We start from the raw sequence: 57,671 nt of genomic DNA, 5'->3' as shown, positions 1-57,671 counted from the left end.
TGTCGATCATCCGGTCGAGCGCGTCGCGCGCCGCGCCGAGGGACGCCATGGCCTCGGTGATCCGGTTGCGCTCCGACTCGAGCAGGGCGAACGCCTCGGGCGACGACGCCCCGCTGTCGACGCACGGCAGCAGCTGCAGCACCGTCCGGCTCGACAGCCCCGCGGCGAAGAACTGCTGGATCAGCTGCACCCGCTCGACGGCGGACTCCGCGTAGACGCGCTGGCCGCTCGCCGTGCGGATCGACGCGAGCAGCCCCTGCTCCTCGTAGTAGCGGAGCGCCCTCGGGCTGACCCCTGCTCGCCGTGCGACCTCGCCGATGCGCATCGGACGCCCCTTCCTCGGACACCGCTGGTGGGCGGGTGGCGGTCGCCACTTGCCCTTGACGTCGACGTCAACTCCTAGCGTAGCTCCGGCGGTGCCGATCGAGCCCGCCACCAGATGGAGGAACCAGCATGGACATCACCGGACAGACCGCCCTCGTGACCGGAGCGAACCGTGGCATCGGCCGCCAGTTCGTCCTCGAACTGCTCGACCGCGGGGCGACGAAGGTCTACGCCACCGCGCGACGGATCGAGACGCTCGAGTTCGACGACGCCCGAGTCGTGCCGTTGCACCTCGACATCACCGACCACGACTCGGTCGTCGCCGCCGCAGCCGCCGCGCAGGACGTGACCCTGCTCGTCGACAACGCGGGCATCTCGACCGGCGCGAGCCTCGTGACCGGGGACCTCGCCGAGATCCGCCGCGAGATGGACACGCACTTCTGGGGCACCCTCGACGTCGTCCGCGCGTTCGCCCCGGTCCTGGCAGCGAACGGGGGCGGCGCGATCGTCAACGTCCTGTCCGCGCTGTCCTGGTTCGCGTTCGGCCCCGCCTCGGGTGCCTACGGCGCCGCGAAGGCCGCCGAGTGGAACATGACGAACGGCATCCGCCTCGAACTGGCGGAGCAGGGCACGCTGGTGCAGGGCGTCCACCTCGGCGCGGCGGACACCGACATCATGGCGGGCTACGACGGCCCCATGATCGACCCGCGGGACGTCCCCCGGGCCTCCCTCGACGGGCTCGTCGCGGGCTCGATCGAGGTCGTCGTCGACGACTGGAGCGCGATGGTCAAGGCGTCGCTCGCGGGCGACCCGGCGGTCTTCTACGCCCAGCTCGCGGCGATGGCGGGCTGACACGGGTGGCGCGGCCCCCACGGCCGGTGTCCGCGTCCGCCGTCATCCCGCCGACGACGGGAACACCGTGACCTCGTCGGCCGGGAGGCCCACGGCCACCTCCGCCCCGACCCGCACGGAGGACGCGGTGACGGCCGCGACGGTGGCGTCCACGACGAACTCCCCCGCGACCACGCGGACGAGCCCGTCGCGCGGCTCGATCCGGTCGACACGGCGGAGGATCGCTGACGGCGCACCCCCGGGCCTCCCGAGCCGCGCCACCGTGGGGTGGTAGACGGCGAGCGCCACCGCTCCGGGCTCGGCGTCGACCGTGTCGGCCGGCAGGACCTCGCCGCTCGCGAGCCGGACACCGCCGGCCACGGCGTGCCCGGAGACCGATGTCAGGCCGGAGAACGCGGCGCCGAACGCGGAGGTCGGGCGTCGGAGCACCCGGTCGACGGGCCCGTCCTCGACGACGCGGCCCCGCTCGAGGACGACGACGCGGTCGGCGAGCGCCATCGCCTCGAGCGGGTCGTGCGTCACGAGCAGCACGGCGGCCGACCCGGCAGCGTCTCGGCCACGGACGGCGGCGGCGAGCGCCTGGCGGACCTCACGCTGCGCCTCCACGTCGAGCGCGGAGGTGGGTTCGTCGAGCAGGAGCACGCGGGGCGCGGTGGCGAGGGCACGTGCCACCGCGACGCGCTGGGCCTGGCCGCCGGAGAGCGACGACGGCCAGCGGCTGGCGAGGTGCTCGGCACCGACCGTCGTCAGCGCGGCGAGCGCGCGCCCGTGTGCGGCGCGTCGGCCGAGGCGGGTGGCTCGGGGCCCGTACGCGACGTTCTCGAGCACGGAGCGGTGCGGGAACAGCACGGGGTCCTGCCCGACGAGCCCGACGCCGCGGCGGTAGACGGGGACCAGGGAGCGACGTCCGCGGACGACGGGCTGCCCGGCGATCAGGACCTCACCGGCGTCAGGGCGGACGAGTCCCGCGGCGACCCCGACGACCGTCGACTTGCCGGCGCCGTTCGGGCCGACGAGCGCGACGACCTCGCCTGGCGCGATGGTCAGGTCGACCACGACGTCCCGTGCCGTCACGCCGAACCGGAGGACGGTGGCGGTCACGCGATCGCCCGACGACCGAGCAGGGACGACGCTCCGATGACGACGATCGCCACGGCGACGAGCACGAGCGCCAGGGCGACCGCCGTGTCGGGGTCGATCTCGCGCTGCAGGTAGATCTCGAGCGGCAGCGTGCGCGTGACGCCCTGCAGGCTGCCCGCGAACGTCAGGGTCGCGCCGAACTCGCCGAGCGCGCGTGCGAAGCACAGGACGAGGCCGGACAGGATGCCGGGGACCGCGCGCGGCGCGGTGATCGTGAGGAGCACGCGCGTGGGGCCGGCCCCGAGCGTCGCGGCGACCGCCTCGGCCCGTCCGTCACCCGCTCGGAGCGCTCCCTCGATCGCGGTGACGAGGAACGGCATCGCGACGAACGTCTGCGCGATGACGACCGCGACCGTGGTGAACGCGATCCGGACGCCGTGTGCGGCGAGGAACCCGCCGACGGGGCCGATCCGGCCGTACGCCGCGAGGAGCGCGAGCCCACCGACGACGGGTGGGAGCACGAGCGGCAGCAGCACGACCGCGCGGAGGACCCCGACCCATCGCGCGTCGGACCGGGCGAACAGCACGGCGAGCGGGAACCCGAACAGGAACGCGGCGCCGGTCGCGGCGAGCGCGGTACCGAGGCTCAGCCCGAGCGCGGTCAGCGACGCGGGCGTCGTGACGAGGTGGCCGAACGTCGACCAGTCGACCGATCCCGTCATCGCGACGACGGGGACGATCACGAACAGGCCGCCCACCACGGCGGGGACCGGGAGCCACCAGGGGACGGCGGCGCGAGGGGTCCCGGCACGCCGCGGCAGCCCGTCGGTCACGGCTTGCCGAACCCCGCGTCCCGCAGCACCCGCTCGCCCGCGGTCGAGCGGACGTAGCTGACGAACGACGCGGCGAGGGCCTTGTGCGCGGTGCCCTGGACGACGCCGATCGGGTAGGTGTTCACGGCCTTCGCGCTCGCGCTGAACGGGACGCCGTGCACCTTCGACCCCGCCGCCCGGACGTCGGTCGTGTAGACGACGCCGGCGTCGGCCTGCCCGGCCTCCACCTTGCCGAGCACGTCGGTCACGGACTGCTCCTCGCTGACGGGGTGCAGGGTGACGCCGGTCGCGGACTCGACCTTCGCCGTCGCTGCGCCGCACGGCACGGGCGTCGCACAGACGACGACCTGGAGGGACGAGCTCGCCAGGTCGGAGAACGAGGACACCTGCTTCGGGTTGCCCGGGGCGGTCGCGATCTCGAGCACGTTCGTCGCGAAGTCGTGGCTCGCCCCGGCGATCATGCCGCCGCTCTTCAAGGTCCCCATGGCCGTCTCGTCGGCGGATGCGAACACGTCCGCGGGCGCGCCCGCCTGGATCTGGCTGACGAGGTCGCTCGACCCACCGAACGAGAACGTGACGTGGGCGCCGGGGTGGGCGGCCTCGTACCGCTTGCCGAGCGTCGTGAAGGTCTGCTGCAGCGACGCGGCCGCGTACACGGTGAGCGTGCCGGTGGGGCCGGCGCTGGACGAGGCGCTGGCGGCGGGGGTGGCCGATCCGGATCCTCCGCCGGAGGAACAGGCGGCGAGGGCGAGCGTGCCGACGAGGGCGAGCGCGGCGGCCGCCACGGGACGGAGGCGGGACGACGGACGGGTCATGCGGGTTCCTCCCGGGCGGGCCCGTCCGCGTCGGACACCGGCGCGATCGGGGCTTCGACGACGACCATGGTCGCCTTGACGGACGCGACGGCGACGGACCCGACCTCGAGGCCGAGGTCGCGCACCGCCTCGGCGCTCATGAGCGAGACGACGCGGTGCGGGCCGCACTGGAGCTCGACCTGCGCCATCACGCGGTCGGCGACGACGTCGGTGACGATCCCGACGAACCGGTTGCGGGCGGAGCTCTGCACCCCCGACGCGGGGTCGGCGAGGGCCGTGCTGCGCTCCTTGGCGTACCGGGCGAGTTCGCGGCCGTCGACGACAGCACGGCCCGCGTCGTCCGTGGCGCGGGTGAACGTCCCGCCGTCGACGAGTCGTCGGACGGTGTCGTCGCTCACGCCGAGGTACGTGGCAGCGTCGCGGATCCGCAGTTGCGTCATGATGCTGCGATCCTAGGCGCAGGTACCGCCCCGATGCTCAACGCGTGTCGCCGGTAGGGAACTCGAGGCTGACCACGAGCCCGCCTCCGGGCCGCCCCTCGAACCGCAGCGTCGCGTGGTGCAGGTCGGCGACCCACCGGACGATGGAGAGCCCGGTACCGGTGCCGACGCCAGGTCCGCTGGCGACACCGGAGTCGGCGCCGTCGGCACGACCGGCGAGGCGTTCCGGAACGCCCTGCCCGAGTCGGCGACCGCGAAGCACTGGTCGCGCACCGTCACGCGGACCGGGCCGTCCGTGTGCCGGACGGCGTTCTCGACGAGGTTCCGGACCGCGTGTTCCACGAGGTCCGCGTTCCCCCGCACCACCGTCGGCACGGCGTCCACGGACACGAGGTCACCACGGCCGAGTTCGTCGATCGTGACCTCGACGAGCTGGTCGAGTCGGAGCGGCCGCTGGTCGATCTCGCCACCGGACTCCGACCGCGCTCGAGCGAGCAGGCTCGTCACCACGCCGGTCATCCGCTCCAGCCGACCCTGGAGGTCCCGGAGCGCCTGGTCCGCGGTGTCAGGATGCCGGACGCCGGACTCCGCGATGAGGCCGAGCGTCGCGAGCGGCGTCCGCAGTTCGTGCGCGGCCTCGCGGAGGAACTGCTCCTGCCGTTCCACCTGCTGCACGGCGGGACGCATCGCGCGACCCGAGAGCACGTGCCCGGTGACGGTCGCCAGGAGGACCAGCACGGCGACCGCGAGGACCAGCCCGAGCACGAGCGACCGACGGCTGAACGGCGCCGCGGCCGGCGCGCCCACCATCGTCATGGCGACGTCCGACGGGTCGAGCGGCCGCGCCACCCATCGCATCGCGACGCCGTTGCGCCCGGACACCGTCCGGAAGACCGACGCGTGAGCGTGCCGCATGCCCGCGTACATCGCGCTGATCACCGCCGAGGACGGCAGGGACGACTGCCGCGGTGAGGCGTACTCGATGCCCTGCGCGTCGATGAATCCCGCCGGCATCGTCCCGATCGCAGCGAACCCGGCACCCGACGCGGGCGTCGTCCCCGTCGCGAAGCTGAAGGACCGGCCGTCGTGCGTGACGCCCTCGGACACCAGGCGGGCCTGGGTGCGGAGGCCGTCGTCGACCTGGTGTCGCGCCGCCGCGTCCGTCGCGGCGAAGACCACCGCGAGGGCCACCATGCAGGCCGCGGTCGTCAGCGCGAAGAACAGGGTCATGCTCCAGCGGATGCGCTCGAGTCGCCGTCGGGCCGCCGGACTCGGGCGGGCCGCGATCGCGACCTCGCGCGTCCTCATGCTCGGATCCGGTAGCCGACGCCGCGCACGGTCTCGATCAGGTCGGGTTCGCCGAGCCGCCGCCGGAGTTGCGCGATCACGACGTCCACGACGTTCGACATCGGATCGCTGCGCTCGTCCCAGCACCCCTCGAAGAGCGCGCTCCGGGACACCACGGCGCCGTCCGCGGTGAGGAGCATCTCGAGGACCCCGAACTCCTTGGGCGTCAGGCTCAGGAGCACGCCGTCGTGGGTGACCTCGTGCCGGGGCACGTCCATGACGACCGGACCGGCGCGGAGGACGGGGACGCGGAGCACCGCCCCGCGCCGTGTCAGGGCCCGCAGTCGGACCTCGAGCTCGGCGAAGGCGAACGGCTTGACGAGGTAGTCGTCCGCGCCCTCGTGGAACCCGTCGACGCGGTCCTCGATCGTGTCGCGGGCCGTCAGCACGAGCACGGGGACGGTGTCGCCCGCCCGCCGCAGCGCGCGGAGGAACGTGAGCGAGTCACCGTCCGGGACCGTGCGGTCGAGCACGAGGCCGTCGTACGCGGTCACCGCGACGGCCTCGTCGGCGGCGGCGAGGTCGGTCACGTGATCGGTCGCGAACCCGGCCCGCCGGAGTCCGTCGAGGATCCGGGCGGCCAGGTCGAGATCGTCCTCCAACAGCAGCAACCGCACGTCCAGGTCCCTCCGACTCCGAGCGACACCCTCGCAGGACCGAGATGAGGAAGTCGTGAGACCGGCCGGTGACCATCTCATCACCACCTCACGCTCGGCCGGGCAGAGTCGGACGCATGGAACACCTGCGAACACGGCACCGCGTCCTCATCGCCGCCGCGACGGCCACGCTCGTCGCGGTCCCCCTGGCGGGATGCGCCGCCGGCACGACCTCCGGGCCCCACCACCACACCGCCGCCACGGTGACCTCCACCGTCACGCCGACCGTCACGACGACACCGGCCGCCAGCGGCGCGACCGCGACGCCGTCCGCTCCCGCACCGGCGACGACGGCGGCCAGGTCCGGGCCGGGCACCCGAGCCTCGACGTGCACGTCGAGCCAGCTGTCGGCAAAGACGGGCGAGCGCGACGGTCAACAGCCCGGGACGGGCTCGGGCATGAGCCAGCAGCGGGTGGCGATCATCCTGACGAACACGGGTGCCACGAGCTGCACGCTGCAGGGCTGGCCCGGCGTCTCGTACGTGGGCGACGGGAACGGCACGCAGATCGGCGCCCCCGCCAAGCTCGACCGCGGCGTCCCGCACCCCACGGTCACGCTGCAGCACGGCGCCGCGGCGCAGGCCTACATCGACATCGCGGACGCCGCCGTGTTCGACCCGGCGGAGTGCAAGCCCGTGCACCCGGACGGCCTCCGGGTCTACCCGCCGGGCAGCAGGACGTCGATCTTCCTCCGCGGTGGCGGCTCGGCCGGCGACGGGACCGCCTGCTCCTCGACGAAGGACGTGCAGATGAGCGTGGGCGCGTTCATCCCCTACCCCTGAGCGCCACCCCGATCGGGGCGCTCGGCGGTGGTCCGCGCCTCGGCCAGCCACGCGGTCATGCCGCCGTCGAGCACGGTCACGGTCCGACCGTTGCCGTTCGCCGTGGCCCACGCGTCCGCGCGCGGGCCACGGGCGCAGTAGACGACGACCTCGGCGTCCGCGGGGACGTCGTCCGGTCGCACCGCCCCGGGGACCACGCCCGTCGCGTCGAGCTCGGCGTCCGTGCGGACGTCCACGAGCACGAAGTCGTCGCGACCCTGCGCGCGCAGGGCGAGCCGGGCCTCCAGGGCGGCGGGCGCGATCCGCGGCGCGGACGCACGCTGCGCGGCCGGGAGGCTCGACGGACGTCGCGACGCCGGACCACGACGCAGCGGGCTCTCGACGGCGCGCCACGTGCGGGCGTCGACGGTGACGACCCGGCCGAGCAGGGGGTCCCCGACGCCGGTGACGAGCGCGGACACCTGTCCGGCCATGACCGACCCGACCACGCCGCAGAGCGCCGGGACGACGCCGTCGAGCGCGCACGAGCCGTCGTCGTCGAACGGGTCGGGGTGCAGGTCGTGGAAGTCGACCGCGGCACCGTCGGGAGCGGCGTCCCAGAACACGGACACCTGCCCGTCGGAGCCGAGAGCGCTGCCCCACACGAGCGGGACGCCGGCCGCAGCGCAGGCCTCGGAGGCGGCGCGGGTGACGACGACGCTGTCGGCGGCGTCCACCACGACGTCGTGCCCCGCGACGATGTCGGGGGTGAACTCGGCGACGACGGCGACCGTCTCGGTCTCGGGGTCGACGGCGTGCGCCCGGTCCGCCGCGACGCGTGCCTTCGGGCGGCCGACGTCGGCGGCCGTGTAGAGCGTCTGCCGGGCGAGGTTCGACGGGTCGACGACGTCCGGGTCGACGACCGTCAGCCGCGCGAGACCGGCCCCCGCGAGCAGCGCGACGACGGGCGACCCGAGGCCGCCTGCACCGATGACGAGCACGCGTGCGGCCGCGAGGCGGCGGATGCCCTCGTCCCCGACCCCGGGCAGCGGCGCGGTCCGGGAGCCGAGGCGCCGACGGGCAGCGGAGACGGTCGGAGCCGGTTCGACGATCGGACGCACCCCGTCATTATCTGCGTCCACCCCGGGGACACGAGTGTGAACTCTCAGCGGCGAAGGCGCGAACACCCCGGCGCGCTGCCAGTGCGGCTGCGTATCGTCCGGGCCGTGAGTGCTCCGCAGACCGGTGCCATCAGCATCCAGCGGCCGACCCGGGTCCCGTCCCTCCGGCGGTCCGTCCGGGGGCTGTCCGGCACGCTGTCGATCGCCTCGGCCCGCTCGCCGGAGCTCACGATCGCGGCGCTCGGCGTGCTGCTCGCCGCGGCCTTCGCCTGGGTGCCGTCCCTCTGGTACGACGAGGGCGCCACCGTCACGAGCGCGACCCGGACCTGGGGGCAGCTCTGGAGCGAACTGCACCACGTCGACGCCGTGCACGGGCTCTACTACGCCTGCATGCACGTCTGGTTCCGCCTCGTCGGCTCCACCCCGTTCACGCTGCGGTTCCCGAGCGCGCTCGCCGTCGGGCTCGCCGCCGGGCTCGTCGTCGCGCTCGGCCGTCGGATCGCCGGTCGCCGGGTCGGCGTCGTCGCGGGCGTCGTGTTCCTGCTCCTCCCCCGCGTCGCCTGGGCGGGCGTCGAGGGCCGCCCCTACGCGACCATCACCGCGCTGTCGGTGGGCCTGACACTCGTCGGCCTCACCGCGGTGCGACGCACGCGGCACGGCACCGGGCGGCGGTGGTGGGTCGCGTACGGGGTCCTCGCCGCGGTCGCGGTGGTGTTCAACGTCTACCTGTCGCTCGTCGTCGTCTCCCACGCCGTGGCGCTCGCGTGGACGCGCCTCGCCGACCTCCGAGCCGCCCGCGCCGCACCCATGACGCATCGCGGTTCCGCCCCCGTGCCGATCGTGCCGCGGCACGTCCTCGGCGCGTGGGCGATCTCCGCGGGCTGCGCAGCCGTCACCGTCGTGCCGTTCGTGGCCGTCGCCACGGGCCAGTCGGAGCAGGTGAGCTGGATCGCCGGGATCGGGCCGGGCACCGTGCGCCAGGTGTCGACGACGGCGTGGTTCCCCGGGTCGGTCCCGTTCGCGACGGCCGCCTGGGTCGCGATGGCGGCCGGCGTCGTCCTCGGCCTGCGTGGCGCGCGACGTCGCGCCACCGCCCGGACCGCCCGGGAGGCCCTGCGCGCCCAGGCGGTCCGGGTCACCCTGCCCGTCGTCGTCGTCCCGACGGCACTCCTCGTCGGCGCGACGGCCCTCGGGGAGCACCTGTACTCGCCGAAGTACGCCACGCTGAGCCTGCCGTTCGTCGCGGTGCTCATCGCCCTCGGCCTGACGTCGATCCGCCCGCGGGTCCCCGCCCTCGTCGCGGTCGGTCTGCTCGTCGCGCTGGCCGTGCCCGCCGCGGTGGCCGTGAAGACCCCGTACGCCAAGCAGGACTCGCACTGGGCGCAGGCCGCCGCGATCGTGAGCCGGCAGCGCTCGTTCGCTCCCGATGCGGACGAGGGTGTCGTCTACGGCAGCGTGTGGCACCACCCGACGACGACGACGCAGATCATCCGCGACGCCTACCCGCGGGCCTTCGCCGGGATGACCGACCTGGCCGCGGTCACGAGCGGCCCCGCCACCGGTCGGCTCTGGGACACGAACGGGGACGTCGCCACGACGGTGCCCCGCCGTCTCGGCGACATCGACACGGTGTGGTTCCTCGGGGCGCCGTCCCGCGACGTCCGCCCGGCGCTCACCGCGACACTCGAACGTCGTGGGTTCCACGTCGCCGGCACGTGGCGCACCGGCACCGTCATCGTGTCCGAGTACAAGCGCACCGGGCACTGATCCGGCGGCAAACCGCCTGGTCGGTATCGTTCGGGGTACAACCGCGTCCCCCGCATTGGGGGCCTCAGAGTTCTCGAGATCCGCTCAGACTGAGGGGGCCGCACGGTGTCGTCGTCCGGGCGTCGTTCCGCAGCCCGATCCTGCGTCCGACGATCCATCCTGACGGGGTACACCGCGCGCGACCCGATCCGACCCGAGGAGCCCGCTGTTGTCCCACGTCCTGCCCACCAGCCCGAAACGCGTCCGGTTCACGTGGTTCGCGATCGGCACCGGGGTGCTCGCCGCCGTGCTGCTCGCGTTCTCGATGTCCGGGACCCTGTCGGGGTTCGTCGCGTCGATCACGAACAGCGGTGACACGGCCGTCACCGGCACCCTCGTGATGCAGGAGTCCACGACCGGCGCGAACGCGGCGACGTGCACCTCGACCGACGGCGGCTCCGTCTCGACGAACACCGCGACCTGCACGTCGATCGACCAGTTCGGCGGGGCCGCCATGGTGCCCGGCGACACCGTCACCACGGCGACGACGATCAAGAACACCGGATCGGCCGCCGCCCGGACGTTCACCCTCACCCCCGGCTCCTGCGGGCAGCTCGCGAACGGCTCCGTCAACGGCACGGCGAACGACCTGTGCTCGCAGATGACGGTGGTCGTCAAGAACACGACCGCGAACACCACGGTGTTCTCGGGCACCCTCGCCGCCCTCGGCACCACGACCACGCCGTTCTCGCTCCCCGCCGTCCCCGGCGGTTCGTCCACGGCCTTCAGCTTCGCCGTCTCGCTGCCGAGCACCCTCGGGAACAGCTACCAGGGCCTCCAGGCCACGGTCCCGCTGACCTGGTCGTACGCCAGCTAGCCCCCACCCCGTCCGACGCGGCGGGTCCCGCTGCCGGACCCGCCCCTCCCGATCCGTGGAGGCGACCGCCATGACCGCGACGCACGTCCGCGCCGTCCGGGCGGTCGACGGCGTCCGGGCGGTGCGCGGCAGCAGGGCCGTCCACGGCCTCCGGGCCGTCACTCGCCGTCGTCGTCGGACCGGACGGCGAGCGCTCACCGGCGTCCTGCTCGCGATCATCGCTGTCGTGGTCGTCGCCGCGACGGCGTTCCACGCCACCGGCGGTCGGTGGTTCGTCGTCGAGACGCCGTCCATGGGCACGGCCGCGCCCGTCGGCACGCTCGTCCTCACCGTCCCCGCCGCCGCGACCGACCTGCGCGTCGGCGACGTCGTCACGTTCCACCCGCCGACCGCCGCGGGCGAGACCTACACGCACCGCATCGTCGCGATCGACCACGGACGCATCACGACGCGTGGTGACGCGAACGGCGCCGTCGACCCCTGGCGTCTCCGCGCCGCCGACGTGGTCGGGGCGGTCCGGACGATCCTGCCCGGGGTCGGATGGCTCGTCCGTGCACTGCCCCTGCTGATCAGCGGTCTCGTGGCGCTCTGGCTCGTGACGAGCCGCGTCCGTCGGCCGACGCACCGCTCCGCTGCCCGCGTCCTCGGGGTGTCCGTCCTGCTCTCCGGCGTCGCGTTCGTCCTCCGTCCCTTCGTCGGGACCACGGTGCTCCAGACCGCGACCGTGTCGGGCGGCACGGAGGCGACCGTCGTGTCCACCGGGATGCTGCCCGTCCGGGTCGCCGCCCCGACCGGCGCGCACGTCGACCTCGTCGCCGGCGAGGTCGGGCGCCTCACCGTGCCGGCGCACGGCATCGCGACACCGCACGCGGTCCACCACCTGACGACCGCGCTGCACCTGCCGCCCTGGGGATGGGTGCTCGCGGTGGGCCTGTGTGCGGTACCGCTGCTCTGGACACTCGTGGTGGGCCTCCCGGGCGACGAAGCGGGCCCGCGCCGCCACCGCCGGACCCGAGGACTCCACACATGACCCCCCGGCACCGCGAGCGACCCCGACGGCGGTGGCCCCTCGTCGCGGCGGCGCTCGCCGCCGCGGCCGCCGTCGGTGTCGCGGCGCCCGGGACGACCTCGGGGTGGACCGCGGCGATCACGGACCCCGCGGACACCGCGAGGACGGCGCCGTACTTCCACTGTCCGGATGCGCTCACCGTCGACGCCGGCTCGGCGCTGTTCCAGTACCCGCTGACCGAGGACGCCGGCTCGACCACCGCCCGGGACGTGTCCGGACACGGGAACGACGGCACCTACCAGGGCAGCATGACCACGAGCACCGAGACGCCCATCGCCTGCCCGAGGGACGGTGGCAGCGCGTACGTGCTCGACGGGTCCACGAGCTACGTGTCGATGCCGACGAAGACGGCGCCACCGGCCACCTACAGCGAGGAGGTGTGGTTCCGCACGGCCACGGCAGCCGGCCGGTTGATCGGGTTCGGCACCGCCCGGACCGGCACGTCCGGACTGGAGGACCGGGCCGTCTACGTGAACACCGACGGCGGGGTCACCTTCGCCACCTACAGCAGCAGGAACCAGATCGTGACCAGTGCAGCGGGGGTGGACTACGCGGACGGGGCCTGGCACCAGGTGGTCGCGACGCAGAGTCCGAGCACCGGCATGGCGCTCTACCTCGACGGGACGCTCGTCGCCAGCAACAGTGCGTACACCGGAGCCGAGGACGACGGAGGCGGGTACTGGCGGATCGGCTACGACAGCCTGTCCGGGAGCTGGGTGGGTTCCGGCTCCGCCTGGTACGTGAACGGTGCCATGCGGTACGCGGCGGTGTACACCACGGTGCTCACCGCGCAGCAGGTCGCGACCCACTACGCCGCGGGCAAGTTGGTGACCGGGAACTGAGGCGCGGCGGGCTCGGGCTCGGGCTCGGGCTCGGGCTCGGGCTACCGCGGTACGACGCGCGCGCCGTGCACCGGGCCCGTGGCCCGCACCACGGTCAGCCCGGCGGCACTCAACTCGACCTGCAGGTCGAGCGCGGCGTCGGAGTCCGCGGCCAGGAACGCGACGGTCGGGCCGCTCCCGGACACGATGCCCGCGAGAGCGCCGGCGCGCTCACCGAGTTCGAGCGTGCGCGCGAGCGTGGGTTGCAGCCGCATCGCCGGAGCCTGCAGGTCGTTGTGGAGGCAGTCGGCCAGCAGCTCGGCGTCGCCCGCCCGGAGCGCCTGCAGCACGTTCGCCTCGACGACGGGGGCGTCCCGGACGGGCGTGATGTCGGCGCGGTAGCGGTCGCGATGCTCGTCGAGGGCGGTGTACACCGCGGGCGTCGAGAGTCCCTCGTCCGAGAGCACGAGCACCCAGTGGAACTGCCCCGACGCCAGGGCCGGGCTGAGCTCGTCGCCCCGCCCCGTGCCGATCGCGGTGCCGCCGGAGAACGCGAACGGCACGTCCGCGCCGAGCCCGGCCGCGAGCCGCAGGAGTTCGTCGCGACCGAGCGACGTGCCCCACAGGGTGTCGACCGCCAGGAGCGTCGCCGCCGCGTCCGCGGAACCGCCGCCCATGCCGCCGGCGACGGGCACCTGCTTCTCGATCGTCAGGTGCACCCCGCCGCGGTAGCCCGCACGCTCCGCCACGAGCCGGGCGGCCCGCAGTGCCAGGTTCGTCTCGTCCACCGGGACCGCCGATGTGTCGATGGGGCCGGTGAACCGCACGGTGAAGTCGTCGGCCGCCTCGGCGACGACGTCCTCGTACAACGACACGGCCTGGTACGCCGTCGCGACGTCGTGGTACCCGTCCGGCAGCAGCGTGCCGACAGCCAGGTAGACGTTGATCTTGCCCGGCGCGCGCGTCCGCACCCGGGTCGGTGCGGCGAGCGACGTCATGGACCCAACCTATATCGGTCGCGATGGCCACCGCGCGACCCCGAGGGGCACCGCGGTGGCACAGCGCGGCCGTGCCCCTCAGCCCGCGGTGGTGCCGGCCACGAGCGGGATGACCTGCTGGCCGAACCGCTCCATCTCCTCGAGCTGTGGCGAGAACTGCAGCAGGAGCGTGTCGACGCCGGCGTCCTGGAACGCCCGGATCCGCTCCGCGACCTGCTCGGGGGTCCCGACGAACTCCGGCCGCAGGCCGCGGTTCGACACGGAGTAGTCCTCCAGGCTCGGCACACGCTCGAGCTGCGACTTCGAGATGAAGTCCTGGTACGACTCGTACGCGGCCCCGTGCTGCACGTCGGTGATGCGGGCGAGCTCGGCCTGCGCCTCCGCCTCGGTGTCACGGACGATCGCGTAGGCGGCCATGCCGAACGCCTCGAACGGCGGCAGTCCGGCGTCGACGCGACGCTGCTTCATCTCGTCGATCTTCGTGCGCAGCTCGTCGACCGTGCCGCCGTGCGTGACGTACGCGTCGGCGTAGCGTGTGATGCTCGCCTTGCCGGCCTCGGACTCACCGCCGGCGTAGATGCGCGGCTGCACGCGGGGCTTCGGCTCGAGGTGCGCGTTCTCGATGTCGTAGTACTCCCCGTGGAACGAGTACGGCGTCTCGGTCCACATGCCCTTCATGATCTCGACGAACTCGGCGGTGCGGCGGTACCGGTCGTCGTGCTCGGAGAAGATCCCGCCGTACTGCTTGGCCTCCTCGGCCCACCAGGCGCTCACGACGTTGAACGTGAACCGACCGTTCGAGATGTCGTCGATCGTCGCGGCCTGCTTCGCCGTGACGGCGGGCAGGTGGTAGCCGGGGCGCATGGCCGCCATGATCTCGAGGCGGTCGGTCGTCGCCGCGATCGCCGCCGCGACCGCCCACGCCTCGAGGCTCGGCGCGGCCGTGCCCTTGATGTCGTTGAGGTTGAGCTCGGGGACGAGCGTCAGGTCGAAGCCGATCTGCTCAGCCCGCTGGGCGAGGCGCTTGACGTAGTCGAACGTGACGGGCATCTGCTCGTCCTCGACGTTGCGGAGCCAGCCGCCGAACAGCGGGGTCCAGTATCCGAATCGCACGTGGTTCTTCCGGTTCGTTGGGGTGGGACGGTCGGGAGGCGCGGTGCCGGTCGGGCCGGCGCCGTGCCTCCCGGGGTGGTCGCGGTGGTCGCGGGTCGCGGTGGTCGCGGGTCGCGGTGGTCGCGGGTCGGAGCGGCCGAACCGGTGCCTTCCGTTCGAACACCGCGATGCGGCGGTGCGAACGGAAGGAGCCGGTGCGATGCTCAGACGGCGAGCAGGGCCTGCTCGCTCGCGAGGAGCGCGCCGAGGTAGCGCGCGATGCTGCGGGGCCCCGACACGGGGCTCGTCTCCTCGACCGCGGGGTTGTAGTTCGTGTTCGTGTTGATGTCGTAGACGACGGTCCGACCGTCGACGGTCTCCATGAACTCGATGCCGGCGACGCCGATGCGCTGGTCGGCCAGGAACGCCTCGAGCCGCTGGACGATCTCGGACCCGGCCGTGATCTCGGAGCGGATCGAGAACGCGCTCGGCTGGCCGGCCGTCGGCACGTCGCACGCCGCTCCCGCGAACGTCTGCTCGGTGCCGGTCTGCTCGGTGCCGGTCTGCGCCGTGTCCGTCTGCGCCGTGCCCGTCTGGGCGGGGCCGCTCTGCGGCTGCGCCGCCTGGCCGGGCAGCGGGACCTCGCACGCATCGGCCGGGCAGAGCTCGAACGACCCGGCGCTCGTGTCGACGCGGACGGCGTAGACGAACCGACCGCCGACGAACTCGACGCGGGTGATGAACGGCGCACGCGCGACCAGGTACTCCTGGATGAGGGTGATGCCGTCGACCGGCTCCTCGAACTCCGGACTCTCGACGTACGACGCGAACTCCGCCACCGTGTCGAACCGCCGGACGCCCAGGCCCTTGCCGCCCTGGTTGTGCTTCGTGATGAACGGCGCACCGGGAGTCGACGCCTCGGCGACGAAGCGCTCGGCGGCGGCGACGAGGTCGCGGTGACCGAACACCGCCGTCGTGCGCGGCACGTCGAACCCGGCGTTCCGGAGCAGGCCGTGCTGCGCGACCTTGCTGACCTCGAGCTCGAGCACGTGGCTGCCGTTGACGACCGAGCGGCCAGCACGCTCGAGCCAGCCGAGGACGGCGCGCGTGTACTCCTTGCTGTGCTCGTGCCCGCGGGTGTGGCTCGACGCGGACATGCGCGACCAGTAGACGCCCGGCGCAGGATCGGCGGCGAGGTCGATGGAGCCGTCCGTCAGCAGGAGCTCCTCGACCGGGACACCCTCGGCCTCGAACGCAGCGGCGAGCGGTGGGAACCACTCGGGGTTCTCGTGGATGACGTACACACGGGGAGTGCTCACCGCAACAGCCTAGGCACGGTCCCCTGCGCGCGCCACGCCGGTCGTCACAGAAGGCAACCGCGGAGGGGCTGACTGCCCCGTTGCCGTCCGGGCGGGGGTCTCGGTTCCCTCGGACGGGGTCGGGCCGAACCGCTGCTCGCCGAGCACGCCGAGCAGCGCCAGCCGGTCTGCCGCCTCGGTACCGGGCTCCGAGGTGAACACCAGGAGCGCCTGCGCCCGGTTCTCGGTGAGCAGCACCTGACAGTCGACCTCGAGTCGCCCGAGTTCCGGGTGCAGGAAGGTCTTGTGGTCCGTGAACCGCTCGGCGACCTCGTGTCGCTCCCACACCGCCACGAACTCCGGGCTCCGGGCGGTCAGCCCCGCGACGAGTTCTCGCGCACGGCGGTCACCCGGGCCGGCCGCACCCACCGCGGCCCGGAGCGAGGCGACCTGGATGCGTGCCTGCCGCTCGTGCTCCTCCGGGGCGTAGCGCTCGCGCTCCCGACCGAGGAACCACCGCCACACCTGGTACCGCTCGGGCCCCGGCAGCCCCACCGTCGCCCCGAGCAGCGCGACGGCCCGGCGGTTCTCGGCGAGCGTCTCCCCGAGGTCGCTCACGACGATCGCCGGATCCGCGTCGAGGCGGTCGAGCACCCGGAGCAACGGCGGCGCCACGTGATCGGCACGCCGCACGCGCACCGGGGCGTTGTGCCCGGCGAGGTGGAACAGGTGGTCCCGCTCCGCCACCGTCAGCCGCAAGGCCCGGGCGAGCGCCTGGAGCATCTGCTCGGACGGCTGCGGACCGCGCTGCTGCTCGAGCCGGGTGTAGTAGTCCGTCGACATCCCGGCGAGCGCGGCCACGTCGTCACGCCGGAGGCCCGGCGTCCGGCGGCGCGGACCGGCACCGAGGCCGACGTCCTCGGGCTGGATGCGCTCCCGCCGGCGCCGGAGGAAGTCCGCGAGCCCGTCCCTGTCCACGCCGTCCCGTTCCACCCCGTGATCCTCGCACCCGCACGCGCCCGCGACCAGGGATCGCCGATCCCCCGATCGACGCGCTCTGCCCCGCCGGCCCGGACTCCGCGATCGTCAGGGCATGGACATCACCACCAGCACCGTCTTCATCCCCGGCGCGACCTCGGGCATCGGCCTCGGGCTCGCACGACGCCTCGCCGACGCGGGCAGCACCGTGGTCGTCGGCGGTCGTCGCCGGGCCCTCCTCGAGGAGATCGCGGCGGACGATCCGCGCCTGGACACCGTCGTGCTCGACGTCGACGACCCCGACTCCATCACCGCGGCCGCGCGGACCGTCGTCGAGCGGCACCCCTCGCTCGACGCCGTCGTCACGATGTCGGGGATCATGCGCCCCGAGGACCTCCGTGATCCTGCGCACATCGCCGCCGCCGAGGCGACGATCACCACCAACCTGCTCGGCACGATCCGCCTGGTCGACGCCGTCCTGCCGCACCTGCTCACGCGGCCGGCCGCGACGCTCATGACCGTGTCGTCCGGGCTCGCGTTCACCCCGCTCGCCGCGACACCGACCTACAGCGCGACCAAGGCGGCCGTGCACTCGTACACGCTGTCGCTCCGGGCACAGCTCGCCGACTCCGGCGTCGAGGTGCTCGAGCTCGTGCCGCCGGCCGTCGCCACGGACCTGCTCGGCGGCGCCGACTTCGGCGGCATGCCCCTCGACGCGTTCCTCGACGAGGTCGTCGCCCTCCTCGCGGCCGGGGCCGGGGCGGAGGTCCTGGTCGAGAACGTCCTGCCCTTGCGCTGGGCGGAGCGGAACGGGAACCAGGCGGACCTCATCCGAGCCCTGGTCGCGGGCCACTGACCCCTGCCGGCGCCTCTGCCCAGCGGAACCGCCCCGTTTCGACGATCCCGCTGTCGTTCCCCGACGGGTTCGTCGCCACATGCACCACATCAGATGCGGGTGCATGCGGCGACGATCCCGATGTCGTTCGACACGCGCTCCGTCGTCACATGCGCGCATCGACAGCGGTCGGGTCAGCGGCGCTTCTTCGCCGCCTTCGCCTTCTTGGCCGGCGTGACCTTGGTGTTCGGCGGGTACACCGCACCGCTCGACGAGCTCCAGTCGGTGAGGTTGTAGACGACCACCAGCGCGATGCCGCTGAGGAACCAGAAGCGACGCGCTCGACGGTCCTTGAGCACGCCGGTGATCAGCGGCAGCAGGACGTAGAGCAGCCCACTGTTCTTCTCGATCGCACCGTGCACCGCGAACGGGACGGCGGGGATCGCGGCGGACGGCTGATCGGTCACCGCGTTGAGGCCGCCCTGCACCAACCCGAACAACCGGAACAGTCGACGTGCCCCCGGACGGAGGCCCAGCGCGCCCGGCAGGAACAGGTTCGCGGCCGTGAACCCGTAGTCGATGCGGCCGTGGAGTTCAGGGCTGATGGGCTTGGCGGACACCTGCTGCTTCGTCTTCGGCATGGTTCCAGAGAACTCCTCGGCGGCTGGTGGTGCACCACATCGCCGTCGAGATCGGACCCGGTTCGTGGGTGGTGCCACGGAGGGATCGGCTGAGCCCTACGCGGCGGCGAGCACCGTGCGCCCGAGGCGCGTGAAGTCGTCGACCGTGAGCTGCTCGCCGCGCAGCGTCGGCTCGATGTCCGCAGCGGTGAGGGCGTCGGATGCTCCGGCACTCCCACCGAGGAGTGCGGACAAGCTCTGTCGGAGCATCTTCCGCCGCTGCTGGAACGCTGCGTCGACGAGGGCGAAGACCTGGGCCCGGAGCGTCTCGTCGCCCGGTTCCTCATGCCGCTCGAAGCCGACGAGCACACTGTCGACGTTCGGTACCGGCCAGAACACCTGCCGACTGACCTGCCCGGCGATGCGCCACGAGCCGTACCAGGCCGCCTTGACGCTCGGCGATCCGTAGACCTTCGACCCCGGGTCCGCGGCGAGCCGGTACCCGACCTCGGCCTGCACCATGACGAGCGCCCGACCGATGGTCGGGAACGTCGGCAGCAGGTGCAGGAGCACGGGAACGGAGACGTTGTACGGGAGGTTCGCCACGAGGTGCGTGGGCCGCGCGCCGTCCGGCAGGTCCCCGGCCCGGAGCGTCAGGGCGTCCTGGTGCACCACGCGGAGCCGGGCCTCGGGTTGGAGCATCCGGACCGTGTCGGGCAGCTGCGTCGCCAGGCGCCGATCGATCTCGACCGCGAGGACGTCGGCTCCGGTCTCGGTGAGGCCGAGCGTCAGCGACCCGAGCCCGGGACCGACCTCGAGGACGATCGCGTCGGCGTGCACACCACCGGCGGCCACGATCCGGCGGACGGTGTTGGCGTCGTGGACGAAGTTCTGGCCCAGCTTCTTGGTCGGTGTGACGTCGAGGCGGCCTGCGAGGTCGCGGATCTCGGCGGGGCCGAGCAACGCACCGGGACGGGACGGGCCGGGAGCCTCGCTCACTCGTTCACCGTGACGGGCTCGTGGTCCCACCGCCCGTACACGATCTCGGTGTTGGACGAGATCTGCGCCGCGAGCATCGAGGGGTCGGTCCCGATGGTCTCGGCCATCGAGCGGAGCGTCAGCGGCACGAGGTACGGCGCGTTCGGGCGACCGCGGTAGGGCACCGGGGTCAGGAACGGCGCGTCGGTCTCGATCAGGATCCGGTCGCGCGGGGCGACGCGGAGCGCCTCGCGCAGGGCCTCGGCGTTCTTGAACGTCACGGTGCCCGCGAAGGACATGTACCAACCCCGCTCGGCACAGAGCCGCGCGAGGTCCGTGCCACCGGAGAAGCAGTGGAAGACGGTGCGCTCGGGCGCACCGACGCGGTCGAGCGTGGCGACGACGTCGTCGTGAGCGTCACGGTCGTGGATCTGGAGGGCCAGCCCGTGCCGCTTGGCGATCGCGATGTGTTCCTCGAACGAGCGCACCTGGGCGTCGCGCCCCTCGGGACCCGTGCGGAAGAAGTCGAGCCCGGTCTCGCCGACGGCACGGACGCGGGGCAGGGCAGCGAGCGCGTCGATGCCCGCGAGGTGTTCGTCGAGGAGGCCCCGCTGCTCGAGTTCGGGCGCTTCGTTCGGGTGGAGCGCCACCGCCGCGAGGACGCGCGGTTCTCGGGCGGCGATCTCGGCGGACCAGCGGGAGGTCTCGAGGTCCGTGCCGACCTGCACGACCCCCCGGATCCCGACGCTCGAGGCGCGGTCGAGGTGCTCGCGGTACTCGATCGGCCCGTCCCCGCCGTCACCGACCCCGTCCGCGATCTCCATGTGCGTGTGGTTGTCGTACACGGGCACGACGAGCGCCGGGGGCAGCGGCGGGTAACTCAGGTCACGCTTCTGCCCGGCACCGTCGCTCCCCCGCGCGCGGACGTGGGCGTCGGACGAGCTCACGCTGCGCCCTGCTCCGAGGTCTCGATGCGCGGGAACAGCCCGGCCTCGAGCGGGACGACGCGCTCGGCGCCCGCCCACTCCCACGCGCGGTCGATGCGCTGATCGCTGATCGAACCGCCCGCTCCGATCGCAGCCCAGAGTCGATCGGCCGCCTTCGGAACCACGGGCGCGAGGAGGACTCCGACCGTCCCGAGGCCGCGCAGTGCCGTCGTGAGGACCGTGCCCAGACGCTCACGCTGGTCGGGCTGCTTCGCCAACGCCCAGGGCTCCTGCTCGGTGATGTAGCCGTTCAGCGCGTCGACGAGCTCCCAGACGGTGGCGATCGCCTCGTGCGGGGCGAACCCGGCGATCGCGGCGTCGGCTCGCTCGGTCACCGAGACCGCGAGCTCGTCGATCGCACGGTCGGCGTCGGTGAGCGCTGCCCGCTCGGGCACGACGCCGTCGTGGTACCGGCCCAGCATCGCGACGATGCGCGACGCCAGGTTCCCGAAGCCGTTCGCGAGCTCGGCCTGGTAGCGCGCCGCGATGTCCTCCCAGCTGAAGTTGCCGTCCTGCCCGAAGGTGATCGCGCGCAGGAAGTAGTACCGGAAGGCGTCCGACCCGAACGTGTCCGTGATCTCGGACGGGGCGATGCCGGTCAACTTGCTCTTCGACATCTTCTCGCCGCCGACGAGCAGCCACCCGTGGCCGAACACGCGCTTCGGGACCTCGAGCCCGGCGGCCATGAGCATCGCGGGCCAGATCACGGCGTGGAACCGGGCGATGTCCTTGCCCACCAGGTGCACGCTCGGCCACAGGCGACGGAAGGCCTCGTCGTCGTCGCTGCCGTAGCCGAGCGCGGTGATGTAGTTGAGCAGGGCGTCGAACCAGACGTAGAGCACGTGGTCCGAGTCCCATGGGATCGTGATGCCCCAGTCGAAGCTCGACCGCGAGATCGAGAGGTCACGAAGGCCCTGCTTGACGAACTGCACGATCTCGTTGCGGACGCTCTCGGGCTGGATGAACTCGGGGTTCGACGCGTAGAGGTCGAGCAGCGGCTGCTCGAAGTCCGACATGCGGAAGAAGTAGTTCCGCTCCGCGAGCACCTCGACCGGGATCGAGTGGATCGCGCAGACCTGCTGGCCCTCGTAGGCTCCGGTGCCGGGGACGAGGTCGCTCGGCTGCTTGTACTCCTCGCACCCCACGCAGTAGAAGCCCTCGAACTCGCCGGCGTAGATGTAGCCGTCGTCGTACAACTTCTGCAGGAACGTGGTGACCCCGCGCACGTGCCGGTCGTCCGTGGTGCGGATGAAGTCGTCGTTCCGGATGTCGACGGTGTCGAGCAGGGGCTTCCAGGCCTCGGCCACGAGACGGTCCGCCCACGCCTGCGGGGTGACGTCGTGCGAGGACGCCGTCCGCAGGATCTTCTGTCCGTGCTCGTCCGTGCCGGTCAGCAGCCAGGTGTCGTCGCCACGCTGCCGGTGCCACCGCGCCAGCACGTCCGCCGCGACCTCGGTGTACGCGTGCCCGATGTGCGGCACGTCGTTGACGTAGAAGATGGGCGTCGTGATGGAGAACGCGGTGCCGTCGGACATGCGGACCATCCTACGGGCGCGTCCCATCAGGTGACGGTGGCCCGGGACCCCTGTGGAGACCGGCGTGACCGGGCGCGGACGTGGAGGACGGGCCTCCCGTCAGCGGGCCGCGAGCGCGCCCTCGTAGAGGTCGCGGCGCGACAGTCCGGTGGCCTGCGCGACCGCCACCGATGCCTCTTTCATGCGGACGCCGGCGGCGACGCGCTCGAGGACCAACCGCACCCCCGCCTCCAGGTCGACCGGACCCTCCGCGGACGGAGCGCCGGCCACGACGACGCAGATCTCGCCACGGACACCGTCCGCCGCCCAGGCGGCGAGCTCGCCGAGCGGCCCGCGCCGGACCTCCTCGTGCAGCTTGGTGAGTTCGCGGCAGACGGCAGCGGGGCGGTCGGCACCGAACGCGTCGGCCATGTCGGCGAGGGTGTCCGCGACGCGGTGGGGTGACTCGAAGAAGACGAGCGTGCGCGGTTCCCCGGCGAGCGCGGCGAACACGCGACGCCGTTCACCCTGCTTGCGGGTCGGGAAGCCCTCGAAGGCGAACCGGTCGGTGGGTAGCCCGGACACGGCGAGCGCGGTGAGCACGGCGCTCGGCCCGGGGATCGCGGTGACGGTCACGCCGGCGGCCGCCGCCGCGGCGACGAGGGGAAACCCGGGATCGCTGATCGCCGGCATGCCGGCGTCGGTCAGGACGACCACGTCGTCGTCGCGGGCGAGGTCCACGACCTCCGCGGCACGGTCCCGCTCGTTGTGCTCGTGCAGGGCGATGAGGCGCGGCCGGTTCTCGACACCGAGGGCGCGCATCAGGTGGACGGCGGTCCTCGTGTCCTCGGCTGCCACGACCGAGGCGTTGGCGAGGGCCTCGACCAAGCGCCGGGAGGCGTCGCCGAGGTTGCCGATGGGAGTCGCCGCGAGCACGATCACCGGTCCATCATCCCGCGCGGGCGACCGACCGCTCACCATCCGCCTCGTCCTCCACAGGCCGCTCCTGTCCACCGTCACAGGATCCGGACCCGGGAGGCCCGATGCCGCTTCCCTAGGATGCTGGGGTGACGACGGACCTGGCCGAACGCGGCTCCCCGCGCGACCTCGATCGTCCCCGCGGATCACGACTCGACGACTGGTGGGCACGCGTGCTCACCACGTCGACGCGGGTCGCGATCTGGCGATGGACGGGTCCGCTCGCTGTCACGCTGCTCGCCGCGGTCCTGCGCCTCTGGGACATCGGCCGACCGGACAGCCTGGTCTTCGACGAGACCTACTACGTCAAGGACGCCTGGTCCATCGTCCACCTCGGGTACGAGGGCTCGTGGCCGGCGGACGTGGGCAACGACGGCCCCACGACGGACCAGCGGTTCGCGGGCGGCGCCACCGGCATCTACACCGACGTCGCGGAGTTCATCGCACACCCGCCGCTCGGCAAGTACCTCATCGGGCTCGGCGAGCTCCTGTTCGGCGGTGCGAACGCGGTCGGATGGCGCATCACGGTCGCGGCCGTGGGGATCGCGACGGTGTTCCTCGTCGCCGTCATCGCCCGGTCCCTGTTCCGGTCGACCCTCGTCGGCACCCTCGCCGGGTTCCTCATGGCGATCGACGGCCAGGCGATCGTGATGTCCCGCGTCTCCCTGCTCGACGGCATCGTCGGCTTCTTCGCCCTGCTCGGGTTCGGGGCGCTCCTGCTCGACCGCCGGTGGACGGAACAGCGGCTCGATCGATGGCTGACGCGCCGCGAGGACGCGGGGCGGAGCACCCTCTGGGGGCCGTCACTGTGGTTCCGGCCCTGGTTGTTCGCCATGGGACTCGCCTGTGGCCTGGCGACCGCGACGAAGTGGTCGGGCATGTACTTCCTGGCGTTCTTCGCCGTGTACAGCGTGCTGACCGACATGATGATGCGGCGGCGTGCGGGAATCGAGTTCTGGAGCAGCAGCGCGGTCCTCCGGCAGGGACCGGTCACGTTCCTGCTGACCGTGCCGGTCGCGGCCGTCGTCTACCTGGCGTCGTGGAGCGGTTGGTTCCTCACGAGGGGCGGGTACGACCGGACCTGGATCCAGAACGGCGGGCACCGCTGGACCGGTCTGCTCGCGTGGGTCCCCACCAGCGTGCAGAACTGGTGGCACTACCAGACCGAGATCTACGGCTTCAACATCACCCTGCACACGCCGCACGCCTACGCGGCGAACCCGTTCACGTGGCTGCTCATGGTGCGCCCGACGAGCATGTACTACCAGGGCACGGACCTCGGGCAGGACGGCTGCGCGTCGGAGCGGTGCGGAGCCGCGATCACCGACATCGCGAACCCGTTCATCTGGTACGCGGCGGTCATCGCGGCCGTGGTGCTGCTCGTGCTGTTCGTGCGTCGGCGGGACTGGCGGGCCGGGTACGTGCTGCTCGGGGTGGCTGCCGGGTACCTGCCGTGGCTCCTGTACGCCGGGCGCACGGTGTTCCAGTTCTACACGATCGCCTTCGAGCCCTACCTCGTCATCGGACTGGCCGCCGTGCTGGCGATGCTCCTCGGGTCACGGGACGATCCCCGGCCGAGGCGGACCCGGGCGATCGTCTGGGTGATCGTGTACCTCGCCGTGGCGAGCGCGGCCACCGCGTACTGGTACCCGATGTGGACGGCGATGCAGACCTCGTGGGACTTCGTCCGGTCGCACTACTGGTTCTCGTCCTGGCTCTGAGCGGTCCGGGGGTCCTGAGCGGTCGGGGGCCCTGAGCGGTCGGGGGACCCTGACCGGTCAGGGGGCCCCGAGCGGTCAGGTGGCACTGAGCGGTCAGGCCGGAGCCGCGTTCAGCGCGAGCTCGAGCTCCTGACGCTCGAGGGGGCGCCCGCGCAGCGGCGACTCGACGGCGGGCGGACAGACCCCGTCGATGAGCATCTGCCCGTACCGGCGCCAGAGGTCCGGGTCGCAGGCGCGGGTCCGGTCGGCCACGGCACCCACCATGACGACGAGCATCGGCACGTCACGCGCCTGGAAGCCCTCTCGCAGCGCGCCCTCGCGGTGGGCGCGATCCACGAGCGCGGTCATCTCCGCGTCGATCCGGTCCCGGTCCCGTCGCAGCGCGGGCGACGCGGGGTGGGCCCGGACGATCACGTCGGCCAGTGCCCGGTCGCTCGCGCGTAACTCGAGCGCGCCGAGCAGGTACGCGCGCATGGCCTCGCGTCCGGTGGGGCAGGCGGCGGCGCGCTCCACCAGCGCGGACAGGGTCTCGAACTTCGCCGACAGCAGGGCGTCCACGAGGGCGTGCTTGTCGGGGAACCGTCGGTAGACCGTGCCGACGCCCACGCCCGCCTCGTGCGCGACGTCGTTGAGCGTCACGCTGAGCCCTCGTTCGGCGAAGAGCCGTCGCGCGGTGGCCAGGATGCGCTCTCGGTTCCGCAGGGCATCCGCGCGGAGTGGTCGCGCCTCCCGGTCCGGATGGGACGTGGTGGGCATGTCGGGAACGTTAATCCCGATTTCTGGGAATAAGCGGATGCGGCGCATCCGTTTCGCTCTACACTGAGCGAGGCGTCCGACGGTGCGCGCCTCCACATCCACTGCATCCGAGTGACGGAGGACGCCATCATGACGTCAGAACAGACGGCGACGACGCCGACCGGGGCGGTGCCCACGAGCACCGCGGGTGCGGCGCGCCGCACCGAGGGCGGGGTCCGCAACCCCTCGCCCATCGACAAGAAGGACCACCGCTGGATCGTCCTGACGGTGATCGGCATCGCGCAGATCATGGTCGTGCTCGACGCGACCATCGTGAACATCGCCCTGCCGTCCGCGCAGCAGGACCTCGGCTTCGGCACCGACCAGCGCCAGTGGGTCGTCACGGCCTACTCGCTCGCGTTCGGCTCCCTGCTCCTGCTCGGCGGGCGACTCGCGGACCTCTTCGGCCGGAAGAACACGTTCATCATCGGGCTCATCGGGTTCGCCCTCGCCTCGATGCTCGGCGGCCTCGCGGGCACGTTCGGGCTGCTCGTGGCCGCCCGCGCGCTCCAGGGCGTCTTCGGCGCACTGCTCGCACCCGCGGCCCTGTCGCTGCTCACCACGACGTTCACCGACATGAAGGAACGTGCGCGCGCCTTCGGCATCTTCGGCGCGATCGCCGGATCGGGTGCCGCGATCGGTCTGCTCCTGGGCGGCGTCCTCACCGAGTACGCCTCGTGGCGCTGGTGCCTCTACGTCAACCTCGTGATCGCGGCGTTCGCGTTCGTCGGCGCGTTGCTGTTCATCCCGCGTCCGGTCGCCGCACCGCGGCCCCGCATCGACTACCTCGGGGTCGTCACGATCACGGCCGGCCTGGTCGGCATCGTCTACGGGTTCTCGAACGCCGAGACCAACGGCTGGAACGACGGCCTGACCTACGTCTGCCTCGCCGCCGGCGTGGTCCTCATCGCGCTCTTCGTCCTCATCGAGACCCGTGTCGCACACCCGCTCATGCCGCTCCGCGTCGTGCTCGACCGTGATCGCGGCGGTTCGCTGCTCGCCATGGGCCTCGTCGCCATCGGCATGTTCGGCATCTTCCTGTTCCTGACGTACTACCTCGAGCAGACGCTCGGGTTCTCGTCGCTCAAGACCGGCCTGGCGTTCCTGCCGATGCCGCTGTCGATCATGTTCAGCTCGACGATCCTCGGGACCCGCCTGCTCCCGCGCGTCGGGCCGAAGGTGCTCATCTTCATCGGTGGTCTGGTCGCGGCGGTCGGTCTGCTGCTCCTCACCCGGACGCAGCTCGACAGCGCGTACGCGCCCGTCGTGCTCCCGGGCCTCATCGTCATCGGTCTCGGCATGGGCCTGATCTTCTCGTCGGCGTTCTCCACCGCCACCTCGGGAGTCGCCCGACAGGACGCCGGCGTCGCCTCGGCGATGGTGAACACGATGCAGCAGATCGGCGGGTCGATCGGAACCGCGCTGCTGTCGACGATCTTCGCCGACGTCGTGCGCGACCAGCTCACCGGGACGAAGGGCAGCCAGCTCGACCAGGCCCGCGCGGCCCTCGACGGCTACCACACGGCGTTCTTCATCTCGTCGGGCGTGCTCGTCCTCGTGGCACTGGCGGGCGGTCTGATCATCAACCGGCAGCGGGTGCGCCTGGCCAAGCTGCAGGCGGCGTCGTCGGACATCACGGGTTCGATCCCGACCGCCGCGCACTGATCACACTCCCGGCGCTCGTCGCCGCTGACGACGCGGGGTCGTCCGAGCGTCCACGACGCCGGATGACCCCGCGTTTCGGCGTGTTGCCGGAGCTTGTGGAGCGTCAGTGGGTGCGGGTTATGTTGTCGGCATGTCCCCGCTCCTGACGTCGCCCCTGGTGTCGACCCAGTGGCTCGCCGACCACCTGGGGTCGGACGACCTCGTGGTGATCGACGCGACCGTGCGCACGTCGGGCATCGGCCGCGGCACCCGCTGGGAGTCCGCGCACGACGCGTACGTCGAGGACGGCCACGTGCCGGGTGCGGTGTTCGCCGATCTCGTCGACGACCTCAGCGCTCCCGGAGCGGCCGTCCCGTTCACCCGTCCGGACGTTGCGCGGTTCGAGCGCGCCGTCTCGGCGCTCGGCGTCTCGAACGGATCGACCGTCGTGGTCTACGACGCCGCCCAGGGCGAGTGGGCCTCGCGGCTCTGGTGGCTGTTCCGCTCGTTCGGCTTCGACACCGTGGCCGTGCTCGACGGCGGGTTCGGCAAGTGGTCGCGTGAGGGGCGCCCGATCCGCCTCGGGGCGCTCGCTCCGCGGTCGTCGACGTTCCTCGCGACCGAGGAGCGACCGATGTGGGCGGACCGCGACCGCGTCGAGCGCGCGGTGGACGGGTCGGAGCCAGCCGCCCTGGTGTGCGCCGCCGACGAGCGCGCGTTGGGTCCCGCCGTACCCGAGCTCATCCCCGGGACGACCGCGATCCCCATCGACCGGGTCATCGACGAGGACACGAACGCCTTCCTCCGCCCGCGGACCCTGTCGACGGTCTTCGCCCGCGTGCTCGACGCCCCCGAGGTCGTGACCTACTGCGGTGTCGGTACCGCCGCCTGCGTCGACGCGTTGGCCCTGACGGTCCTCGGTCACGACCACGTGCAGGTCTACGACGGCTCCCTGGCGGACTGGTCGCGGGCGCCCGAGCCGGTCGCCTCCTGATCCTGCCCGTGGCTCGCTCCCCCTCCCGACGGCCGGGAGGCCCGGTCCGGTCCACAGGGACCGGGCAGCGGTCCGACCGTGGGGACGGCACGGGATACCGTGACGCCATGCACAGCACGACGACCACGACCTGGTCTGTTCGCCCGGTCGAGCCCCAGGACGAGGCACCGTGGCGGGCGCTCTACCGCGGGTACCGCACGTTCTACCGCCTCGACCACGACGACGCGGTGGTGGACCGGACCTGGCAGTGGATCGTCCGGGGCGACCACGGACTCTTCGGCCTCGTGGCGTCCAGGCCGGACGGGACCCTCGGCGCGTTGGCCGACCTGCGCTGGTTCGCGCGGCCCTCCAGCGCGACACTCGGGCTCTATCTGGACGACCTCTTCACCGCCGCGGAGCACCGCGGACTCGGGCTCGGCCGCATGCTCCTCGACCGGGCTCGGTCGGTCGCGGCCGACGGGGGTGCGTCCGTGGTCCGATGGATCACCGCTGCCGACAACGCGACGGCGCGGTCCTTGTACGACGCCCACGCCACGGCCACACCGTGGATCACCTACGACATGGCACCGGGAGCGGCACGATGAGCGCGCGCCGCGCAGTGGTGCTCGGCGGCACCGGGGGCATCGGGTCGGCGATCGTCCTGCAGCTGCTCGACGCGACCGACGACTGGCAGGTCGACGTGGTGGCGCGACGGGGTGGTGCGGCTGCCGACGCGCTCGTCGCCCGTGGTGCACGCTTCGTCCCGGGTGACCGCCGAGACGGGGCGCTGCTCCGTGACGTCCTCCGTGCCGGGGCGGATCTGCTCGTGGACGGCGTCGCGGCGACTGCCACGGACGCCAGGCAACTCACCCCGTACCTCCCGGACGTCGCCTCGACCGTGCTGCTCTCGACGAAGGCCGTGTACGTCGACGAGCGTGGTCGCCACGCGAACTCACTCGAACGTCCGGTGTTCCCGGTGCCGATCACCGAGGCCCACCCGACCGTCCCCGCGGGCGAGGGCGACCCGACCTCCCGAGACGGGTACGCGGCGAACAAGGTGGCCGCGGAACAGGTCCTGCTCGACCACGGCGCCCCGGTGACGGTCCTGCGTCCGTCGAAGGTGTACGGGGTCGGGATCGGCCGGCCGCGCGAATGGTGGGTGGTCCGGCGGGTGCTCGACGATCGGCCCCACATCGCCCTCGCCGACGGCGGGATGAGCATCGACCACACCACCGCCGCGGCCGGTGTCGCCAGCCTGGTGCACCTCGTCGCCGACGCGCCGGATCGCCGGATCCTCAACGTCGCGGACGAGCCGGCTCCGACAGTCCTCGACATCGTCCGGACGATCGCCGGACACCTCGGACACCGGTGGGAGGAGGTCCTGCTCGACCAGGAAGCCTCCGCGTTCACGGGCCGCAGTCCGTGGTGGACGCCCTCGCCGGTCGTGCTCGACACCTCGGCCGCCCGCACCCTCGGCTGGCAACCGCCCCGGTTCGAGGACGCCGTCCTGCCCGAGGTCGACTGGCTCGTCGAGGTGGCGCAGTCGACACCCGCCGACGGGGACGTCCCGTGGGCCGCCGATCCCTTCTTCGAGCGCCTGTTCGACTACGGCCCCGAGGACGCCGCGCTCACGCTGTTGTCGTTACGCGAGTGATGCCGCGCTCCACGCCCGTCGCTCGTCGCCGTCCGGGTCGTCGACCTCGGTGATCGTCTCCGCGAGCAGGGCGGTGGTCCTCCGATCGAGGTCGTAGGGACGCCACGGCGCGCGCCCGGTACGCACGAACGTCACCCAGGCGTCGTGCACGGTGCGCGCGGCCCGCTGTGACGGATGCGGTCCGATCCGAGGGGCGAGTTCCGGAAGCGTCACCGTCTCGAACACGAAGGGCGTGTCCGCGGCGTGGCACGAGCCGAGGCCGTCGTTGTCGCGGGCGTCCACGGCGTCGAACCGGTACATCCAGGTCCCGGACGACCCCTGCGCTGCTGTCGTGGCGCTCTGCTCCACGCCACGCGACGCGAGCGCCTCCGCGAGGGCGACCGTCGGCATCCGGAACCGCTGGTCGCCGCCGACCGCCACGAGCAGCTCGCCCGACGTCGCACCGGGTCGCGTCCGCCGGTACACGTCGAGGCCCTCCGCTGGCAGCCCCCACCGCTCGGCAGCGGCACGGAGCCCCGCGTCGTCGGTCGCGCCGACGAGTCCCGCGGGCCGCGCGAACAGTTCGTACTCGTCCCGCGTCGTCCCGAGCAGGACGGGAACGTCCGCGGCGATGCCGGCATCGACCGCGTCGACGGGTCGCAGTGGCACCAGGTCACCGTCGATGAGGGGCGCGAACGGGACACCACCACGTGGGATCGATCCCCATCCGCCGGCACTGGCGCGGGCGACGACGCCGCTCACGGCCTCCACCAGCGTGTCGGACGGGACTGCGGCGAGCGCCGCGGTGGTCGGTGGGATCCCGAGGTCCGCCGCGAGCGCGTCGGTCAGTGCCCGTCCCTCCTCGACCGGGAGCAGCTGGCTGCCGGCACCGCTCTGGATCACGGCCGCGGCGAAGAGGCCGCGTGCGGACGGCATCGTGAGCAGGGTGGCGACGGATGCTGCACCGGCGGACTCCCCGGCGATCGTGACCCGGTCGGGATCACCGCCGAACCGCGCGATCTCGTCCCGAACCCATCGGAGCGCGGCGACCTGGTCCTGCATGCCGAGGTTCGGCGAGCCGTCCGCCGTGACGAGGGATCCCTCGGCACCGAGCCGGTAGTTGATGGTGACGCAGACGATGCCGTCGCGGGCGAATGCGGTGCCGTCGTACTCCGGCAGCGAGCCGGAGCCCTGGAGGAACGACCCGCCGTGAATCCACACGAACACGGGGAGGCGGTCCGCGCCGACTGGCGTCCAGACGTTGCAGTTGAGCCACTCGTCGCCGGGGATCGTCACCTCGGGCAGGATCGGCACGACGGGCGCCGGGTAGCTCCCCTTCGGCGCCGTCGGGCCGTACACGGTGGCGTCGCGGACGCCCTGCCACGGGACGACCGGCTGCGGCGGTCGGAGTCGGTTCCGGCCGACCGGAGCGGCGGCGTACGGCACGCCGAGGAACCGTCGGATGCCGTGTTCGGCGGTCCCCCGGATGCTGCCGCCCGACACGTGGACGACGTGTTCCGCCTGCTCGTTCTGTTCCATCGCTGCTCCTCCACGGTACTGTGAGTGGTCACTTACAACCTACGTGTGAGCGACCACTCACACAAGTGACAGCACGGACTCCAGGAGGACGCCATGGCCGGTCGCGGAACCGCCGACGAACGACGCGATCAGATCCGCCGAGCAGCGACCGTGGCGTTCGCCCGTTCGGGACTGCACGGGGTGTCGATCGACACCATCGCGCGCGAGGTCGGCATCAGCGAGGCGTACGTCTTCCGGCTCTTCGGCAACAAGCGCGCCCTGTTCATCGATGTCGTCGTCGCCGCCTGCGACCGCCTCACCGAGGGCATGGTCGCTGCGGCAGCGGGACGCACCGGTGCCGAGGCCCTGACGGCGATGGGCGACGCATACGTCGAACTCCTCGGCGACCGGGACCGGCTGTTGTTGCAGATGCAGGGGTTCGCGGCGTGCGCCGACCCGACCGTCCGGGCGGCGATGCAGGACGCGTTCGGCCGATTGTGGAACACGGTGGCCGAACGGTCGGGGATGGACGACGTGCCCGTCAAGACCTTCATCGGCCTCGGGATGCTCATGAACACCCTCGCCGCGCTCGACGTCGGCGGGCTCGCCACGGATTGGGCGCGGGCCGCTCGGTCGTTCGTGCCGTTCGGTGCCTCCTGATCGGCACTCAGTGGTCGGGCGCGTCCTCCACGTGCGCGCGGGTGTCCGACGCGCGCAGGCGGAGCAGTGCCCACGCCCCGAGCGCGAGCCCCACTGCCGGGAGGATCACGGCCTGCACGGTCCAGGCCTGCTCGATGAGGTTCGGAGCGGTCCTCTGGGCCCGAACGATGAGGCCGAGGGTCACCGGCAGCACGATCATGATCACGGCGTTGAGCAGGGCTGCTCGGGTGGTGGTCCGACGGAGCCGACGCTCGAGCTCGGCCGCCTCGCGCGCCAGCGGCAATGGGCGGGCGCGGAGGCCGGAGACCCCGATGACCGCGGCCGGGTAGAGAACGATCCCGAGGCCAGCGAGCGAACCGAGGACCAACGCGACCGCGACGACGCCCGCGCGCGAGGAGACCGTGAAGCGCAGGTAGACCCCGACCGAACGAGGCGTGAGGCGAAGCCAGGCGCGATGACCGAGCGCACCGAGCGTGACGGCGTCGACGATCACCAGGACGGCAGCCGTGACCGTGGCCCATCCGAGCGCGTGGAGCCCGCCGCGCGCACCGATCGTGACGACACCGACGATGACCGCCGCCGCCGCGAGGCCGAGCAGGACCGACGGCAGCAACCACTCCCGGATGCGCGCAGGCGTACGGGGGTGCAGCGGGGCAAGCTGCGCGTCGAGGGCGTCCCCGTCGTCATCCGCAGTCGGCACAGGGCGACTGTACCGACAGCGTGGTGCCCCGAGGATCGGACGGGGCACCGGGGGCAGCCCTCCTCGATTCCCTGCGTGACGTCCACAACGTCAACCGGAAGCGGGCACTCTCCACAGCCGGGACGGCCTGGGACCACGCGCGCGGCCTCGGTGCAAGGCTGGGCCCATGAGCGACAACCGTCTCGGCACCGCCGTCAGTCCCTACCTGCGAGCCCATGCCGACAACCCCGTGGACTGGCGGGAGTGGGGCACGGAGGCGTTCGCCGAGGCCGCGGAGCGCGACGTCCCCGTGTTCGTGTCGATCGGCTACGCCACCTGTCACTGGTGCCACGTCATGGCCCGTGAGTCGTTCTCCGACCCGGCGATCGCCGACGAACTCCGTCGGGACTTCGTGTCGGTCAAGGTCGACCGCGAAGAGCGCCCGGACGTCGACTCCAGCGCCATGATCGGCGCGAGCGCGTTCACCCAGAACCTCGGCTGGCCGCTCAGCGTCTTCATGACACCGGGGGGCCGGGTGTTCTACGCGGGCACCTACTTCCCGCCCGAACCCGTGCAGGGGCACCCCTCGTTCCGGCAGGTGCTCGGCGCGGTGCGCGAGGCCTGGACGGACCGGCGGGACGAGGTCGACCAGAACGCCGACGGCATCGCCGCCGCCATCACTGCACAGTCACAGGCGGGTGGCGGCGCGGACGACGCCGGCTCGGAGGCTCGGGGCGGCCTCGCCACGACCCTCCCGGATCCGTCGGCGGTGCACGCGGTCGTGGACCGACTGGCGGAGGCCGAGGACCGGGAGTTCGGTGGCTTCGGGTCGGCCCCGAAGTTCCCGAACGCGCCGTTGCTCGAGTTCCTCGTCGATGCCGGTGCCGACGGCGACGGGCAGGCGCTCGACCTGGCGGAACGAACCCTGACCGCGATCGCCGGGTCCGACCTCCTCGACCCCCTCGACGGCGGCGTCTTCCGCTACGCCACCCGGCGTGACTGGAGCGTGCCGCACTACGAGCGGATGCTGTACGACAACGCGGGGCTGCTCGCGACCGCTGGTGCCCTCGCCCGACATCGCCCCGACGGCATCGCCCCGCAGCTCGCGCGCGGCATCGCCCGGTTCCTGCACGCCGTGCTGCGGACGGCGGACGGTGTGTTCGTCGCGGCGCAGGACAGCGAGAGCACCATCGACGGCCGACGCGTCGAGGGTGCGTGGTACCGCGAGGACGCCGCGGGTCGCGCTCGGCTCGACCCGCCGCCGCTCGACGACCACGTGCTCACCGGCTGGAACGGACTCGCCATCCGTGCCCTCGCGATCGCCGGGGCGGCGCTCGCGGATCCCACCATGATCGAGGACGCTCGCAGCGCCGCTGACCATCTCCTCGCGACACACGTCCGCGACGGTGCGGTCGTCATCCGGTCCTCGACGCCCCGGGGTCCCTCCGCCGCGGGGCCCGCACTCGAGGACATCGGGCTGTTCGCCGAGGGGCTGGCCGAGCTCGCGCTCGCCAGCGGAGAAGCCCGGTACGCGATGGCGGCGCGGAGCATCGTCGACGATGCCGTCACGCTCGACGACGCGGGCCGGGCTCGGGTGGTGGTGGGTGCGGATCCGGTCCTCGCGGCCGCAGGCACCGATGCCGGCGAGCAACCCCAGACGGCGCTGCGGAGCGGCTCGATGGGACTCGCGGGTGCAGCTGCCCGCCTCGCGGAGTTGACCGGCGACTCCCGGTACCGCTCGATCGCCGCTCAGCTGGTCGCTGGCCGGGCGAACGACGGACTGCGGCAACCCCTCGGCCACGCCGATGCACTCGCGCTCGCGCTCGAGCTCGCTCGACCGAGTCGCGAGGTCGTCGCGGTGGTCGAGCGCTCCGACGACCCGATGGCCCGACGGGCGCTGACCGAGCGACGTCCCGGCACGCTCGTCGCGGTGGTGACACCCGAGCAGGCCCGTGCCTTCGCCGCTGCGGGATTCGAGCTGTTCGTCGACCGCGATGCGCTCGCCCCCGCGGCCTACGTGTGTCACGACATGGTCTGCGCGTTACCGGCGCGGACGATCGACGCACTCGCAGCGAGCCTGTCCGCCTGACCGGACCGCTCCCCGGCCACCGCAGGCCGCCACGACCCCGCGGGCCCCCGGATGGAGCCACGCGACGTAGACTGGAGGGCTCATGCCGACCACCCCGATCGCGATCTCGTACCCGCCGGACCTGCCCGTGTCGCAGCGGCGCGACGACATCGCTGCCGCGATCCGCGACCATCAGGTCGTCATCGTCGCCGGCGCGACCGGGTCCGGCAAGACGACGCAGCTGCCGAAGATCTGCCTCGAACTCGGACGCGAGCACATCGGACACACCCAGCCACGGCGGATCGCGGCGCGGACCATCGCGGAGCGCGTGGCCGAGGAGCTCGGGAGCGACCTCGGCGACCTCGTCGGGTACCAGGTGCGGTTCACCGACAAGGTCTCGGCGAACACCCGGGTCAAGCTCATGACCGACGGGATCCTGCTCAACGAGATCCACCACGACCGCGACCTCCAGCGCTACGACACGATCATCATCGACGAGGCGCACGAGCGGTCGTTGACGATCGACTTCCTGCTCGGGTACCTGAAGCGGCTGTTGCCGCGGCGCCCCGACCTCAAGGTGATCATCACGAGCGCGACGATCGACCCCGCGTCGTTCTCCCGGCACTTCGACGGGGCACCGATCATCGAGGTCTCGGGCCGGACGTTCCCGGTCGAGATCCGCTACCGGCCCCTCGTCGCCGAGGACGGCACCGACGCCGACGCCGACGTGGACGCCGATCTCGACGAGGACGACGCACGCACCGGTGACGCCGGGCGGAGTACCCGCGTCGGCTCCCCCGACGACCGCGACTTCCTGCAGGGCATCACGGACGCGCTCGAGGAACTGGCGCGCGAGGAACCCGGCGACGTGCTCGTGTTCCTGTCCGGCGAGAACGAGATCCGCGACGCCCAGGACGCCATCGAGGGCAAGCGGTACCCGGGCACCGAGGTCCTGCCGCTGTACGGGCGGCTGTCCGCGGCGGACCAACATCGCGTGTTCCAGCGGAGCAGCACGCCGGGCGTCCGCAGGCGCGTGGTGCTCGCGACGAACGTCGCCGAGACGAGCTTGACCGTGCCCGGGATCCGATACGTCGTGGACACCGGCACCGCGCGCATCTCGCGGTACTCCCCACGTGCGAAGGTGCAGCGGCTGCCGATCGAGGCGATCTCGCAGGCGAGCGCGAACCAGCGGTCGGGCCGGTCCGGCCGCACGAGCCCGGGCATCGCGATCCGCCTCTACTCCGAGGACGACTTCGCCCGCCGCCCGGAGTACACGGACCCCGAGATCCTCCGCACGAACCTGGCCGCGGTGATCCTGCAGATGATCTCGCTCGGTTTCGGCGACATCGGCGCGTTCCCGTTCCTGCAACCCCCGGACTCGCGGGGCGTCAAGGACGGCCTCGACCTGCTCCGCGAGCTCCAGGCCGTGGACAAGCAGGGCGCGATCACCCGCACGGGCCAGCAGCTGACCCGGTTGCCGATCGACCCCCGCCTCGGACGCATGGTGCTCGAGGCGGGCCGGCAGGGCGTCGGCCGCGAGGTCATCGCGATCGTCGCCTCCCTGAGCATCCAGGACCCGAGGGAACGCCCGCTCGAGCAGCGTGCCCGTGCCGACCAGCTGCACGCACGGTTCTCCGATCCGACGAGTGACTTCCTGACCCTCCTGACGCTCTGGAACCACATCGAGGACCGGCAGACGGAGCTCAGCTCGAGTGCGTTCCGCCGCGAGGTCCGCTCCGAGTTCCTCAACTACCTGCGGATCCGCGAGTGGCAGGACCTGTACCGGCAGTTGTCACGGGCCGCCAAGCAGGTCGGGGTGCACGTCGGGACGGAACGCAAGGACGACCCGGACGCCGTCCACCGCGCGCTGCTGTCGGGCCTGCTCAGTCAGATCGGGTTGCGGGACCGCGAGAAGCGCGACTACCTCGGTTCGCGCAACACCCGCTTCGTCCTGTTCCCCGGGAGCGTGCTGGCGAAGAAGCAGCCGGATGCGGTGATGGCCGCCGAACTCGTCGAGACGAGTCGCCTCTTCGCGCGCACGGTCGGGAGGATCGACCCGGCCTGGGCGGAACCGCTCGCCGGGGACCTCCTCAAGCGCACCTACGGGGAACCCCACTGGGAGAAGAAACAGGGCGCCGTCGTGGCCTACGAGCGCGTGACGCTGTTCGGCGTGCCGATCGTCGCGCGACGGCGCGTGCAGTACGCCCGCATCGACCCGGTGCACGCACGCGCGCTGTTCATCCGGCATGCCCTGGTCGAGGGCGAGTGGGACTCCCCGCAGGCGTTCGACCGGGCGAACCGCAGGCTCCGGAAGGAACTCGAGCAGCTCGAGGAGCGCACCCGCCGCCGCGACATCCTGCTCGACGACGAGCGCGTGTTCGACTTCTACGACGCCCGGGTACCCGCCGACCTCGCGACGACCCGGGGGTTCGAGGGCTGGTGGCGCCGAGAGCGCCGGGACCGCCCGGACCTGCTGACGATGCGCCGAGAGGACCTGCTCGACGAGTCCGCCGCAGAGGCTGCGCAGGACGAGTCCGAGTACCCGACGCAGTGGCGACAGGGCGACCAGCGTCTGGCGCTCCGCTACCGGTTCGAGCCGGGCGCCGAGGACGACGGCGTGTCCGTGCAGGTGCCCCTGCCGCTGCTCCCCCGCATGCGCGAGGACGGCTTCGACTGGCAGGTGCCGGGGCTGCGGAAGGAACTCGTGACGGCGCTCATCCGGGCGCTCCCGAAGCAGATCCGCAAGAACGTGGTGCCCGCGGCCGACTGGGCGGAGAAACTCGTGGCGGTGCTGCCGGACGACGCGCCGGCCGAGCCGACCGAGTCGTTCCGCTCGACGCTCGCCGCGGCGATCCAGCGCATGGTGCACGTGCCGGTGACCGAGGCCGACTTCGACATGGAGCGCGTGCCACCGCACCTCCTGCCCACGTACACGGTCGTCGACGAGCGCGGCCGCCGCGTCGGGTCCGGCAAGGCGCTCGGGACGCTGCAGGAGCAGCTCAAGGAGCGGACGCAGGCGAGCGTCGCGCGGGCGGCGAGCCGTCCCTCCCGATCGGGAGGCGCGGCTCCGGTCCCCGGGACCGCGGAGCGCTCCGGACTCACCACCTGGCCCGAGGCCGACCTGCCCCAGGTGCTGGACACTCGCCAGGCCGGCGGCACGATCCGCGCGTACCCGGCACTGGTCGACGAGGGGAAGTCGGTGGCGGTCCGGCTGCTCGCGACGGCAGCCGACCGGGCGGTGCAGATGCCAGCGGGGGTCCGTCGACTCGTCATGCTCGCCGTGCCGAGTCCGGTGAGCTACATCCAGTCGCACCTGACCGCGCAGGAGAAGCTCGCCCTCGCGACGAGTCCGTACCCGTCGACGGCGGCGCTCTTCGACGACGTCCTCGCGGCGGTGGTGGACGCCGGCGTGCGGCGACGGCACCCGGACGGGCTGGTGTTCACGCGTGCGGAGTTCGAGGCGACCCGGGACGCCGTGTCGGCGACCGTGGTGGACACCATGTTCGGAGCGGTGTCCGAGGTCGCGGCCGTCCTCACGGCGTGGCGTGGTGCCGAGCGCGCGTTGAAGGCCGCCACGTCGATGGCCCTGCTCCCGGCGCTGACGGACATGCGGCAGCAGATGGAACGGCTCGTGTTCCCGGGCTTCGTCGCGGCGACGGGCATCGACCGGCTGCGTCGACTCCGCGTGTACCTGCAGGGTGTCGAGGCCCGGGTGGCGAAGCTCCAGCAGAACCCCGGCCGGGACCGCGCCTGGTTGCGGGACGTCGAGACCGCCACGACCCGGTACCTCGAGGCCGGGGGGACCTTCCCGCCGCAGCCCGGTGCGCCCGCCGAGCTCGTGCACGCACGGTGGATGCTCGAGGAGTTCCGGATCTCCCTGTTCGCCCAAGAGCTCCGGCCCGCCGAGACGGTGAGCCTGCAGCGGATCGCGAAGGTGCTCGCGTCGGTCTGAACCCCGATCGGCGTGCCGGGCGACCTGCCGTGTCGGCCGTTCTGGGGACCCGTGCCCCCCGTCGGAGCGCCGCCACGACCCCCGCTTTTTCCGGCATGTGTCCGCGTCTTTCGGGGGTGTTACGTCGGGCCGTGCGGTCACCGAGTCTTCGCCGCCGAGCGACTGTCCGGCCGTCCAGTCGGTCTAGCGTGATGAGCACGCCCGGTGGTCGGGCGGCGTCCGTGCGCGGACGTTGTCGAGCTCCGCTACGGGGAACGGAACCGAGATGGCCTTCGCACTGCACCGCTGGAACCGCGCCACACTGCTCGCGCGCCTCGAGGCGAACGAGGCGATCGACGATGCGTCCAGCATGGATCCCGCGCAGGCGGCGCGGGAGCGGCTCCGGCTGCTGGCCGTCGGCGACCGGTTCGAGGCAGCCGTCATCTCCGACGACGAGGCGATCGCCGAGTTCCGTCGGCTGCGTGACGACGCTCGGCGCATCGCGGTGGGTCAACCGGTCCTCGACTGAGCGCGGCCGCGTCCGCCACGAAGCGTGCGAGCACGACCGGGGCGACCGAGCGGGCGGTGGTTCAGGGCGTCCGACCGGCCGCGCCGGTCGCGTGACCACGTGCGAGGCTGTCGGCATGCAGCACGACGAGCACCATGACCGGAACGCCTTGTCCTTCGGCGCCGTCGCCGACGTGTACGAACGGGGGCGTCCCGGCTACCCCGCCGAAGCGATCGCCTGGGTGCTGCCGCCTGGCGCGTCGCGCGTGGTCGACCTCGGTGCCGGGACCGGCAAGGCGACGAGGGTGCTGACGACGCTCGCCGCCGAGGTCCTCGCGGTCGAGCCCGATCCCGGTATGCGTACTGCACTCGCGCGGGTGCTCCCGGACGTACCGGTGCTCGAGGGCACGGGCGAGGCGATCCCGCTGGAGGACGACTGGGCCGACGCCGTGGTCGTGGCCCAGGCGTGGCACTGGATGGACCCGGTCGCGGCGTCGCGGGAGATCGGCCGGGTGCTCCGGCCGGTGGGCACGCTGGGACTCGTCTGGAACCTCCGGGACGAGACCGTGCCGTGGGTCGCACGCATGAGCGCCCTCATGCACCAGCCGGGTGAGCGCGTGATGGGCGTCGAGCACCCGGCGTTCGCGCCGCCGTTCGCCAGGCACGAGCGGCACGAGGTCCGCTGGGTGCACGAGCAGAGCCGGGAGGAGTTCCTGGCGATGGTGGCGTCCCGCAGCTACGTGAGCACGCTCGAGGCGGCGGAGCGCCAGGCCTTGCTCGGTCGGATCGAGGACCTCCTGGACGGTGACCCCGCGCTCTCCGGTGACGTGATCGCGGTGCCCTACGTGACCTACGCGCACCGCGCCTCCCGGTAGCGACGCCCGAGAACGAAGACGCGGGAACGCGCGCGCACGGACGACGAGTGCGCGGTCGTCCGACCGCACACTCGTCGTCGGCACGCGCCCCGGCGACGGGGAGACCCGACCGCCGGGGACGCAGGGTCAGACCGTACCGCTCCGCATCGGGCCCGGCCGCCGCTCCCGGAGCCGGTTCGCGGTGACGAGCAGGGCGCCGGCGAGCACGAGGAGCAGCGCGCCGAGGCCGATCATGCCGACCGCGATGTCCGACCCGGTGAACGCGAGCTGCCCGACGGACACGACCGCGGCGACCGCTGTCCGGGCGACCGCGTCGTGGATGCCGAGCACGACGCCGTCGGGGTTCAGCGCCTCGACCCGGTACGAGTACGTCGTGTCGGGGTCGAGGCCGGTGAACACGGCAGTCGTGGCACCGGCACCGAGGGTGCGCGACGCGACCGCGTGGGCGAGGTCGCTGCTCGCGGAGACGACGATCCGGTAGGCCGTGGCACCGGGGATCGGCTTCCAGGTGGCCGTGAAGGACCCACTCGCCTTCGACGGGACCACGATCGGCTCGACCGTGTGGATCGCCGTCACGACGATCGCCGTCGTCGCCGACGAGGGTCCGTACGAGTCGTCGCCCGTGTACGCTGCCGCGACCGTGTCCGAGCCGGGCACGATGCCCGCGGTCGAGCACGTGCTGTGCGGGAGCGTCAGCGTGCAGAGCACCCGGTGGTCGACGCGCAGGGTGACCGTACCGGTGGCGTGCGCGGGCAGGCCACCGATCGTCAGGGTGACCGTGTCGCCCCACGTGGTGCTCGACGCTGCAGCGTGCACCGTGACCGCGGTCGCGGCCCGCGCCACGTGCATGGTGATGGGCGTGCCGGTCGAGCCGTCGTGATCGGCGTCACCCGAGTAGACGGGCGTCACCTGGTGTGTGCCGGTCGGCAGGTCGGTGACCGTGGTGCAGCTCGTCGCGCGCCCGAGTTGCACGGTGCAGAGGGTCGTGCCGGCGTCGTCGGTGAACGTGACCGTGCCCGTGGCGCCAGCGGGCAGCCCGGTCGGGGTCAACACCACGCCGGTGCCGTAGGTGGTGTCGATCGTGCCGAGGCCAGCGCCGCTGCCGCCGCCCGCGCCGCCGCCACCCGAGCCGCTCCCGCTGCCGCTCCCGGTCCCGGTCCCGCTGCCGCTCCCGCCCCCGGCGCCCGTGCCACCACTGCCCGGCACGACGGCGACGGCCGTGGGCGCCTTGGCGACCGTGATCGTCAGGGTCTGCGTCGCCCTGGCGGGCGCGTGGTCGTCGTCGCCCGGGACGAACGTCGTCGTCACCGTGTGGGTCCCGGCGCCCAGCGCGGCCGAGGTCGTGCACGAGAGCGCGGGGAGCTGCACGGAGCAGAGGACCTGGTGGTCGTCGTCGGTGAACGTCACGGTCCCGGTGGCACCCGGAGCGATGCCGGCGACGGTCAGGGTGACCGGCGTGCCGTGGACGGGATGGTCGTCGCTGACGCTCGCGGTGATGCTGCTCGACCTCGCGGCGACGACGAGCTGGACCGCCGGGCTCGTGCTGCCGACGTGGTCGGTGTCGCCCGTGTACGTCGCGGTGATCGCGTAGCTGCCCTTGTGCAGGGTCGACGGTGTGACCGTGGTGGCAGCTGCGCCGTCGCGCACGTCCGCCGAGCCGAGCGCCAGCCCGTCGCTCGTCGCCCACGTGACGGTGCCCGACGCACCGGCGGGCAGGTCCGTCACGGCGAGCGCGGCCGTGTCGCCGTAGTCCACGGAACTCGTGCCGCCGCCGTCGATGGTCGCCCCGATCGCCGTCGTGGCGCGCTGGACGACGAGCGTCACGACCGGGCTGTCGACGGCCTCGTGGTCGTCGTCGCCGACCCAGTGCGCGATGACCTGGTACCTGCCGGCGGTGAGGGCGGCGTCGGTGTCGATGCTGGGCCTCCCGGCCGTGGCCGTGCCGAGCACGGTGCCACCGGTCGTCGCGAACCGGATGACGCTGTCGCTGGCGGCGCCGCTCGGGAGGCCCGTGGCGGTCAGGCGCGCGGTCGTCCCGTAGGTCACGGTGTCGGCGTCGCTCGTGTGGCCGTCGGCCGTCACGCCGATGGCGGCGGTGGCCTTCGCCACGTGCACGGCGACCGGGTCGCTCGAACCGCCCACGTGGTCGGTGTCGCCGTCCCAGCTCGCGCTGACCGTGTGGTCCCCGGCGGCCAGCGCGGTCGTGGTGCACGAGGTCGCGGGCAGGTGCACGGTGCACAGCGGGGCGCCGCTCTCGTCGGCGAACGCGATGGTGCCGCTGGCTGCAGCGGGTGTGCCCGTCGCCGACAGGGTGAGCTCGTCGCCGAAGGTCGGGGTCGGGTCGCTCACGGTGGTGGTCATCGGGACGGCCTGTACCCGGTCGACCGTGAGCGTCGCGACGGAGGACGTGCCGCCGGCGTAGTCACCGTCGGTCGTGCCGGCGTAGGTCGCGACGATGCGGTGCGCACCGGCGTCGAGCGTGCTCGTCGGCGTGCAGGACGTGTCGGGCAGCGTCACCCGGCACAGCGCGGGCGCGTCGGCGGACCCGGTGTCCGCGGACGCGTCGCGGAACGACACGGTGCCCGCGGCGTCGGACGGGAGGCCCGTCACGGCGAACGTGGGGACGTCACCGTACGTCGTGGTCGCGGTGGTGTGACCGTCGACGGTCGTGGCCGAGCTCGTGGCTGCCTGGCCGACGTGCACGGTCGCGGTGTTCGTGGCCGTGGAGGCGGCGGTCGCGCCGTCGCCGGAGTACCGCGCGGTCACGACGTGGTCGCCGAGCGCCAGCGTGGTGGGCTGCGTGCACGAGGGCGTCGTGGTACTCGCGTCGGCGGTGCAGGCGGCGGTGCCGTCGACGAGGAACGTCACGGTCCCGGTCGCACCCGAGGGCAGCCCGGTCGCGCTGTAGGTCGGCTCGACGCCGACGCGCGTGGTCTGAGCCGGTGAGGCGCCGACGGTGAACGCCGAGGAGCGGAGCGCGACGTCGACGGACGCCGTGCCCGTGGACCCGGAGCGTGTGGTGTCGCCCGAGTAGGTCGCGGTCACGACGTGCGGACCGGCGGCGCTCTCGACGACGGAGCACGACGCGGTGCCGTTCGCGACGGGGACCGCCCTGCACACGGTCGTGCCGCCCTGCGTGAACGTCACGGTGCCGGTCGCGGCCGTGATCGTGCTGCTCGGGCTGCCGGTCGTGGTGACGGCGGCCGTCACCGTCGTGGCACCCCCGGCCGTGATGGAGGCCGGCGAGGCCGAGACCTGGAGGGCCGTCGGGACGTGCGCGACCGTCGCGGTCGCGTGGGCGGACGCGGCGGTGAGGGCGTCGGTCGACGCGACGGTCGAGGTGATCGTGGCGGTCGTGCCGACGGCGCCGCTCACGGTGTACGGGATGTGGATCGCGGGGAGGGCGGTGCCGGGTTGCGTGCCGGCGGCCGAGGAGTCCGTGCACGCGACGGTCTGACCGCTGGAGTCGGACGGGTCCGTCGCGCAGCTCCAGGTGCCGTCCGAACCACCCGCCGCGTTCGGCGTCGCACCCGCGTCGAACCGGGTGGTGACCTTGACGAGGCCCTGCTCGGCACCGCCGCTCGAGGCGACGGCCGGCGTGACGGTGTAGATGTCGCTGTCGCCGCGCTGTGGCGAGGGGTCCGACACGGACGCCGTGGCCGCGAGCTGCGGCACCGCGCCCGTGAGCGAGGTCGCGGTGAACTGGTTCACCTCATGCTTGTCGTAGGAGCCGCCGGTCGACCCCACCCAGCCGTAGGTGAGCTTGTACGGGTACCCGGTCGACGGATCGATCCAGCTGGCGGGGAACGTGGCACCGGAGGTGGTCACGTTCGGCAGGGTGCCCATGAGGGTCTGCGGCCCAGCGGTGGCGCCGATCGAGTCGTACACGATCGCCCAGTTGCCCGCGGGGACGGCGGTCTTCGGCAGGACCGAGCTGCCGTTCGCGCCCGTCATCCCCTTCGAGGTCACCGTCGCCGTCGAGGTGTTCACGACGATCTCGACGGGCACGTCCGCGTCCGTCCGGCTGGACACCGTGGCCTTGGTCAGGGCACCCGAGGGCTGGGAGCTCGCGATGTAGCAGTAGCCGACCGTCCCGTTGCCGGGGCCGCGGACGGTGACGTTCGCCTGGCCGTTCGTGGTGTTCGAGGCGACACCGGTGGTGCAGTTCGTCCCGCTGTACGTCGTGGTCTTGTAGTTGCCGTACGCGTCGAGTCCGAGCCCGAGGTACCCGTAGGGCAGGCCGCTCGCCGTCGAGCCGTAGTCGTGGTTCGCGCTGTAGCCGAGCGATCCACCGGTCGGACCGGTCTGGGTCGGCGGCTTCGGCGCGTAGGGGTCGGTGGCAGCGAGGTAGAACGCGATGCCGTCCGCGCCGTTGCCGCCGTACTGGTAGGAGTCGAACGTCACGTCGAGGCCCTGGGCGATCGGGACGGCGCCCTTGGCTCCCACGCCGCCGACCTTCGTCCCCGTCGCGTCCGTCAGGCGGAGCGCGCCGTTGCTGCTGTCGACAGCCGTGGTGGCGCAGCCCGGGACCGGGGTCTGCGACGTGTCCGTCCCCGCCGTGAGACAGGCGATGTTCGTCCCACCGGGCAGGGTCGGCTTCATGAAGGAACCCGAGTCCGCGATCGAGGGGCCCGTGAACGCCTCCTGCGCGTACTGCGTCGTCGCGGTCGTGGTCGCCGCCTCCGCCGCGGTCGTGGCGAGCCCGACGGACACACCGCCGAGCATGAGTGCGACGCCGAGCACGGCGAGGCGGCGGGCGGTCTTCGGGCGCGCGCGATGGCGCGCGGTCGCGGCAGCGAACACGGCAGCGGTCCTGTCGGATCAGGGGGTTCGGGTCGGCTCGGTCGCAGCGGCTGATGCCGGGGTTCCGAGTCCTCCCAACGTACTGACGCCGCCGGTTCCATTCACCTGCATCGAGACCCCCAGTGCGGGGCACGTCCCCCGTGTGGAGGACCGGGCGGGGTCACGGGAGCTGGTCGACCGCTCAGAGAACGGACGGCCCGGGTCTGAGCCCCGCTCACGCGGGCGCCGTTCCGGGTCCCCGCGGGCGATAGGCTCGACGGCGATGCGTCCGACGGTGCGGGACGTGGCCGCCCTCGCCGGGGTGTCGCCAAAGACGGTGTCCAACGTGATCAACGGCGGCGTTCCGGTGCGCCCCGACACCCGGCAACGGGTGGAGGCGGCCCTCGCCGAACTCGACTACGTCCCGAACCTGTCGGCGCGGGGGTTGCGCAACGGCCGGTCCGGCACGATCGCGCTCGCACTGCCCGACCTCGGGACGTCGTACTCGGCCGAGCTCGCCCGTGCGTTCGTCGAGCTGGCGCGCGGGCACGGGTGGGCGGTCCAGATCGACCAGACCGGGTCGGACCCCGCGCGCGAGATCGACCTCATCTCGCGGGCGCGGGCCCACCTGGTCGACGGCCTCGTGCTCAATCCGGTCACCCTCGGCGAGAGCGTCGTGGCGAACGGGCGGGGTCTGCCGCCGACCGTCGTGATCGGCGAGGTGGAGCCGCAGGACGTGGACCAGGTCCACGTGGACAGCTTCGCGGCCGGCCGCGACGTCGGCCGTCTGCTCATCGCCACCGGGCATCGACGGATCGTGCTGCTCGGCACCTCGGACGACTCCTTCCGCACCGCCTCGAGCGAGACCCGACACGAGGGGCACCGCGCGGCGCTCCGCGAGGCCGGCCTGCCCGAGGACCCGACCCTGTCGATCGCCGTCGGATCGTGGTCGACCTCGGCCGCCGCCGCAGCGATGTCCCGGTTCCTCGACCAGCACGGGTCGCCGGACGCCGTGTTCTGCTTCACGGACTCCATGGCGCTCGGTGTGCTCCACGTCCTCGCCGACCGTGGCGTCCGCGTGCCCGAGGACGTCTCGGTGGTCGGGTTCGACGACATCGAGGAGGCCTCGTTCGCGGTGCCGTCGCTGACCACCGTCTCGTTCGACAAGCGCGCGATCGCCGAGGCCGCCCTGACCGCGCTCGAACGCCGGATCGAGGACCCCGACGCGCCGCGGATCGTGCAGGTCGTGCCGCACCACATCGTCGAGCGTGCGAGCGTCGCCCCGCGCCGGGGCTGACACCCCCGCCGGATGAGCGGGCCGGCCGGCCGGGACGCGCGGCCCAGCGCGACCCCCAACGCTCGCCACCGTCGGCACGACGCGCCGACGGCGGCTTGTGGAGGCGAGTTACAACGATGTAAAACGGGAGCGACCACCACCACACGACGACGTGAGGACCACATCGCGCATGTCCACCGCAACCATCACCGTCGACCGCGAGTTCATCGTCGGTCCCGTTCCGCGCCGACTGTTCGGCTCGTTCGTCGAGCACATGGGCCGATGCGTCTACACCGGGATCTACGAGCCCGGCCACCCGAACGCCGACGAACACGGGTTCCGCCGCGACGTGCTCGACCTCACCCGCGAGATGGGCGTCTCGATCGTCCGCTACCCGGGCGGCAACTTCGTCTCCGGCTACCGCTGGGAGGACGGGGTCGGCCCCGTCGAGCAGCGTCCCCGTCGACTCGACGGCGCCTGGCACACGGTCGAGACGAACGCCTTCGGACTGCACGAGTTCGCCGCCTGGGCCAAGGAGGCGGGGGTCGAGGTCATGGAGGCCATCAACCTCGGCACCCGCGGCGTCGAGGAGGCCCGTGCCATCGTCGAGTACGCGAACCACCCGGGCGGCACGGAGTGGTCGGACAAGCGTCGCGCCAACGGAGCCGAGGAGCCGTTCGACATCCGCGTGTGGAACCTCGGCAACGAGCTCGACGGCCCCTGGCAGATCGGCCACAAGACCGCCGACGAGTACGGCCGCCTGGCGCAGGAGGCCGGCAAGGCGATGAAGCTCGTCGACCCGACGATCGAACTCGTCGCGGTCGGCTCGTCGAACTCGCACATGCCGACCTTCGGGTCCTGGGAGCACACGGTCCTGTCGCACGCCTACGACGAGGTCGACTACATCTCGATGCACGCGTACTACCAGGAGCACGACGGCGACGCGCTGTCGTTCCTCGCGAGCGCCAACGACATGGACTACTTCATCGAGTCCGTCGTGGCCACGGCCGACGCCGTCAAGGCGAAGCGCCAGTCCTCCAAGGTCGTCAACGTCTCGTTCGACGAGTGGAACGTCTGGTACCAGCGCGGGCTCGAGACCGAGGACCAGCCGCACGTCGTCGGCAAGGCCCAGTGGCGCGAGCACCCGCGGCTCATCGAGGACCAGTACAACGTCACCGACGCGGTGGTCGTCGGTACCTTCCTCAACTCGCTCCTCCGCCACGGCGACCGCGTCACGATCGCGAACCAGGCCCAGCTGGTCAACGTGATCGCGCCGATCCGCAGCGAGGAGAACGGTCCCGCGTGGCGTCAGACCATCTACTGGCCGTTCGCCCGCACCGCGGAACTCGCCCGCGGTGACATCCTCCGCACCGTCGTCCGGAGCGACCGGTTCGCCTCGTCCCAGTACGGGGACGCCGACGTCGTCGACGCGAGCGTCACGTACGACGCCGACCGCGGCCGCGTCGCGGTGTTCGTCGCCAACCGCGGTCTCGAGGAGGCGTCGGACGTCACCGTGGCCCTCCGCGGCTTCACGGCCGGTCAGGTCACGCGTGCCGAGGTCCTGACGATCCCCGAGGGCGGGGACCGCTTCACCGCGAACACCGAGGCGGCGCAGGACGCCGTCGGCCTCACACCGCTGCAGGCGTCGGTCCAGGACGGCGCGCTCCGCACCACCCTGCCGCCGCTGTCGTGGGCGGTCCTGGAGGTCGAGGTCACCCAGGCCTGACCGGTCCCGGCCGGCCACCGTGCCGAAACCACCGGCCAGATCGCAGAACATGCCGCTCACGTTCACACGTGAGCGGCATGTTCTGCGATTTCGAGGCTCCGGAGGACCGGGAGCCCGGCGACCGGTGGTCAGCGGCGAGCAGCCCCGCGCCCCGCGAACCGCGTGTAGATGAACAGCACGATGACCGCGCCGATGATCGACCCGATGATCCCGGCAGGCTGGAAGAAGCCGTCCATCGGGTCGTGCTGGAAGATGAGGAACCCGAGGAACCCACCCACGAACGAGCCGATGATGCCGAGCACGATGGTCGCGATGATGCCCATCGACTGCCGGCCGGGGATGATGAGGCGGGCGAGCGCACCGGCGATCAGGCCGATGATGATCAAGCTGATGATGAGACCGATCAAGAGGTCCTCCTGGTGTTGCGTTAGTCCGCTACGCCACGGCGGGTTCGCCGTAGCGGTGATCAGCACCTGAGTCAACTCCGAATCCGCCCGACGTGTTACGCCGCCGTGCGCCGCGTCGGGTCAGCCGTCGCGGCGCAGCGTCGTGTTCGGGGCCTCGCCGAACTCGGCGGCGTAGGCCGCGGCGAAGCGTCCCTTGTGGCCGAATCCGTGCGCGCCCGCGATCTCGGCGACGGTGTCCGTGCGGTGGTCGGCCGCGAGCAACCGGTCCCGCACCATGCTGAGCCGAACGCGACGGAGGTACGTGGTGGGCGTCATCCCGTGCGTCCGGTTGAACGCCTCCTGCAGCCCGCGCATGCTCATCCCGGCCGCGGCGGCGACGTCGGTGATGCCGATCGGGCTCGTGGCGTGCTCGCGGATGAAGCGCTCGGCGGCAGCGACCCGGGCTTCCGCGGCCGTCCCGACCCCGTCGGGGTCCGTCGCCGGCACGACCGGCCAGTGCGGGAACGCGGCCAGGAGGCCCTCCGCAGCCGTCCGCGCCAGCGCGCGCTCCGCGTCGAGCGTCACGGTCGCGGGACCGCTGATGAGCGTCACCGCGACCTGCCGCACCATGGCCCACCACGCCGAGCGGGCGTCGCCCGTGGGGATGTGGTCGTGGTCGAACCCGAGCGGTCCCGGAGCCCAGCCCCCGCGTTCCGCCGCGACCTCCTCGACGATCGACCGATCCACGTGGAGCAGGTCCTTGTCGAAGCCGTCGTAGCGGAACGGGAACGACCCGGTGGGGTAGAGGACGGGTTCACCCTCGGACACGTCGAGCCCAGCGATGGAGCCGCTGCCCTCCTTGAGCCACGCGACGACGTACTCGTCGGCCGACGTCTCGAGTTCACCCGACACCATCCCGGTCAGCCGGGTGGACGCGAGCGACAGCAGTCCGGTCCCGGTGACGGTGTGTCGGAAACCGAACGGCCGGCCGTCGGCGTCGGCCTGGACGTCCCAGCCGACGGCGTGGTGCGTGGTCTGCAACAACACCCGCGCCTGCTCGACGTCCTGGCTCGTCGCGACCCTGCGCTCCCGGGTGATACGGGCGGTTCCTTCCATCGTCCGCTCATCATCACGGTGCTGTGCAGGGTTCGGCAATTCCGTACGCGCACTGTTCGGCCAGACTCCGTACTGCCCGCGCTCTGCGGATGATCGGACGGTCACCGGGCCGTCATCGCGAGGACCGATCGCCCGGGAGCACCTGCGGCCAGATCACTGCGGCTCCGAGGACACCGCCGGGTCGACCGCGTCGAGCACGGCCCGGTAGGTGCGCGGATCGCTGAGGATCCGGAAGTGCCCGCCGACGGGCAAGCGCTCGTTCTTCGCCCCGACGAGGGCACTGCCCTCGGGGATCATCGTGTCGAAGACGCCGTAGACCGACGTGATCCGGCCGTTCGCGTGCACGTCCGCGAGGAGCGCGGCCAGGGTCGGGTCGTGCACCGAGAACGCCCGGAGCGTCGCGTTCGGCGCGAACCGTGCGTACGACGAGCCGCCGAACGGGGCCGACACGGCGACCATCCGGTCGACGCGACCACCGCCGTCCAGCAGGGTCATCGCGTACTTGCCGATCAGTCCGCCCTTGCTGTGGGTGACGAGGAGCACGTCGTGGAGGTCCTCGGCGCGGATCTGGTCCATCACGAGTCGGGCACCGGCGCGCACCGACTGCCGGTTGTGCCGCAACGCCGTCACGACGAACACCGGGTGCCCGTGATCGTGCAGCGCGTCCATGAGGGGCCGCATGAAGTGCCACGTCTCGTACACGCCCGGCACCACGACGATCGGCTGGCGGTCACCGCTCCGGTAGTCGTCGGCCGTCGTCGGCCCGAGGCTCCGCAGCTGCCACACCGCCGCGTACCACCAGTCGAGGAGGAACCATCGCGCGTCGCGCAGGTGCACGGCCAGGCGGGGAGGCGGGTCGGGCGTGCTCCGCGCCTCCCGGTCCCGCCACCCGGTCGCGCCCGTCACCGGAGCTGCCCCACGGTCTGGACGCGGATGAACTCGTCGACGATCGCCGCGACGGCACCGGGGTGGGCGTCCTGCACGTGGTGCGGTCCGGGCAGCTCGATGAACGCGGCTTCTCGCGCGACCCCGGCGACACGGGCGGCCCAGCCGCGGGGGGCGACCGGGTCCTCGGTGCCGCGCATCACGAGCACGGGGACCTCGAGCGCAGCGACCGACCGCAGCGTCGGGTACCGCATCATCACCCGGAGCTCCCGCAGGTAGGTCGGCATGCTCCGGAGGTAGTCGGTGAGGAGCGTCGCGTTCATCGCCGGCCGCTCGCGGATGCCGTCGACCGCGAGCGAGAACCCCTGCTGCAGGAGCGTCCGCCGCCGGTCGTCGATCACCGGGCCGATGAGCCCCACCGACGTCACGAAGCCCGGGTCCTGGAGTGCCATCCCGACGACGACCTGCGTGCCCATCGACTGCCCGATCGCCAGACACTGCTCGACGTCGCAGGCGCGGAGCGCGGTGATGACGAGTCGGGCGAGGTCCTCGATCTCGAGTCGGCGATCGGGAGACGGGGAGTCGGCGAAGCCGGGCAGGTCGACCGCGATCGTCCGGTACGAGCGCGAGAGCACCCGCTGCACGCGCTTGAACGACCGGTGCGACATGCCGATCCCGTGCACCAGGACGATCGTCGGCGCCAGGGTGTCCCGAGCACGGCCGGCGGGGGCCAGGGTGCGGAGCCGGAGGACACACCCTTCGACGTCGACGGTCTCGACGAGTGGGCGCATGGAGATCACGCTACGCGGCGCGCCCGACGGGATGACCATCCGCGACCTCAGCGTCGTCCTCGGCGTTCCCCACCAGCACGTGCATCAACCGCTGCACGTGGAGGAGCACCAGCCGCCGCGCGTCCTGAGCCCCGGCGGTCACTCCCGCCGAACGCGGGTCGCCAGGTGCAGCGCCAGCCGGGTCTCGGGATCGGCGAGGTCGACCGACAGCAGCCGCTCGACGCGTGCGATGCGGTCGGCGACGGTGTTGCGGTGCACGCCGAGCACGGCGGCGGTCTCGGCGAGCGACGACTCCGCGTCGAGGTAGGCGGCGAGGGTGACCCGGAGTGCGCCGCCGCCGCGCTCGAGCGGTGCCAGCAACTGCTCCGCGGCCGGGAGGAACGTGTCGGTCTCCGTCCACGCGAGCAGGAGCTGCGCGAGGCCGAGTCGGTCCACGTGGACGAAGTGCCCCGACTCCGGCCGGCCACCGGCGAGCCGGGCGGCATCGGTCGCCTCGCCGAGGGTCCGGACGAGCCCGACGAGCCCCGCTTGCACGCTACCGACGCCGACGGCGGTGTCGAGCCCGGGGCGGAGCGCCGCCTGCGCACGGCGGACGGCGGTGGCGACGGCACCGATCCGCAGGTGGTCCGGTTCGTCGAGGTCCGACGTCCAGAGCGCCCATCCATCACCTTGTTCGACGACGTCGACCTCGAGCCCGGCGGCCGCCATGGCGACCTCGACCTCGCCGCGGAGGGCGACCTGGTCGACGGGGTGCCGGGTGACCACACGGATGCCGACGTGCCAGGCGTCGAGCTGCCACCCCGCCGCGAGCGTCCGCTGCACGAGGCCCGGCTCCGGGCTGCCGTCCGCCGCGCGGAGCTCGTCGAGCATCGCGGTGCGGTAGCGGGCGTCGCGTTCGTCGTCGAGCCGGGTGAGCACGAGCCGGTGTCCGACGGCGACCGCGGCCACCCGGAGCGCCACGGCCATCGTGGTGCGCTCGGCTCGGACCGGCGCGGTGAGCCCGACGCCGAGCCACGCCCGCGCGCCGATGCCCGTCCCGACGGGGACGAGCACGAGGGTCTCGTCGCCGTCCGTGACCGTGATGGGGTCGCTGCCGCCGGCGGCGCGGGCGAGCATCCGCACGGCCCCGGCGCCGACCCCGGGTCCGCGGAGCGGCCGGCCGGCGGCGTCGAGGAAGCGCACGGGTGCGCCGAGTTGGCGGTCGAGCTGCCGGAACAGGTCGTCGAGGTCGGGTCCGGCCTCGAGCCCGATCCGCGCGACGGCCACCGCGGCACGGGCTGCCGGGGCCTCTCCCGTGCCGACGAGTTCGTGCAGGCGGACGGAGGTGGACCACGCGTCGTCCGTGGCGAGCACGGCCACACCGAGGCGGTCGGCGAGCGCACGGGTCCCCGGGCCGGGCATCGGGGCGGAGTCCGGGACGGCGGCGGGGTCCGGCCGGACGACGAGCGTGCGGACCCCGACGCCGGCGGCGCGCCGCAGGAGGACGTCGAACCGCGCGTCGAACCGGGCGACCGGTGTCAGGAGCACCACGGCGCACCCGTCACCGCCGGCCGTGCCGGAGAGCTCGCGACCGACGACGTCCACCGCTCCGACGAGTCCGAGCACCCGCGCGACACCGGGGTCGTCCGGCCCCGCGAGGAGCCGGACCTCGGACGTGGCGGTCGACAGCATCGCCAGCAGTTCGCGGAGCGGGATCACCGCACGCCCGCCGGTTCGGGCACGACGTCGGCGTCCACCCCGTAGGCCCGGGGCGCGACGCGGCCGAGTCGCACGGGATCGGCCCACCACCAGTCGGCGCCGGGCAGCACGAGCACCGCGAGTTCGTCCCCGGTGCGGATGCGATCCGCCGCGACCGGGTCGAGCGACCGGGCGTCGACCACGACGATGAGGCTCGGGGTGCTCGCGACGGGCTCGCCGTCGACGAGGCAGTGCACGTACTCGCTCCCGGCCTCGATCCGGGCGACCGCACCCGTGCGGGTGTCCACGATCGCGGTGGTGCTGTGCACGAACGCCATGGCGTCACCCGCGCGGTCGACGTCGACGACGCGGCCGAGGGCGACGACCCGCCCGCCGACCGCCCGCGCCAGGGCCTCGGGGCCCGCGGCAGCGGCGAGCGCCCGCCCCGTCCGCAGGGCACGTGTGACGCTCCCCGCAACGGCTCGTGCACGCAGCGCGGCGATGGGCACCGGCCCGATCGCGAACGCGGCCCAGCCACCGCTGTGGGACACGGCCTCACGCCAGACGGTCTCGAGGTCGCCGGGACTCGGCGCGTCGACGACGATCCGGAGGCCGCTGCTCGTGGCTGCGGCCGCGGTGACCGGCAGTGCTCCGGCGGCGAACAACGTGAGCTGGTCGAGGCGGGGGGTCGCCCGGCCGACGAGGTCGGCGTCGACGAGCGGCCGCCCCACCAGGTGCGCGGTGAGCGCGGCCGCCGGCCCGGTCACGCCGCCGATCTGGGCCGGGAGGACCGCGTCGGCACGGTCGCCCGTCCAGCGTTCGACGGCGGCGAGCGCGTCCGGGAGCTCGCGGCCGCTCGGCATCTTCTCCTCGAGCACGGTCGTCGAGCCGACGAGGCCCACCGCCGCGACCCGTTCGAGTCGGGGGTCGTCCAGCGACAACACGGGGACCCCGAAGCCGGGGCCGACGCGCCGGATGGCGCTGACGGTGTGGTCGACGCGACCGCCGCCACCGCAGCCGAGCAGGGCGGCACCACGCCCGAACGCGGGCACGTCGCCGGCCTGGAGGCGCGTCACGCGCTGACCGTGCCCGTCGCCTCCGTCCATGGCTCCATGCTCCCATCGGGCGCCGCGTCCGCCCCCGCCGCCGAGCACATCGGTGGGCGCACGTCCCCGACGGCCCCCTGTGGATGGAGCACCTCGACGGGCGTGAACGCGTCGTCGAGCCCGAAGCAGGCCGGCCCGAACACGGCCAGCGCCTCGGGCGTGCGCATGAGCGCGGGCGTCGACACGCCGACGACGCGGACCCGCTGCCCGTACCGGAGCCGTTCGGTGGTGATCGGTTCCGCGGTCTCGGCGTCGAGCACGCAGATGAGATCGGGGACGACGGCGAGGAGCTCGTCACCGCGACGGGCGACGAGGTTCTCGTTCTGGAACACGATCTCGACGTCGCCGGCCGCGCCGCTGATCGTCGCCCGTCCACGCGCGAACCCCTCGACCGTGCGCCGCTCGACGTCGACGACCTTGCCCTCGTGCAGCTCGCGCAGGTGCGTGTAGATGGTGCGGGAGAACGCGGTGGCGAGTTCCGCGACGGGGTCGCGGTGGGCCTCCCGTGCGTGCCGGACGGCCCGGCCGACCGCCAGCGCGAGCGACAGGGTCCGCGGGACCGCGGTGTCGCGCACCTGCCGGCCGGTCATGGCGTACTCGGCGATGTAGGCGACGCCGCCGAGCCGGATCGTGACGCCGCGCGCGAGCCACTCCATCTGCCGGTTGTCGTGGCCGGTCTCGATCACGACACCGTGGCCGCGCTCGTCACTGATCGCGAGCGGCGATCCGGGCACGCCGTACACCGAGAACGTCTCCATCTGGAGCTCGGGGAACGCGCGCCCCATGCCGTCGGCGTCGACGACCGGGAGGCCCCCGGTCGCGCCGACGAGGAGGGGGATCATCGAGTTGATGCCCCCGCACTCGATGGGCATCGTGGCGGTCGCGGTGCGTCCCAGGTGCGCCTCGAGTCGCCGCAGGGCGCCGAGGGGCTCCGGGCCGGCCGGGATGCGTTCGAGCACGACCGTCGGGGCGCCCATCTGCGCGGTGGGGATCACGAAGGCGTCGTCGTCGAGCTCGTCCGGGTCGAGGATCGTGACCGGGCCGTGCTCCTGCATCGCGGCGCGGACGAGCAGCATCCCGATGGTCGGGTCCCCGCCGCCGCCCGTGCCGAGGAGCGCGGCGCCGCGGGCGAGGTCCGGGAGGTCCTCGATGCCGAGCTGCCAGCTCACGCGCGCACCCCCGGGCTCGTCGTGCCGTCGAAGCGCACCGCGTCGAGGTCGTACCCGAAGTACCGCGGACCGGCGAGTTCGAGCGCTGCGGGGCTGTGCCAGCGCGGGTCCGCCGGCGCGGTGACGATGCGGACCCGGGCGCCGAAGCGGAGCCCCTCGGTCGTGATCGGCTCCCCCGTCTCGGCGTCGAGCGTGATGACGAGGTCCGGTGTCGTGGCGCGGGCGCGGCCGTCCACCTCGACGAACAGGTGCTCGTTCTGGAACCGGAGCACGGCCTCCCGTCCGGTGTCGTCGGCCATCCCGGCGATGTGGGCCGTACCGCGCGCGAACCCGGTGACGGTCTTCCGCTCGACGTCGGTGACCTTGCCGGCGAACACGACCTGGCCGCCGAGGACGTCGGCGACCGCGGCGACCGGGTCCTCGTTCGCGGCACGCGCGTCGACGAGGGCCTCGCCGAGCCGGACGCACAGCGACAGGCTGCCGCGGACGTACGACTCCTTCATCTCCGCGCCGGACATCGCGTACTGCGACGTGATCGCCGAGCAGCCCATCTCGACCGTGGCGGTGCGGGCCAGCCGTTCCGCCCAGCGGTTGTCGATCGTGTCGAACACCGCGGTGTTGCCCTTCTCGTCGGACAGGGACATCGGCGTCGCGCTGATGCCCGACAGCGTCGGCAGGACCATCTGGACCTCGGGGAACGCACGACCCATGCCGTCGCCGTCGACGAGGGGGAGACCGAGCTCCGCGGCGGCGACGATCGGCGTCGTCGAGTTCACCCCGCCGACCTCGATGCAGGCCAGGTGCGTGGGCGTCACGCCGCGGTAGGCGGCGAGGCTGCGCACCGCCTCGGCGAACTGCGTGGCGGACGGCAGCTTCTCGACCATGACCGTCGGCGCGCCGATCATCGCGACGGCGAGCACGACCGCGTCGTCGGGCAGGTCCTCGATCTGCACCACCGGGACCGGCCCGTGCTGCCGGACCGCGGCCTCCGCGAGCAGGCGGCCGATGTAGGGGTCACCACCACCGCCCGTGCCGAGGATCGCGGCGCCGCGGGCGAGCGCCGAGCAGTCCTCGCCGATCACGGTGAGCGGAGCGACGGGCGTGGTGTCGATCGCGCTCATCGGACGAGCGCCCCGAGTGCGAGGTCGCCGACGGCCTTGGCGCGGATCCGTGTCGCGTTGCCCGGCAGGTACGGGATCGGGACCTCGTCGAAGTCGACGATGTCGACCGTGGACGGGTCCGCACCGGCCGCGATCGCCCGGTCCACGGCCTCCTGACGGGCGTCGTCGACGACACTCGCCCGCTTGCCCTCGCTGATGGCGTAGACCTTGTCGATCTCGCCGCTCACCTGTGCGATCGCGGCGCCGATCGCGTTCGCGACCGAGAAGTGCTCGGGCCGGTGCACCACGCCGAGGCCCTCGAGCTCGTCGGGCAGCAGCACCGAGCCGCCGCCGACCGCGACGACCGGCAGGGGCGCCGAGGAGGTCCGCATCCGCTCGACGACGTCGGCGACGCGGGCGGCGATCACCCCGAGCGCGCGCTGCGCCACGGCGTCGGACACCCCGGCGACGAGCGAGGCGTCACCGATCACGCCGCGGCCGCCACGGACGGCGACGTCGGTCGCGGTCACGGTCGTCCCGCCGAACACGAGCGCCTCCTCGGCGAGCCGGTAGCCGACCGAGTCCGGGCCGACGAGGGCGCCGTCCTCGCGGATGCGGGACCCGCCGCCGATGCCGATGGACAGGACGTCCGGCATGCGGAAGTTCGTCCGGACCCCCGCGACCGCGACCTCGCCCGTGGCCTCGCGCGGGAACCCCGCGGTCAGGACCCCGACGTCGCTCGTCGTCCCACCGACGTCGACGACCGCGCATGTGTCGAACCCGGACAGCACCGCGGCGCCGCGCATGGAGTTCGTCGGGCCGGACGCGAAGGTCGCCACCGGGTAGCGACGGGCGTACTCGACGTCCATCAGGGTGCCGTCGTTCTGGCTGAGGAACAGCGGGGCGTCGATGCCGCTGCCGGTCACCGACGCGGCGAGGCCGTCGACGATGCGCTCGGCGAGTTCGCGCAGGGCGGCGTTGATGATCGTGGCGTTCTCGCGCTCGAGCAGTCCGATGCGGCCGATCTCGCTCGACAGCGAGAACGCCACGTCCGGACCGAGCTCGGCGGCCATGATCTCCTGCGCGCGCTGCTCGAACTCGTCGTTGATCGGCGAGAACACCGACGAGATCGCCACCGACCGGATCCCGGCGGCACCGATCGCCGCCGCGTGCCGCCGGAGTTCGTCCGGGTCGAGCTCCGAGATCGTCCGACCGTCGAACTCGTGGCCGCCGTGCGCCAGGAACGGTCGTGCGCCGACCGCGCCGACCAGGTGCTCGGGCCAGTCCGTGAACGGCGGCAACGACGCGGTGGCCGGCAGCCCGAGCCGGACCGCCGCGGTCGGGGCCAGTCCCCGCGCCTCGACGAGGGCGTTGATGAAGTGCGTGGTGCCGATCATCACGCCGTCGATGTCCTCGGACGTGAACGCCCGCTGCTCCTGCAGGCCGGCGAGCGCGGCGACGATGCCGGACGTGACGTCCGCGCTCGTCGAGCGCTTCACCGCCGCGGCGACCGTGCTGCCGTCCATGAGGACCGCGTCCGTGTTCGTGCCGCCGACGTCGATGCCGATGCGCATGGGGTTCCCTTCGGTGGTGCTGGTGGTTCGTGGGTGGTGCGGGCTGTCTCTTATACACAT

Annotated in this window: 49 protein-coding genes (1 of these 49 running past the window's edge); 19 read left to right on the top strand and 30 right to left on the bottom strand. The window is 72.8% G+C overall.

Annotated features, from left to right (window positions below):
- On the bottom strand, positions 1–325 hold the 5' portion of the coding sequence (locus DEI92_RS14305) for a MerR family transcriptional regulator (protein ID WP_111011193.1). It extends 101 nt beyond the left edge of the window; only the first 325 of its 426 coding nucleotides appear in the window; its start codon is at positions 323–325; the stop codon falls past the left edge of the window.
- A gap of 128 nt (positions 326–453) precedes the next feature.
- Between DEI92_RS14305 and DEI92_RS14300 the strand changes: the two genes are divergently transcribed.
- The gene (locus DEI92_RS14300) at positions 454–1,176 is read left to right on the top strand and encodes an SDR family oxidoreductase (protein ID WP_111013975.1); all 723 of its coding nucleotides are present in this window, start codon (positions 454–456) and stop codon (positions 1,174–1,176) included.
- Positions 1,177–1,218: 42 nt separating this feature from the next.
- On the opposite strand, the gene DEI92_RS14295 is transcribed toward DEI92_RS14300, so the two are convergent.
- The 6 genes from DEI92_RS14295 to DEI92_RS14270 are packed head-to-tail and all read right to left on the bottom strand — an operon-like array spanning position 1,219 to position 6,308.
- Positions 1,219–2,277, bottom strand: a complete 1,059-nt coding sequence (locus DEI92_RS14295; RefSeq protein ID WP_111013974.1) for an ABC transporter ATP-binding protein — start codon at positions 2,275–2,277, stop codon at positions 1,219–1,221.
- On the bottom strand, positions 2,274–3,089 hold the full coding sequence (locus DEI92_RS14290) for an ABC transporter permease (RefSeq protein ID WP_258370215.1): 816 nt from the start codon (positions 3,087–3,089) through the stop codon (positions 2,274–2,276). The genes DEI92_RS14295 and DEI92_RS14290 overlap by 4 nt, the downstream gene beginning before the upstream one ends.
- Positions 3,086–3,904 (bottom strand): molybdate ABC transporter substrate-binding protein, encoded by an 819-nt coding sequence (gene modA / locus DEI92_RS14285; protein WP_111013973.1) that lies wholly within the window; start codon positions 3,902–3,904, stop codon positions 3,086–3,088. The genes DEI92_RS14290 and modA overlap by 4 nt, the downstream gene beginning before the upstream one ends.
- Positions 3,901–4,344 carry a molybdopterin-binding protein gene (locus DEI92_RS14280; RefSeq protein ID WP_111011189.1) on the bottom strand — a complete coding sequence of 148 codons (444 nt, stop codon included), beginning with the start codon at positions 4,342–4,344 and terminating at the stop codon, positions 3,901–3,903. The genes modA and DEI92_RS14280 overlap by 4 nt, the downstream gene beginning before the upstream one ends.
- 12 nt (positions 4,345–4,356) lie before the next feature.
- The gene (locus tag DEI92_RS14275; RefSeq protein WP_111013972.1) at positions 4,357–5,652 is read right to left on the bottom strand and encodes a sensor histidine kinase KdpD; all 1,296 of its coding nucleotides are present in this window, start codon (positions 5,650–5,652) and stop codon (positions 4,357–4,359) included.
- On the bottom strand, positions 5,649–6,308 hold the full coding sequence (locus DEI92_RS14270; RefSeq protein ID WP_111013971.1) for a response regulator transcription factor: 660 nt from the start codon (positions 6,306–6,308) through the stop codon (positions 5,649–5,651). The genes DEI92_RS14275 and DEI92_RS14270 overlap by 4 nt, the downstream gene beginning before the upstream one ends.
- A 116-nt stretch (positions 6,309–6,424) precedes the next feature.
- On the opposite strand from DEI92_RS14270, the gene DEI92_RS14265 reads away from it, so the two are divergent.
- Positions 6,425–7,129, top strand: a complete 705-nt coding sequence (locus DEI92_RS14265; protein WP_111013970.1) for a DUF4232 domain-containing protein — start codon at positions 6,425–6,427, stop codon at positions 7,127–7,129.
- Here the strand turns inward: DEI92_RS14265 and DEI92_RS14260 are convergent.
- On the bottom strand, positions 7,120–8,229 hold the full coding sequence (locus DEI92_RS14260) for a ThiF family adenylyltransferase (RefSeq protein WP_181434943.1): 1,110 nt from the start codon (positions 8,227–8,229) through the stop codon (positions 7,120–7,122). The genes DEI92_RS14265 and DEI92_RS14260 overlap by 10 nt on opposite strands.
- Positions 8,230–8,334: 105 nt before the next feature.
- On the opposite strand from DEI92_RS14260, the gene DEI92_RS14255 reads away from it, so the two are divergent.
- The 4 genes from DEI92_RS14255 (at position 8,335) to DEI92_RS14240 (ending at position 12,763) form a co-directional block, all read left to right on the top strand.
- Positions 8,335–9,996, top strand: a complete 1,662-nt coding sequence (locus DEI92_RS14255) for a glycosyltransferase family 39 protein (protein ID WP_181434941.1) — start codon at positions 8,335–8,337, stop codon at positions 9,994–9,996.
- A gap of 208 nt (positions 9,997–10,204) precedes the next feature.
- Entirely contained in the window at positions 10,205–10,852 is a 648-nt protein-coding gene (locus tag DEI92_RS14250; protein ID WP_111013967.1) for a hypothetical protein, read from the top strand.
- A gap of 70 nt (positions 10,853–10,922) precedes the next feature.
- Positions 10,923–11,882, top strand: a complete 960-nt coding sequence (locus DEI92_RS14245) for a S26 family signal peptidase (protein ID WP_146249161.1) — start codon at positions 10,923–10,925, stop codon at positions 11,880–11,882.
- Positions 11,879–12,763 carry a LamG domain-containing protein gene (locus tag DEI92_RS14240; RefSeq protein ID WP_111013965.1) on the top strand — a complete coding sequence of 295 codons (885 nt, stop codon included), beginning with the start codon at positions 11,879–11,881 and terminating at the stop codon, positions 12,761–12,763. Before DEI92_RS14245 ends, DEI92_RS14240 begins: the two co-directional genes overlap by 4 nt.
- Before the next feature lie 41 nt (positions 12,764–12,804).
- Here the strand turns inward: DEI92_RS14240 and DEI92_RS14235 are convergent, their stop codons facing one another.
- From DEI92_RS14235 to DEI92_RS14220, 4 genes are all read right to left on the bottom strand, one after another.
- Positions 12,805–13,740: a 4-(cytidine 5'-diphospho)-2-C-methyl-D-erythritol kinase gene (locus DEI92_RS14235; RefSeq protein WP_111011181.1), complete on the bottom strand. Its 936-nt coding sequence runs from the start codon at positions 13,738–13,740 to the stop codon at positions 12,805–12,807.
- A gap of 78 nt (positions 13,741–13,818) precedes the next feature.
- Positions 13,819–14,853, bottom strand: coding sequence for an LLM class flavin-dependent oxidoreductase (locus DEI92_RS14230; protein WP_111013964.1), 1,035 nt, complete (start codon positions 14,851–14,853; stop codon positions 13,819–13,821).
- Between the two features lie 203 nt (positions 14,854–15,056).
- The gene (locus DEI92_RS14225) at positions 15,057–16,151 is read right to left on the bottom strand and encodes a RimK family alpha-L-glutamate ligase (RefSeq protein WP_111013963.1); all 1,095 of its coding nucleotides are present in this window, start codon (positions 16,149–16,151) and stop codon (positions 15,057–15,059) included.
- 9 nt (positions 16,152–16,160) lie between these two features.
- The gene (locus DEI92_RS14220) at positions 16,161–17,108 is read right to left on the bottom strand and encodes a helix-turn-helix transcriptional regulator (protein WP_111013992.1); all 948 of its coding nucleotides are present in this window, start codon (positions 17,106–17,108) and stop codon (positions 16,161–16,163) included.
- Positions 17,109–17,223: 115 nt separating this feature from the next.
- Between DEI92_RS14220 and DEI92_RS14215 the strand changes: the two genes are divergently transcribed.
- The gene (locus DEI92_RS14215; RefSeq protein ID WP_111013962.1) at positions 17,224–17,964 is read left to right on the top strand and encodes an SDR family oxidoreductase; all 741 of its coding nucleotides are present in this window, start codon (positions 17,224–17,226) and stop codon (positions 17,962–17,964) included.
- Between the two features lie 173 nt (positions 17,965–18,137).
- Here the strand turns inward: DEI92_RS14215 and DEI92_RS14210 are convergent, their stop codons facing one another.
- From DEI92_RS14210 to rsmI, 5 genes are all read right to left on the bottom strand, one after another.
- Positions 18,138–18,584, bottom strand: a complete 447-nt coding sequence (locus DEI92_RS14210) for a hypothetical protein (RefSeq protein ID WP_111011177.1) — start codon at positions 18,582–18,584, stop codon at positions 18,138–18,140.
- A gap of 96 nt (positions 18,585–18,680) precedes the next feature.
- Positions 18,681–19,562, bottom strand: coding sequence for a 16S rRNA (adenine(1518)-N(6)/adenine(1519)-N(6))-dimethyltransferase RsmA (gene rsmA, locus DEI92_RS14205; protein ID WP_181434940.1), 882 nt, complete (start codon positions 19,560–19,562; stop codon positions 18,681–18,683).
- Positions 19,559–20,488, bottom strand: coding sequence for a TatD family hydrolase (locus DEI92_RS14200; protein WP_111013961.1), 930 nt, complete (start codon positions 20,486–20,488; stop codon positions 19,559–19,561). Before DEI92_RS14200 ends, rsmA begins: the two co-directional genes overlap by 4 nt.
- Complete coding sequence (gene metG / locus DEI92_RS14195) at positions 20,485–22,062, bottom strand: methionine--tRNA ligase (protein WP_111011175.1); 1,578 nt, start codon at positions 22,060–22,062, stop codon at positions 20,485–20,487. The genes DEI92_RS14200 and metG overlap by 4 nt, the downstream gene beginning before the upstream one ends.
- A gap of 99 nt (positions 22,063–22,161) precedes the next feature.
- Positions 22,162–22,983, bottom strand: a complete 822-nt coding sequence (rsmI, locus tag DEI92_RS14190) for a 16S rRNA (cytidine(1402)-2'-O)-methyltransferase (protein WP_111013991.1) — start codon at positions 22,981–22,983, stop codon at positions 22,162–22,164.
- A 125-nt stretch (positions 22,984–23,108) separates the two neighbouring features.
- Between rsmI and DEI92_RS14185 the strand changes: the two genes are divergently transcribed.
- Positions 23,109–24,740 carry a dolichyl-phosphate-mannose--protein mannosyltransferase gene (locus tag DEI92_RS14185; RefSeq protein ID WP_111013960.1) on the top strand — a complete coding sequence of 544 codons (1,632 nt, stop codon included), beginning with the start codon at positions 23,109–23,111 and terminating at the stop codon, positions 24,738–24,740.
- A gap of 93 nt (positions 24,741–24,833) precedes the next feature.
- On the opposite strand, the gene DEI92_RS14180 is transcribed toward DEI92_RS14185, so the two are convergent.
- Positions 24,834–25,496, bottom strand: a complete 663-nt coding sequence (locus DEI92_RS14180) for a TetR/AcrR family transcriptional regulator (RefSeq protein WP_181434938.1) — start codon at positions 25,494–25,496, stop codon at positions 24,834–24,836.
- 129 nt (positions 25,497–25,625) lie between these two features.
- Between DEI92_RS14180 and DEI92_RS14175 the strand changes: the two genes are divergently transcribed.
- The 4 genes from DEI92_RS14175 (at position 25,626) to DEI92_RS14160 (ending at position 29,806) form a co-directional block, all read left to right on the top strand.
- Entirely contained in the window at positions 25,626–27,200 is a 1,575-nt protein-coding gene (locus tag DEI92_RS14175; protein ID WP_111011172.1) for an MFS transporter, read from the top strand.
- Positions 27,201–27,330: 130 nt separating this feature from the next.
- A complete protein-coding gene (locus tag DEI92_RS14170; protein WP_111013958.1) occupies positions 27,331–28,173 on the top strand; it encodes a sulfurtransferase in 843 nt (280 codons plus the stop codon).
- A 107-nt stretch (positions 28,174–28,280) separates the two neighbouring features.
- On the top strand, positions 28,281–28,757 hold the full coding sequence (locus DEI92_RS14165; RefSeq protein WP_111011170.1) for a GNAT family N-acetyltransferase: 477 nt from the start codon (positions 28,281–28,283) through the stop codon (positions 28,755–28,757).
- Positions 28,754–29,806 carry an NAD(P)-dependent oxidoreductase gene (locus DEI92_RS14160; RefSeq protein ID WP_181434936.1) on the top strand — a complete coding sequence of 351 codons (1,053 nt, stop codon included), beginning with the start codon at positions 28,754–28,756 and terminating at the stop codon, positions 29,804–29,806. The genes DEI92_RS14165 and DEI92_RS14160 overlap by 4 nt, the downstream gene beginning before the upstream one ends.
- On the opposite strand, the gene DEI92_RS14155 is transcribed toward DEI92_RS14160, so the two are convergent.
- Positions 29,795–31,324: a carboxylesterase/lipase family protein gene (locus DEI92_RS14155; protein ID WP_111013956.1), complete on the bottom strand. Its 1,530-nt coding sequence runs from the start codon at positions 31,322–31,324 to the stop codon at positions 29,795–29,797. The two genes, DEI92_RS14160 and DEI92_RS14155, sit on opposite strands and share 12 nt — an antisense overlap.
- A gap of 93 nt (positions 31,325–31,417) precedes the next feature.
- On the opposite strand from DEI92_RS14155, the gene DEI92_RS14150 reads away from it, so the two are divergent.
- Positions 31,418–31,963, top strand: coding sequence for a TetR/AcrR family transcriptional regulator (locus tag DEI92_RS14150; RefSeq protein ID WP_111013955.1), 546 nt, complete (start codon positions 31,418–31,420; stop codon positions 31,961–31,963).
- A 7-nt stretch (positions 31,964–31,970) separates the two neighbouring features.
- On the opposite strand, the gene DEI92_RS14145 is transcribed toward DEI92_RS14150, so the two are convergent.
- Complete coding sequence (locus DEI92_RS14145; protein WP_111013954.1) at positions 31,971–32,663, bottom strand: hypothetical protein; 693 nt, start codon at positions 32,661–32,663, stop codon at positions 31,971–31,973.
- A 166-nt stretch (positions 32,664–32,829) separates the two neighbouring features.
- Between DEI92_RS14145 and DEI92_RS14140 the strand changes: the two genes are divergently transcribed.
- The 4 genes from DEI92_RS14140 (at position 32,830) to DEI92_RS14125 (ending at position 40,023) form a co-directional block, all read left to right on the top strand.
- On the top strand, positions 32,830–34,731 hold the full coding sequence (locus tag DEI92_RS14140) for a thioredoxin domain-containing protein (RefSeq protein ID WP_111013953.1): 1,902 nt from the start codon (positions 32,830–32,832) through the stop codon (positions 34,729–34,731).
- An 82-nt stretch (positions 34,732–34,813) separates the two neighbouring features.
- Positions 34,814–38,662 (top strand): ATP-dependent RNA helicase HrpA, encoded by a 3,849-nt coding sequence (gene hrpA, locus DEI92_RS14135; protein ID WP_111013952.1) that lies wholly within the window; start codon positions 34,814–34,816, stop codon positions 38,660–38,662.
- A 265-nt stretch (positions 38,663–38,927) separates the two neighbouring features.
- Positions 38,928–39,170, top strand: a complete 243-nt coding sequence (locus DEI92_RS14130; protein WP_111011163.1) for a hypothetical protein — start codon at positions 38,928–38,930, stop codon at positions 39,168–39,170.
- A 115-nt stretch (positions 39,171–39,285) separates the two neighbouring features.
- Entirely contained in the window at positions 39,286–40,023 is a 738-nt protein-coding gene (locus DEI92_RS14125) for a class I SAM-dependent methyltransferase (protein WP_111013990.1), read from the top strand.
- A gap of 126 nt (positions 40,024–40,149) precedes the next feature.
- Here the strand turns inward: DEI92_RS14125 and DEI92_RS14120 are convergent, their stop codons facing one another.
- Positions 40,150–44,826, bottom strand: a complete 4,677-nt coding sequence (locus DEI92_RS14120) for an Ig-like domain repeat protein (protein ID WP_111013951.1) — start codon at positions 44,824–44,826, stop codon at positions 40,150–40,152.
- A gap of 262 nt (positions 44,827–45,088) precedes the next feature.
- On the opposite strand from DEI92_RS14120, the gene DEI92_RS14115 reads away from it, so the two are divergent.
- Positions 45,089–46,102, top strand: a complete 1,014-nt coding sequence (locus tag DEI92_RS14115) for a LacI family DNA-binding transcriptional regulator (RefSeq protein ID WP_111011161.1) — start codon at positions 45,089–45,091, stop codon at positions 46,100–46,102.
- A gap of 169 nt (positions 46,103–46,271) precedes the next feature.
- Positions 46,272–47,807, top strand: a complete 1,536-nt coding sequence (locus DEI92_RS14110; RefSeq protein ID WP_111013950.1) for an alpha-N-arabinofuranosidase — start codon at positions 46,272–46,274, stop codon at positions 47,805–47,807.
- A gap of 128 nt (positions 47,808–47,935) precedes the next feature.
- Here DEI92_RS14110 and DEI92_RS14105 read toward each other — a convergent pair whose 3' ends face one another.
- The 9 genes from DEI92_RS14105 to DEI92_RS14065 all read right to left on the bottom strand — a co-directional run bounded on the left by DEI92_RS14105 (position 47,936) and on the right by DEI92_RS14065 (position 57,611).
- On the bottom strand, positions 47,936–48,214 hold the full coding sequence (locus DEI92_RS14105) for a GlsB/YeaQ/YmgE family stress response membrane protein (RefSeq protein ID WP_111011159.1): 279 nt from the start codon (positions 48,212–48,214) through the stop codon (positions 47,936–47,938).
- Positions 48,215–48,334: 120 nt separating this feature from the next.
- A complete protein-coding gene (locus tag DEI92_RS14100; protein WP_111013949.1) occupies positions 48,335–49,309 on the bottom strand; it encodes a helix-turn-helix domain-containing protein in 975 nt (324 codons plus the stop codon).
- Between the two features lie 153 nt (positions 49,310–49,462).
- Positions 49,463–50,215, bottom strand: coding sequence for a triacylglycerol lipase (locus DEI92_RS14095; protein WP_258370214.1), 753 nt, complete (start codon positions 50,213–50,215; stop codon positions 49,463–49,465).
- On the bottom strand, positions 50,212–50,985 hold the full coding sequence (locus DEI92_RS14090) for an alpha/beta fold hydrolase (RefSeq protein WP_181434934.1): 774 nt from the start codon (positions 50,983–50,985) through the stop codon (positions 50,212–50,214). The genes DEI92_RS14095 and DEI92_RS14090 overlap by 4 nt, the downstream gene beginning before the upstream one ends.
- A 138-nt stretch (positions 50,986–51,123) precedes the next feature.
- Complete coding sequence (locus tag DEI92_RS14085) at positions 51,124–52,683, bottom strand: CdaR family transcriptional regulator (protein ID WP_258370213.1); 1,560 nt, start codon at positions 52,681–52,683, stop codon at positions 51,124–51,126.
- Complete coding sequence (locus DEI92_RS14080) at positions 52,680–53,768, bottom strand: DUF917 domain-containing protein (RefSeq protein ID WP_111013947.1); 1,089 nt, start codon at positions 53,766–53,768, stop codon at positions 52,680–52,682. Before DEI92_RS14080 ends, DEI92_RS14085 begins: the two co-directional genes overlap by 4 nt.
- Positions 53,735–54,937: a DUF917 domain-containing protein gene (locus tag DEI92_RS14075; protein WP_111013946.1), complete on the bottom strand. Its 1,203-nt coding sequence runs from the start codon at positions 54,935–54,937 to the stop codon at positions 53,735–53,737. The genes DEI92_RS14080 and DEI92_RS14075 overlap by 34 nt, the downstream gene beginning before the upstream one ends.
- Positions 54,934–56,058, bottom strand: a complete 1,125-nt coding sequence (locus DEI92_RS14070) for a DUF917 domain-containing protein (RefSeq protein WP_111011154.1) — start codon at positions 56,056–56,058, stop codon at positions 54,934–54,936. Before DEI92_RS14070 ends, DEI92_RS14075 begins: the two co-directional genes overlap by 4 nt.
- Positions 56,055–57,611, bottom strand: a complete 1,557-nt coding sequence (locus DEI92_RS14065) for a hydantoinase/oxoprolinase N-terminal domain-containing protein (RefSeq protein ID WP_111013945.1) — start codon at positions 57,609–57,611, stop codon at positions 56,055–56,057. Before DEI92_RS14065 ends, DEI92_RS14070 begins: the two co-directional genes overlap by 4 nt.
- Positions 57,612–57,671: the final 60 nt, after the last annotated feature.

The organism is Curtobacterium sp. MCBD17_034, assembly GCF_003234515.1.
In the GTDB taxonomy this organism is placed as follows: domain Bacteria; phylum Actinomycetota; class Actinomycetes; order Actinomycetales; family Microbacteriaceae; genus Curtobacterium.
Note: the sequence above shows the minus strand (reverse complement) of the source record. Positions and strands in the feature narration are given on the sequence as shown.

Excerpts from the sequence above, each read along its gene's own strand:
- DEI92_RS14300 (WP_111013975.1), top strand. The coding sequence starts at position 454 with ATGGACATCACCGGACAGACCGCCCTCGTGACCGGAGCGAACCGTGGC.
- modA (WP_111013973.1), bottom strand. The coding sequence starts at position 3,904 with ATGACCCGTCCGTCGTCCCGCCTCCGTCCCGTGGCGGCCGCCGCGCTC.
- DEI92_RS14280 (WP_111011189.1), bottom strand. The coding sequence starts at position 4,344 with ATGACGCAACTGCGGATCCGCGACGCTGCCACGTACCTCGGCGTGAGC.
- DEI92_RS14275 (WP_111013972.1), bottom strand. The coding sequence starts at position 5,652 with ATGAGGACGCGCGAGGTCGCGATCGCGGCCCGCCCGAGTCCGGCGGCC.
- DEI92_RS14265 (WP_111013970.1), top strand. The coding sequence starts at position 6,425 with ATGGAACACCTGCGAACACGGCACCGCGTCCTCATCGCCGCCGCGACG.
- DEI92_RS14245 (WP_146249161.1), top strand. The coding sequence starts at position 10,923 with ATGACCGCGACGCACGTCCGCGCCGTCCGGGCGGTCGACGGCGTCCGG.
- DEI92_RS14240 (WP_111013965.1), top strand. The coding sequence starts at position 11,879 with ATGACCCCCCGGCACCGCGAGCGACCCCGACGGCGGTGGCCCCTCGTC.
- DEI92_RS14235 (WP_111011181.1), bottom strand. The coding sequence starts at position 13,740 with ATGACGTCGCTCGCCGCACCGACCCGGGTGCGGACGCGCGCGCCGGGC.
- DEI92_RS14215 (WP_111013962.1), top strand. The coding sequence starts at position 17,224 with ATGGACATCACCACCAGCACCGTCTTCATCCCCGGCGCGACCTCGGGC.
- DEI92_RS14210 (WP_111011177.1), bottom strand. The coding sequence starts at position 18,584 with ATGCCGAAGACGAAGCAGCAGGTGTCCGCCAAGCCCATCAGCCCTGAA.
- metG (WP_111011175.1), bottom strand. The coding sequence starts at position 22,062 with ATGTCCGACGGCACCGCGTTCTCCATCACGACGCCCATCTTCTACGTC.
- DEI92_RS14180 (WP_181434938.1), bottom strand. The coding sequence starts at position 25,496 with ATGCCCACCACGTCCCATCCGGACCGGGAGGCGCGACCACTCCGCGCG.
- DEI92_RS14175 (WP_111011172.1), top strand. The coding sequence starts at position 25,626 with ATGACGTCAGAACAGACGGCGACGACGCCGACCGGGGCGGTGCCCACG.
- DEI92_RS14170 (WP_111013958.1), top strand. The coding sequence starts at position 27,331 with ATGTCCCCGCTCCTGACGTCGCCCCTGGTGTCGACCCAGTGGCTCGCC.
- DEI92_RS14165 (WP_111011170.1), top strand. The coding sequence starts at position 28,281 with ATGCACAGCACGACGACCACGACCTGGTCTGTTCGCCCGGTCGAGCCC.
- DEI92_RS14160 (WP_181434936.1), top strand. The coding sequence starts at position 28,754 with ATGAGCGCGCGCCGCGCAGTGGTGCTCGGCGGCACCGGGGGCATCGGG.
- DEI92_RS14155 (WP_111013956.1), bottom strand. The coding sequence starts at position 31,324 with ATGGAACAGAACGAGCAGGCGGAACACGTCGTCCACGTGTCGGGCGGC.
- DEI92_RS14150 (WP_111013955.1), top strand. The coding sequence starts at position 31,418 with ATGGCCGGTCGCGGAACCGCCGACGAACGACGCGATCAGATCCGCCGA.
- DEI92_RS14140 (WP_111013953.1), top strand. The coding sequence starts at position 32,830 with ATGAGCGACAACCGTCTCGGCACCGCCGTCAGTCCCTACCTGCGAGCC.
- hrpA (WP_111013952.1), top strand. The coding sequence starts at position 34,814 with ATGCCGACCACCCCGATCGCGATCTCGTACCCGCCGGACCTGCCCGTG.
- DEI92_RS14130 (WP_111011163.1), top strand. The coding sequence starts at position 38,928 with ATGGCCTTCGCACTGCACCGCTGGAACCGCGCCACACTGCTCGCGCGC.
- DEI92_RS14125 (WP_111013990.1), top strand. The coding sequence starts at position 39,286 with ATGCAGCACGACGAGCACCATGACCGGAACGCCTTGTCCTTCGGCGCC.
- DEI92_RS14115 (WP_111011161.1), top strand. The coding sequence starts at position 45,089 with ATGCGTCCGACGGTGCGGGACGTGGCCGCCCTCGCCGGGGTGTCGCCA.
- DEI92_RS14110 (WP_111013950.1), top strand. The coding sequence starts at position 46,272 with ATGTCCACCGCAACCATCACCGTCGACCGCGAGTTCATCGTCGGTCCC.
- DEI92_RS14100 (WP_111013949.1), bottom strand. The coding sequence starts at position 49,309 with ATGGAAGGAACCGCCCGTATCACCCGGGAGCGCAGGGTCGCGACGAGC.
- DEI92_RS14090 (WP_181434934.1), bottom strand. The coding sequence starts at position 50,985 with ATGCGCCCACTCGTCGAGACCGTCGACGTCGAAGGGTGTGTCCTCCGG.
- DEI92_RS14080 (WP_111013947.1), bottom strand. The coding sequence starts at position 53,768 with ATGGACGGAGGCGACGGGCACGGTCAGCGCGTGACGCGCCTCCAGGCC.
- DEI92_RS14070 (WP_111011154.1), bottom strand. The coding sequence starts at position 56,058 with ATGAGCGCGATCGACACCACGCCCGTCGCTCCGCTCACCGTGATCGGC.
- DEI92_RS14065 (WP_111013945.1), bottom strand. The coding sequence starts at position 57,611 with ATGCGCATCGGCATCGACGTCGGCGGCACGAACACGGACGCGGTCCTC.